The organism is Microbacterium sp. LWO13-1.2, from assembly GCF_038397725.1.
In the GTDB taxonomy this organism is placed as follows: domain Bacteria; phylum Actinomycetota; class Actinomycetes; order Actinomycetales; family Microbacteriaceae; genus Microbacterium.
Genome location: NZ_CP151634.1, coordinates 793,335 through 847,746, shown reverse-complemented (window position 1 = coordinate 847,746; position 54,412 = coordinate 793,335). Strand labels below are relative to the sequence as shown.

57 protein-coding genes (2 of these 57 only partly in view) are annotated in these 54,412 nt (G+C 67.6%); 24 read left to right on the top strand and 33 right to left on the bottom strand.

Features of this window, described 5'->3' with window-relative positions; all coding sequences use genetic code 11:
- The 4 genes from MRBLWO13_RS03995 to MRBLWO13_RS03980 form a co-directional block, all read left to right on the top strand.
- Positions 1-2,138 carry the 3' portion of an FtsX-like permease family protein gene (locus MRBLWO13_RS03995; protein ID WP_341976505.1) on the top strand. The gene continues 370 nt to the left of window position 1, outside the view, so only the last 2,138 of its 2,508 coding nucleotides appear in the window; its start codon lies beyond the left edge, outside the window; its stop codon occupies positions 2,136-2,138.
- 106 nt (positions 2,139-2,244) lie between these two features.
- Positions 2,245-2,721, top strand: a complete 477-nt coding sequence (locus MRBLWO13_RS03990) for a cytochrome C5 (protein WP_341976504.1) — start codon at positions 2,245-2,247, stop codon at positions 2,719-2,721.
- 159 nt (positions 2,722-2,880) lie between these two features.
- Positions 2,881-4,038 carry an MFS transporter gene (locus MRBLWO13_RS03985; protein WP_341976503.1) on the top strand — a complete coding sequence of 386 codons (1,158 nt, stop codon included), beginning with the start codon at positions 2,881-2,883 and terminating at the stop codon, positions 4,036-4,038.
- Between the two features lie 136 nt (positions 4,039-4,174).
- Complete coding sequence (locus MRBLWO13_RS03980; RefSeq protein ID WP_341976501.1) at positions 4,175-4,756, top strand: GNAT family N-acetyltransferase; 582 nt, start codon at positions 4,175-4,177, stop codon at positions 4,754-4,756.
- A gap of 97 nt (positions 4,757-4,853) precedes the next feature.
- Here MRBLWO13_RS03980 and MRBLWO13_RS03975 read toward each other — a convergent pair whose 3' ends face one another.
- From MRBLWO13_RS03975 to MRBLWO13_RS03945, 7 genes are all read right to left on the bottom strand, one after another.
- Positions 4,854-5,672: an amidohydrolase family protein gene (locus MRBLWO13_RS03975; RefSeq protein ID WP_341976499.1), complete on the bottom strand. Its 819-nt coding sequence runs from the start codon at positions 5,670-5,672 to the stop codon at positions 4,854-4,856.
- Positions 5,669-6,418 (bottom strand): amidohydrolase family protein, encoded by a 750-nt coding sequence (locus MRBLWO13_RS03970; RefSeq protein WP_341976498.1) that lies wholly within the window; start codon positions 6,416-6,418, stop codon positions 5,669-5,671. The genes MRBLWO13_RS03975 and MRBLWO13_RS03970 overlap by 4 nt, the downstream gene beginning before the upstream one ends.
- Positions 6,415-7,635, bottom strand: coding sequence for an aminotransferase class III-fold pyridoxal phosphate-dependent enzyme (locus MRBLWO13_RS03965; RefSeq protein ID WP_341976497.1), 1,221 nt, complete (start codon positions 7,633-7,635; stop codon positions 6,415-6,417). The genes MRBLWO13_RS03970 and MRBLWO13_RS03965 overlap by 4 nt, the downstream gene beginning before the upstream one ends.
- 35 nt (positions 7,636-7,670) lie before the next feature.
- Positions 7,671-8,696: a Gfo/Idh/MocA family oxidoreductase gene (locus tag MRBLWO13_RS03960; RefSeq protein ID WP_341976496.1), complete on the bottom strand. Its 1,026-nt coding sequence runs from the start codon at positions 8,694-8,696 to the stop codon at positions 7,671-7,673.
- Positions 8,693-9,697: a Gfo/Idh/MocA family oxidoreductase gene (locus MRBLWO13_RS03955; RefSeq protein ID WP_341976495.1), complete on the bottom strand. Its 1,005-nt coding sequence runs from the start codon at positions 9,695-9,697 to the stop codon at positions 8,693-8,695. Before MRBLWO13_RS03955 ends, MRBLWO13_RS03960 begins: the two co-directional genes overlap by 4 nt.
- Positions 9,694-10,863: an ROK family protein gene (locus MRBLWO13_RS03950; RefSeq protein WP_341976494.1), complete on the bottom strand. Its 1,170-nt coding sequence runs from the start codon at positions 10,861-10,863 to the stop codon at positions 9,694-9,696. Before MRBLWO13_RS03950 ends, MRBLWO13_RS03955 begins: the two co-directional genes overlap by 4 nt.
- A 157-nt stretch (positions 10,864-11,020) precedes the next feature.
- Positions 11,021-13,492: a carbohydrate binding domain-containing protein gene (locus tag MRBLWO13_RS03945; protein ID WP_341976493.1), complete on the bottom strand. Its 2,472-nt coding sequence runs from the start codon at positions 13,490-13,492 to the stop codon at positions 11,021-11,023.
- 189 nt (positions 13,493-13,681) lie between these two features.
- Here MRBLWO13_RS03945 and MRBLWO13_RS03940 point away from each other — a divergent pair, with 189 nt between their 5' ends.
- From MRBLWO13_RS03940 to MRBLWO13_RS03910, 7 genes are all read left to right on the top strand, one after another.
- A complete protein-coding gene (locus tag MRBLWO13_RS03940; RefSeq protein ID WP_341976492.1) occupies positions 13,682-14,923 on the top strand; it encodes an extracellular solute-binding protein in 1,242 nt (413 codons plus the stop codon).
- Positions 14,924-14,996: 73 nt separating this feature from the next.
- Complete coding sequence (locus MRBLWO13_RS03935; protein WP_341976491.1) at positions 14,997-15,902, top strand: sugar ABC transporter permease; 906 nt, start codon at positions 14,997-14,999, stop codon at positions 15,900-15,902.
- Positions 15,899-16,819: a carbohydrate ABC transporter permease gene (locus MRBLWO13_RS03930; RefSeq protein WP_341976490.1), complete on the top strand. Its 921-nt coding sequence runs from the start codon at positions 15,899-15,901 to the stop codon at positions 16,817-16,819. The genes MRBLWO13_RS03935 and MRBLWO13_RS03930 overlap by 4 nt, the downstream gene beginning before the upstream one ends.
- Positions 16,820-16,839: 20 nt before the next feature.
- Entirely contained in the window at positions 16,840-17,874 is a 1,035-nt protein-coding gene (locus MRBLWO13_RS03925; protein WP_341976489.1) for an epimerase, read from the top strand.
- Positions 17,874-18,935: a dihydrodipicolinate synthase family protein gene (locus MRBLWO13_RS03920; RefSeq protein ID WP_341976488.1), complete on the top strand. Its 1,062-nt coding sequence runs from the start codon at positions 17,874-17,876 to the stop codon at positions 18,933-18,935. Before MRBLWO13_RS03925 ends, MRBLWO13_RS03920 begins: the two co-directional genes overlap by 1 nt.
- Positions 18,932-19,945 carry a hydroxyacid dehydrogenase gene (locus MRBLWO13_RS03915; RefSeq protein ID WP_341976487.1) on the top strand — a complete coding sequence of 338 codons (1,014 nt, stop codon included), beginning with the start codon at positions 18,932-18,934 and terminating at the stop codon, positions 19,943-19,945. The genes MRBLWO13_RS03920 and MRBLWO13_RS03915 overlap by 4 nt, the downstream gene beginning before the upstream one ends.
- The gene (locus MRBLWO13_RS03910; RefSeq protein WP_341976486.1) at positions 19,942-20,904 is read left to right on the top strand and encodes a hypothetical protein; all 963 of its coding nucleotides are present in this window, start codon (positions 19,942-19,944) and stop codon (positions 20,902-20,904) included. Before MRBLWO13_RS03915 ends, MRBLWO13_RS03910 begins: the two co-directional genes overlap by 4 nt.
- A gap of 113 nt (positions 20,905-21,017) precedes the next feature.
- Here the strand turns inward: MRBLWO13_RS03910 and MRBLWO13_RS03905 are convergent, their stop codons facing one another.
- From MRBLWO13_RS03905 to corA, 3 genes are all read right to left on the bottom strand, one after another.
- On the bottom strand, positions 21,018-21,812 hold the full coding sequence (locus MRBLWO13_RS03905; protein ID WP_341976485.1) for an SDR family oxidoreductase: 795 nt from the start codon (positions 21,810-21,812) through the stop codon (positions 21,018-21,020).
- A 68-nt stretch (positions 21,813-21,880) separates the two neighbouring features.
- A complete protein-coding gene (locus MRBLWO13_RS03900) occupies positions 21,881-22,588 on the bottom strand; it encodes a spermidine synthase (protein WP_341976484.1) in 708 nt (235 codons plus the stop codon).
- Between the two features lie 52 nt (positions 22,589-22,640).
- Positions 22,641-23,642, bottom strand: a complete 1,002-nt coding sequence (gene corA, locus MRBLWO13_RS03895) for a magnesium/cobalt transporter CorA (RefSeq protein WP_341976483.1) — start codon at positions 23,640-23,642, stop codon at positions 22,641-22,643.
- A gap of 296 nt (positions 23,643-23,938) precedes the next feature.
- Between corA and MRBLWO13_RS03890 the strand changes: the two genes are divergently transcribed.
- Complete coding sequence (locus MRBLWO13_RS03890; protein ID WP_341976482.1) at positions 23,939-24,430, top strand: hotdog fold domain-containing protein; 492 nt, start codon at positions 23,939-23,941, stop codon at positions 24,428-24,430.
- Between the two features lie 36 nt (positions 24,431-24,466).
- Entirely contained in the window at positions 24,467-24,898 is a 432-nt protein-coding gene (locus tag MRBLWO13_RS03885) for a MepB family protein (protein ID WP_341976481.1), read from the top strand.
- A gap of 28 nt (positions 24,899-24,926) precedes the next feature.
- On the opposite strand, the gene MRBLWO13_RS03880 is transcribed toward MRBLWO13_RS03885, so the two are convergent.
- Genes MRBLWO13_RS03880 through manD form a run of 4 tightly spaced genes read right to left on the bottom strand, consistent with a single transcriptional unit; the run spans position 24,927 to position 28,814 of the window.
- Positions 24,927-25,904, bottom strand: coding sequence for a Gfo/Idh/MocA family oxidoreductase (locus MRBLWO13_RS03880; protein WP_341976480.1), 978 nt, complete (start codon positions 25,902-25,904; stop codon positions 24,927-24,929).
- Positions 25,905-25,907: 3 nt separating this feature from the next.
- Positions 25,908-26,708 carry a hypothetical protein gene (locus tag MRBLWO13_RS03875; protein WP_341976479.1) on the bottom strand — a complete coding sequence of 267 codons (801 nt, stop codon included), beginning with the start codon at positions 26,706-26,708 and terminating at the stop codon, positions 25,908-25,910.
- A 31-nt stretch (positions 26,709-26,739) separates the two neighbouring features.
- Complete coding sequence (locus tag MRBLWO13_RS03870) at positions 26,740-27,531, bottom strand: tryptophan-rich sensory protein (RefSeq protein WP_341976478.1); 792 nt, start codon at positions 27,529-27,531, stop codon at positions 26,740-26,742.
- 44 nt (positions 27,532-27,575) lie between these two features.
- Positions 27,576-28,814 carry a D-mannonate dehydratase ManD gene (gene manD, locus MRBLWO13_RS03865; RefSeq protein ID WP_341976477.1) on the bottom strand — a complete coding sequence of 413 codons (1,239 nt, stop codon included), beginning with the start codon at positions 28,812-28,814 and terminating at the stop codon, positions 27,576-27,578.
- Between the two features lie 100 nt (positions 28,815-28,914).
- Here manD and MRBLWO13_RS03860 point away from each other — a divergent pair, with 100 nt between their 5' ends.
- Together MRBLWO13_RS03860 and MRBLWO13_RS03855 are read left to right on the top strand one after the other, a co-directional pair.
- Positions 28,915-29,613, top strand: a complete 699-nt coding sequence (locus tag MRBLWO13_RS03860; protein WP_341976476.1) for a GntR family transcriptional regulator — start codon at positions 28,915-28,917, stop codon at positions 29,611-29,613.
- A gap of 153 nt (positions 29,614-29,766) precedes the next feature.
- The gene (locus MRBLWO13_RS03855) at positions 29,767-30,318 is read left to right on the top strand and encodes a hypothetical protein (protein WP_341976475.1); all 552 of its coding nucleotides are present in this window, start codon (positions 29,767-29,769) and stop codon (positions 30,316-30,318) included.
- A 19-nt stretch (positions 30,319-30,337) separates the two neighbouring features.
- Here the strand turns inward: MRBLWO13_RS03855 and MRBLWO13_RS03850 are convergent, their stop codons facing one another.
- On the bottom strand, positions 30,338-30,685 hold the full coding sequence (locus MRBLWO13_RS03850) for a TraR/DksA C4-type zinc finger protein (RefSeq protein WP_341976474.1): 348 nt from the start codon (positions 30,683-30,685) through the stop codon (positions 30,338-30,340).
- 98 nt (positions 30,686-30,783) lie between these two features.
- Between MRBLWO13_RS03850 and MRBLWO13_RS03845 the strand changes: the two genes are divergently transcribed.
- A complete protein-coding gene (locus MRBLWO13_RS03845) occupies positions 30,784-31,152 on the top strand; it encodes a hypothetical protein (RefSeq protein ID WP_341976473.1) in 369 nt (122 codons plus the stop codon).
- Between the two features lie 21 nt (positions 31,153-31,173).
- On the opposite strand, the gene MRBLWO13_RS03840 is transcribed toward MRBLWO13_RS03845, so the two are convergent.
- Positions 31,174-31,506: a hypothetical protein gene (locus MRBLWO13_RS03840; RefSeq protein ID WP_341976472.1), complete on the bottom strand. Its 333-nt coding sequence runs from the start codon at positions 31,504-31,506 to the stop codon at positions 31,174-31,176.
- Between the two features lie 83 nt (positions 31,507-31,589).
- Positions 31,590-32,012 (bottom strand): hypothetical protein, encoded by a 423-nt coding sequence (locus tag MRBLWO13_RS03835; RefSeq protein ID WP_341976471.1) that lies wholly within the window; start codon positions 32,010-32,012, stop codon positions 31,590-31,592.
- Between the two features lie 85 nt (positions 32,013-32,097).
- On the opposite strand from MRBLWO13_RS03835, the gene MRBLWO13_RS03830 reads away from it, so the two are divergent.
- Complete coding sequence (locus MRBLWO13_RS03830; protein WP_341976470.1) at positions 32,098-32,436, top strand: transcription initiation protein; 339 nt, start codon at positions 32,098-32,100, stop codon at positions 32,434-32,436.
- 15 nt (positions 32,437-32,451) lie between these two features.
- Here the strand turns inward: MRBLWO13_RS03830 and MRBLWO13_RS03825 are convergent, their stop codons facing one another.
- The 3 genes from MRBLWO13_RS03825 to MRBLWO13_RS03815 form a co-directional block, all read right to left on the bottom strand.
- Entirely contained in the window at positions 32,452-32,775 is a 324-nt protein-coding gene (locus tag MRBLWO13_RS03825; protein ID WP_341976469.1) for a cupin domain-containing protein, read from the bottom strand.
- A 122-nt stretch (positions 32,776-32,897) separates the two neighbouring features.
- The gene (locus MRBLWO13_RS03820) at positions 32,898-35,126 is read right to left on the bottom strand and encodes an esterase-like activity of phytase family protein (protein ID WP_341976468.1); all 2,229 of its coding nucleotides are present in this window, start codon (positions 35,124-35,126) and stop codon (positions 32,898-32,900) included.
- A gap of 103 nt (positions 35,127-35,229) precedes the next feature.
- Positions 35,230-35,667, bottom strand: coding sequence for a VOC family protein (locus MRBLWO13_RS03815; protein ID WP_341976467.1), 438 nt, complete (start codon positions 35,665-35,667; stop codon positions 35,230-35,232).
- Between the two features lie 161 nt (positions 35,668-35,828).
- Between MRBLWO13_RS03815 and MRBLWO13_RS03810 the strand changes: the two genes are divergently transcribed.
- Entirely contained in the window at positions 35,829-37,793 is a 1,965-nt protein-coding gene (locus MRBLWO13_RS03810; protein ID WP_341976466.1) for a DUF5107 domain-containing protein, read from the top strand.
- A gap of 48 nt (positions 37,794-37,841) precedes the next feature.
- On the opposite strand, the gene MRBLWO13_RS03805 is transcribed toward MRBLWO13_RS03810, so the two are convergent.
- The 4 genes from MRBLWO13_RS03805 to MRBLWO13_RS03790 form a co-directional block, all read right to left on the bottom strand.
- Positions 37,842-37,994 carry a hypothetical protein gene (locus MRBLWO13_RS03805; protein ID WP_341976465.1) on the bottom strand — a complete coding sequence of 51 codons (153 nt, stop codon included), beginning with the start codon at positions 37,992-37,994 and terminating at the stop codon, positions 37,842-37,844.
- Positions 37,991-40,333, bottom strand: coding sequence for a phosphoribosylformylglycinamidine synthase subunit PurL (gene purL, locus MRBLWO13_RS03800; RefSeq protein ID WP_341976464.1), 2,343 nt, complete (start codon positions 40,331-40,333; stop codon positions 37,991-37,993). The genes MRBLWO13_RS03805 and purL overlap by 4 nt, the downstream gene beginning before the upstream one ends.
- Positions 40,334-40,417: 84 nt before the next feature.
- The gene (locus MRBLWO13_RS03795; RefSeq protein WP_341976463.1) at positions 40,418-41,293 is read right to left on the bottom strand and encodes a carbon-nitrogen hydrolase family protein; all 876 of its coding nucleotides are present in this window, start codon (positions 41,291-41,293) and stop codon (positions 40,418-40,420) included.
- Positions 41,294-41,295: 2 nt separating this feature from the next.
- The gene (locus tag MRBLWO13_RS03790; protein ID WP_341976462.1) at positions 41,296-42,861 is read right to left on the bottom strand and encodes an APC family permease; all 1,566 of its coding nucleotides are present in this window, start codon (positions 42,859-42,861) and stop codon (positions 41,296-41,298) included.
- Between the two features lie 138 nt (positions 42,862-42,999).
- Between MRBLWO13_RS03790 and MRBLWO13_RS03785 the strand changes: the two genes are divergently transcribed.
- On the top strand, positions 43,000-43,596 hold the full coding sequence (locus MRBLWO13_RS03785) for a TetR family transcriptional regulator C-terminal domain-containing protein (RefSeq protein ID WP_341976461.1): 597 nt from the start codon (positions 43,000-43,002) through the stop codon (positions 43,594-43,596).
- A 23-nt stretch (positions 43,597-43,619) separates the two neighbouring features.
- Here MRBLWO13_RS03785 and MRBLWO13_RS03780 read toward each other — a convergent pair whose 3' ends face one another.
- Positions 43,620-44,615, bottom strand: a complete 996-nt coding sequence (locus MRBLWO13_RS03780; RefSeq protein ID WP_341976460.1) for an SDR family NAD(P)-dependent oxidoreductase — start codon at positions 44,613-44,615, stop codon at positions 43,620-43,622.
- Between the two features lie 72 nt (positions 44,616-44,687).
- On the opposite strand from MRBLWO13_RS03780, the gene MRBLWO13_RS03775 reads away from it, so the two are divergent.
- On the top strand, positions 44,688-45,260 hold the full coding sequence (locus MRBLWO13_RS03775) for a TetR/AcrR family transcriptional regulator (RefSeq protein WP_341976459.1): 573 nt from the start codon (positions 44,688-44,690) through the stop codon (positions 45,258-45,260).
- A 129-nt stretch (positions 45,261-45,389) separates the two neighbouring features.
- Here the strand turns inward: MRBLWO13_RS03775 and MRBLWO13_RS03770 are convergent, their stop codons facing one another.
- Positions 45,390-45,917 carry a DUF4188 domain-containing protein gene (locus MRBLWO13_RS03770; RefSeq protein WP_341976458.1) on the bottom strand — a complete coding sequence of 176 codons (528 nt, stop codon included), beginning with the start codon at positions 45,915-45,917 and terminating at the stop codon, positions 45,390-45,392.
- 72 nt (positions 45,918-45,989) lie between these two features.
- Here MRBLWO13_RS03770 and MRBLWO13_RS03765 point away from each other — a divergent pair, with 72 nt between their 5' ends.
- The 3 genes from MRBLWO13_RS03765 (at position 45,990) to MRBLWO13_RS03755 (ending at position 48,346) form a co-directional block, all read left to right on the top strand.
- Positions 45,990-46,604 (top strand): MerR family transcriptional regulator, encoded by a 615-nt coding sequence (locus tag MRBLWO13_RS03765; protein ID WP_341976457.1) that lies wholly within the window; start codon positions 45,990-45,992, stop codon positions 46,602-46,604.
- A gap of 64 nt (positions 46,605-46,668) precedes the next feature.
- Positions 46,669-47,592, top strand: coding sequence for a hypothetical protein (locus tag MRBLWO13_RS03760; RefSeq protein ID WP_341976456.1), 924 nt, complete (start codon positions 46,669-46,671; stop codon positions 47,590-47,592).
- Entirely contained in the window at positions 47,582-48,346 is a 765-nt protein-coding gene (locus MRBLWO13_RS03755; RefSeq protein ID WP_341976455.1) for a 3-keto-5-aminohexanoate cleavage protein, read from the top strand. The genes MRBLWO13_RS03760 and MRBLWO13_RS03755 overlap by 11 nt, the downstream gene beginning before the upstream one ends.
- 11 nt (positions 48,347-48,357) lie before the next feature.
- Here the strand turns inward: MRBLWO13_RS03755 and MRBLWO13_RS03750 are convergent, their stop codons facing one another.
- Positions 48,358-49,599 carry a Fic family protein gene (locus tag MRBLWO13_RS03750; protein ID WP_341976454.1) on the bottom strand — a complete coding sequence of 414 codons (1,242 nt, stop codon included), beginning with the start codon at positions 49,597-49,599 and terminating at the stop codon, positions 48,358-48,360.
- Positions 49,600-49,685: 86 nt separating this feature from the next.
- Positions 49,686-50,186, bottom strand: a complete 501-nt coding sequence (locus MRBLWO13_RS03745; RefSeq protein WP_341976453.1) for a MarR family transcriptional regulator — start codon at positions 50,184-50,186, stop codon at positions 49,686-49,688.
- Between the two features lie 90 nt (positions 50,187-50,276).
- On the opposite strand from MRBLWO13_RS03745, the gene MRBLWO13_RS03740 reads away from it, so the two are divergent.
- Positions 50,277-51,206, top strand: coding sequence for an NADP-dependent oxidoreductase (locus tag MRBLWO13_RS03740; RefSeq protein ID WP_341976452.1), 930 nt, complete (start codon positions 50,277-50,279; stop codon positions 51,204-51,206).
- An 82-nt stretch (positions 51,207-51,288) separates the two neighbouring features.
- On the opposite strand, the gene MRBLWO13_RS03735 is transcribed toward MRBLWO13_RS03740, so the two are convergent.
- The 5 genes from MRBLWO13_RS03735 to MRBLWO13_RS03715 form a co-directional block, all read right to left on the bottom strand.
- Positions 51,289-51,711 (bottom strand): hypothetical protein, encoded by a 423-nt coding sequence (locus MRBLWO13_RS03735; RefSeq protein WP_341976451.1) that lies wholly within the window; start codon positions 51,709-51,711, stop codon positions 51,289-51,291.
- A 2-nt stretch (positions 51,712-51,713) separates the two neighbouring features.
- On the bottom strand, positions 51,714-52,169 hold the full coding sequence (locus MRBLWO13_RS03730; RefSeq protein WP_341976450.1) for a hypothetical protein: 456 nt from the start codon (positions 52,167-52,169) through the stop codon (positions 51,714-51,716).
- A gap of 216 nt (positions 52,170-52,385) precedes the next feature.
- Positions 52,386-52,898, bottom strand: coding sequence for a hypothetical protein (locus MRBLWO13_RS03725; protein WP_341976449.1), 513 nt, complete (start codon positions 52,896-52,898; stop codon positions 52,386-52,388).
- A gap of 148 nt (positions 52,899-53,046) precedes the next feature.
- On the bottom strand, positions 53,047-54,276 hold the full coding sequence (locus MRBLWO13_RS03720) for a Dyp-type peroxidase (RefSeq protein ID WP_341976448.1): 1,230 nt from the start codon (positions 54,274-54,276) through the stop codon (positions 53,047-53,049).
- Positions 54,276-54,412 carry the final stretch of a copper chaperone PCu(A)C gene (locus MRBLWO13_RS03715; RefSeq protein ID WP_341976447.1) on the bottom strand. The gene runs 397 nt beyond the window's last position, so 137 of the gene's 534 nt are visible here — the last part of the coding sequence; its start codon lies off the right edge, out of view; the stop codon is at positions 54,276-54,278. The genes MRBLWO13_RS03720 and MRBLWO13_RS03715 overlap by 1 nt, the downstream gene beginning before the upstream one ends.

Genomic DNA, 54,412 nt, shown 5'->3' with positions numbered 1-54,412 from the left:
CGACATCCGCTCTGAGCGGCTTCGAGATCAGTTCGGGCAACGCACCATCGGGGCGTGACGAGGTCGTCGTCACCGCCTCATCGACCGCCGGTCTCGGCGATGTGCTGACCCTGTCGCACGGCGGCGACCGCGCCGAGTACCGCGTCGTCGGCATCGCGGATGCCGCGACCGAACCGGTGCGAATCGGGCACGTGTTCCTCAGTGAGGCCCGCATCGCGCAGCTCGACTCCGGAAACGGCGACGCCCAGATCCTCGGCGTCTTCGCCGCTGACGGCACGACGCCGCAGGCTCTGGCCGACGCCATCTCCGAACGATTCCCCGAGGTCACCGCGCAGACGGGCGCCGGCCGGGGCGATGTCGAGTTCCTCGATTCCGGGGCGGCGCGGGCATCGCTCGTCTCCATCGGCTCCGCCTTCGCCGGCACCTGCCTTCTCGTGGCGATGTTCATCGTCTCGGGCACGCTCTCGCTGTCGGTGCAGTCGCGCCGCCGCGACTTCGCTCTGCTCCGTGCGGTCGGGGCGAGCTCCGCACAGGTGCACCGCCTGGTCGCACGAGAGGTGCTGACGGTCTCGGCGATCGCAGCGGCGATCGGCATCGTTCCCGGATACTTCCTCGCCACCGTGCTGCAGGGCGCGTTCGTCCAGGCCGGAGTGATCCCCGGTGACTTCGCACTCGCTGCGAGCCCGATTCCGGCCGCCGTCGCAGCGCTGCTCGTGCTCGGCGCTGCGTGGGGTGCGGCTCGGATCGCTGCCAGCCGTCCGGCGAAGATCGACCCGATCGAGGCGCTGCGCGAATCGGCCACCGGGCCGACATCGGTCAGCCTCGGACGCATGATCACCGGAATCGTCTTCGCGGCTGCGGGCCTCTCGATCTCGACGGTGCCGCTCGTCGTGCGCGGTCAGAGCGCAGCGGGTGCGGCGGCGGGGGCATCGATCATCCTGATCATCGCGCTCGCGCTGCTCGGGCCTGTGCTGGTGAGCTTCACCGTGCGCTTCATCGGAGCGGTGCTCCGGAAGACGTCGGCGGCGGGGTTCCTCGCTTCTGCGAACGGCACGGTCAATGCGCGCCGACTGGCCAGTGCGATCACTCCGATCGCCTTGGGGATCTCGCTGGGGCTCGTCCAGCTCGGCGCCCCCGCCATGATCGCCAGCGAGGCGAACGCCCAGATGCAGGCGGGTGTGATCTCCCAGCTGCGGGTGAGCGCACCCGGCGGGCTGTCGGATGAGGGCATCCAGGTGATCGAGGAGCAGGCCGGAGTCGTCGCGGTCAACCCGGTCACGGTGAGCCAGGCCGTTCTCGATCATCACGAACTCGGAAAAGAGGAGATCACCCGCACTGCGCTCGTGCTGCAGGGCATCGATACGGATGCCGCGGAGAGCACGATGGATCTTCAGGTCAAGGAGGGCTCTCTGGACGCCCTCGCCGGTGCCGGTGAGGTCGCGCTCAGCACGGATGCCAGGCAGACCCTCGGTCTCGATGTCGGCGACACACTCGTCGGACGCTTCGGCGACGGGGTGCCTTTCGAGTCGGAGGTGGTCGCGATCTACGGACGTGGACTGGGATTCGGCGACATCACGATGTCGGGCGAGGTGGTTCGCCAGCACACCACCAGTGCGCTGAGCGGATTCGCCCTGGTCAACGCGGGTGACGACGTCGAGAACGTGCGCACCGCACTGACGGATGCCGGATTCGTGGTCGGCGGTGGCAGCGGAGCCCAGGCGGCGGGTGCCGACGGGCGCTCGCAGCAGGGCTGGGTGAACGCGGTCGCTCTGATCGTCATCCTCGGCTACATCGCGATCGCCGTGGTGAACACGTTGATGATGGCGACCGGTGAGCGGTCGCGGGAGTTCGCACTCCTGCAGCTGATCGGTGCGTCCCGCCGTCAGGTGCGCGGCATGATGCGCACCGAGGCGGTGATGCTCGCGCTGATCGCGATGGTGTTCGGTGTCGCGATCGCCATCCCGCCGCTCATCGGAATGAGCATGGGGATCAGCGGGCAGCCGATCCCGACGCTGCCGCTCCTGCAGTCGCTGGTCGTGATCGGTTCGATGTGCGCTCTCGCGCTGGCGGCGCTGGCCGTGGCGACGCGCTCGGCGATGCGAGGTCGACCGGTCGAGGAGATCGGTTCGCGGCAGTAACGCACGAACGGCGCGGGTGGGGCCGGATCCACAGGGATCCGGCCCCACTTTGCGCAGTCGTGAACGCCGCGCCCCACGCCGGGGCCGGATGCGAAAGACTGGTCTCATGTCTTCCGCTCAGCTCGATTCTCTCCTCGCACGCATCGTCGACAGCGGTCTGCTCGATGAACCGGTCGCCGAGAACGGGTTGATCTACGGGCGGGCGAGCATCGACGCCGCCGGCGCCGTCGTGACGGTCAACGTCGACCCGGAACTCCAGGATGAGGACGACGAGGACGAGCTCGATCAGGACGCGCTCATCGAGGCCGTCTCGCGCATCCTCTCGGTGGGCGAATCGCGCTGGCGGGCCGTGATCGACGAGGTCGCCGACGATATCGAGGATGCGGTCGATGACGAGCCGGTGATCGAGCAGATCGACCTGCGCGATGATCTGGAGGCCACCTCGGTCGTCGTGTTCGCCGACGCCGTGCTGCTCTCCTTCCTCGCGCCGAAGCAGTTCCCCACGTCGCGGATCCTGGTGCAGCTCGATGACGAGCTCGAGGTCGACGGTGTCGAGGTCAGAGAGCTCGACGCCGCTTCCTGAGTACATTCGAGGCGTAGGCTTCTCGTTGTGAGTCCTGAAGCAGACAGACGCTAGGTCGCGGGTCGAGTCGCACGTCGTGCGCTCCCCGCATCCTGCCGACCCCTCTTCGCTCAGTCGCTCTCCTGCGGGATGACGCGACCTCGCACGTCTGGATGCTTCATGCCCTTCTTGCTCTATGTCCTTGCTCTGGCGATCTTCGCTCAGGGCACCAGCGAGTTCATGCTCGCCGGCCTCCTCCTTCCGATCTCCGACGAGCTGGCGGTATCGCCCGCGACCGTCGGGACTCTCACCTCGGCCTTCGCCATCGGCATGGTCGTCGGCGCTCCGGCGATGGCGCTGATCGGCGCGCGCTGGAGTCCACGCCGCGCGCTCATCTCGTTTCTCCTGGTGTTCGTGCTCGCGCACGTCGTCGGCGCGATCGCCCCGTCGTTCGAGGTGCTGCTGACCACGCGAGTGATTGCGGCTCTCGCGAACGCCGGTTTCCTCGCTGTCGCTCTCGCGACGGTGGGCCGACTGGTTCCGGCCGGTCAGACGACCCGGGCCGTCGCGACACTTCTCGCCGGCACCACGCTGGCCACGATCGTCGGTGTGCCGGCGGGAGCCCTCGTCGCGAACGCGTTCGGGTGGCGGGCGACGTTCTGGGGTGTGGTGCTGCTCTGTCTGCCGGCATTGATCGCGCTGCTCCTGGATCGTTCGCTCACGCAGAACGCGGTGACACCGCGCATCCGTCTCGTCGGTGAACTCGCCGAGCTCCGTCGGCGCCCGGTGCTCGGTGCGATCATGCTCGCTGTTCTCGTCAACGCCGCGACCTTCGGGGTCTTCACCTTCCTCGGAGTGATCGGGGCGGATGCCGGCATCGATGTCGCTCTGATTCCCCTGCTCCTCGCCGGGTTCGGGGTCGGCGCATTCCTCGGCGTCGCCGCGACCGGTCGGTGGGCGGCACGGCGAGAGCGGGCCTGGATCTCGGTCGGAACGGTCGCTCTCGCCGGCGCATGGTCGGCGTTCGCGGTCCTGATCTCGTCACCCGTGATGCTGACGCTCCTCGCGGTGCTCTGCGGGGCGCTGTCGTTCGCCGTCGGATCCGCCCTGATCGGACGCATCGTCCGGGAAGCCACGGATGCCCCGGTCCTCGGCGGGGCGTATGCGACCGTCGCCCTGAATCTCGGAGCCTTCGTCGGGCCCGCCGTCGCGGGCATCGCGTACGAGCAGGGAGGTGCCGCAAGCGTGCCATGGGCAGCGGTTGCCGCCACGCTCGCCGCCGCGCTGATCGGCATCTGGGCGCTCGCGCCGATGCGGCAGTTCCGTCCCACGAAGTGACAAGAGCTTCTCGTCGCAATAAGTCCCGGTATTCGGCTCGAATACCGGGACTTCTTGCGACCGGAGCGGGCTCTTTCGCTCAACCGGTGAGGTTCGTCTTCGTCGCACGACGTCGGCTGCGTGCGAGACTTCGGTCATGCGGGACGACGAACGCGCGCCGACCATCGAGTGGAGAACGGTCGTGGAGGCGGACTTCCCGCTGCTCAGCGACTGGCTCGCGAGGCCTCATGTTCACCGCTACTGGCATCACGACTTCACGCCGGAAGGGGTGGCGAGAGACTTCGGCCCCGGTACCCGTGGTGAGGAGGCAGGCGAAGATCTCCTCGTCTTCGTCGACGGTCAGCCGACCGCGCTCGTGCAGCGATCCCGCATCGCCGACTACGCCGAGGACTTCGCGGAGCTCGGCGAGATCGTCGAGGTGCCGCCGGGTGCGGTGACGATCGACTATCTCATCGCCGATCTGTCCCGCACGGGGCAGGGGCTCGGCTCGGCGATCATCCGGGCCGTGGTCGCCGATACGTGGTCGAGCTATCCGGACTGCCCTGCGATCATCGTCGGCGTCGTCGCGGGCAATGTCGCATCCTGGCGGGCGCTCGAGAAGGCCGGTTTCCGACGGGTCGGTGAAGGGGACATGGAACCAGACAACCCGATCGACGCCCCACTCCACGTCATCTCACGCATCGACAGACCCGAGAGCGCGCCTCCTCAGCGTCAGTGACAGACGCTTCCCGTCGCAAAAAGGCCCGGTATTCGGTCCGAATTCCGGGACTTTTTGCGACCGGAGCGGGTCCTCGACGCCGCGACCGGAGCGAGCGTCAGGGCCCGATCGGGTCGGCGTAGATCAGGGAGGCGGCGTTCCTGGACGTGATCGCCTGCAGCATGTCAGTGGAGAGCGCGGATGCCGCGAGTTGCAGTGCCGTCGCCTCCGGCGTCTGCACAGGGAAGCCGCTGCCGAACACCCAGCGCTCCGGGTCGTCGCCGAGGCGGTCGGCCACGTGCATCGGACCGTTGACATGCCAGAGGTCGAGCCGCATGCTCTCGGGCGCATCGTCGCCGAGGTGGCGGTTCAGCTCGATCCAGTCCGCACGGTTCAGCCCGCTGATCAGCAACGGTTGCTGGGGGCGATCCCGAACCAGGTCGGCGATCCGGTGAAGCTCGAGGTCGACCGCGGGGGAGAGTGGATGCCGAACCCGTGCATCGTCTAGCCGTGCAATCAGCTGCAGCGGCAACTCCCGCTCTGCGCATGCGGCGAGCACAGGCTGGGCGGCCGCGACGTCGTACCGGTGGAAGCCCGGCGCAACTCTGATCCCCTGCGCTCCCGCATCCGCCGCCCACTCCAGCTCGGCCAGCCAGTCGTCGTCACGCGGATCGATCGTCGCGAAGACGCGGAACAGCGGGTCGTCGGCGCAGGCCGTGAGCACGGCTTCGTTGCCGCTGCGAGTGTCGAAGCCGAACAGCGAGGCCAGGTGCGAGACCCAGACCGAGCGCAGGCCGAGGCGGTCCGCGTATTCGCGGAGTTTCTCGACGTCAGCGGCGGCCGACAGCCGAAACGGCCACTGGCCGAGAAAGCAGGTGGTGTCGGTCGCGCCGAGTTCCGCGAATCCGCTGAGCAGCATCCGTCCCTGCGCGGTCATGCGATCACCTCCGTGAGCCAGCGGGCGACCGTGCCACCGAGCACTCGTTCCTCCGCAGCGGTGTCGAGTCCCGCACCGAGCACCTTCCCGACGTTGGCTGCGAGATCGATGTGATGAAGGTCGGAGCCGAAGACCACCCTGTCGATGCCGAGGCGCTCCACCGCGAGGGCGACCTCTCCACCGCCGATGATCGTCCCCGAGGTGTCGACGGCGATGTTCGGCACCGCGCGGACTGAATTCAGCGCAGACTCGGGTTGGCCGCCGAGGTGCGCCATCAGGAAGCGCACGTCAGGGTGGCGGCGTGCGGCGGCGGCGATGTTGTCGGCTGTCGACTCATACGGGAAGCGCCCGACGGTCTTGCGCCAGGCGTGCGCGAGCACAATGAGTCGGTGCTCCGCGGCGTACTCCAGGATCGGGTCGCAGAGCGGATCGTCGGCCAGTGTCGCGATCCACAGCTTGATGCCGATCATGCCGTGCTCCTCGACGTTGCGTCGCACATCGTCCAGGCTCTCCTTCCCGAAGCGCGGGTTGACGTAGCAGTATCCGCGGAGGCGGTCGGGGTGGCGGCCCAGCTCGCCGACCAGCACGCTGTTCATCTCCTTGACCTCGTCGAGCCCGGGGTGCGGCTGGAACGCGCCGATGTTGCTGCACAGGAACAGGTTGATTCCGAGGCGCTCGCCGGCGACGAACACCTCGGGGTCGAACCGGCCCTCGTCCAGATGCGTATGTGCGTCGATGCCGCTCATGGACCCGTGATCTCGCTCAGCACGTGGGCGACTCTGTTCAGAGTCTCGTCGATGTCGGCATCCGTGTGCGCGTCGCTCACGTAGACGACGCGATAGAAGGACAGCCCGTTCCGGAAGGCTGCGCGCAGAAAGATGCGCAGCGTCGCATCGTCCCCGACGAACTGCGGGCAGGCAGGGTGCCCTTCGAGTCTGAGCCCGACACCGGCCTCCGCAAACAGTGAGTTCATGCCATCTCGCAGCCGGACGCCCGACGCATGAAGGCGGGCGATGATCCCGTCGTCGCGGTACGCGGTCATCGTCGCGGTGGCGGCCGCGAGCGACAGCGTCTCGCCCCCGTACGTCGACGTAACCACGACCTCCCCGCGATCGAGCACATCGAGCACCTCGCGTCGCCCGCAGTACACGGCAAGCGGCATTCCGTTCGCGACGCCCTTGCCGAACACGGATAGGTCGGGGACGACGCCCGTCTCCTCGGCCATGCCACCCAGCGCCACGCGGAAGCCGGTGACCATCTCGTCATACGCCAGCAGCGCCCCATGCCGATCGGCGAGATCCCTGAGGTACCGGTAGAAGCCGGCGGAATCCGGCAACGAAGGGTAGTCCGCGGCGATCAGGATGAGCGCGATCTCAGAGCCGCGCGTGAGAAACAGCTGATCGAGCGCCGCGCGGTCGTCCCAGTCCACCGCATGATGCAGTTCGGCGAGTGCCCCTGGCACTCCGGGAACGGCATCCGATGTCGCCCCGGGAAGCACACGCGCACCGGCTGCAAGCGAATTGAGCCAGCCGTTGTACCCGATCTGCACCACCCGATCGCGTCCCGTGTGCGCGCGGGCGATTCGGATCACCGCGGCCAGCGCTTCACCGCCGGTCTTGAGGAAGCGCACAGCTTCGGCGCCGGGCACGAGAGAGCAGAAAAGCTCGGCCGTCGTGGTCTCCAGCGGATGCGGATGTCCGAACAGGATGCCGTCGTCGAGTTGCGCGCGGATTGCGGCGTCGACGCGGTCATCGGCGTAACCGAGGGTGATCGGCCCGAGCGCGCACCGGTAGTCGATGAACTCGCGGCCCCTGTCGTCCCAGACCCGGCATCCGCTTCCCCGGACGATCACCTCCGGCTCTTCCGGAAGCAGTACCGGCGCCTTGGAGTTCGTGCTCGATCCGACCGGCATGATGGCGATCGCGCGCTCTCGCCAACTGTGGTTCGTCTGCGGGGTCTGCATGTTTGGCCTCTCTGCCGTCAGCGGGCTGGTGCGATTCAGTGCAAGGAGACGACCTCGCCGTCGCGCGCTGCTGAGGCCTGCGCGGCCTTGGCGATCTCGACGGTACGGATGCCGACGCCGGCGTCCGGCTGCGGCTGACGGTCGCCGCGAACCGCGGCGACGAACTCCTCGAGCAGCAGAACGTCGAGATCTGCGCCGACCGGATCCCAGGTCTCGCCGCGGGCGTCGTGCCCCGCGATGCCCTTCGCGAAAGGACTGACCGTGACGGTGCCGCGCTCGGCGACCACTTGCAGTGTGAGTCCACCCCATGTGGCCGAGCTCATCGGCCAGCTCCACGAGCAGTCGATCGTCGCGATGACACCGCTCGGGTACTGGATGGTCACGAGCCCGCCGGTCTCGACCGCGAGCTCGCGGTCGGCGTGCAGAAATCCGTTCGATACGGCGCGCACCGTGGCCGCGCGCTCACCCAGCAACTCGTCGAGCAGATCGGCGCAATGCACGACGTGGTCGACGAGCGCTCCGCCACCGGCCAGCTCCGGGTCGGTGAACCAGGCGCGATCCTGCGGGAGCTTGCCGTTGTTCACCCCGGTGACCCCGAGCACGCGTCCGAGTCGGCCGCTGCGCAAGTCAGCGATGGCGTCGCGCACGGCGGGGGCGAAGCGCACGGGGTACGCGACCATGAGGATCACACCGGCCTGGTCGCAGGCATCGCGCATGGCGATCGCGTCGTCGACGGTCGTCGCCAACGGCTTCTCGCACAGCACGTGCACGCCCGCCGCGGCTGCGCGTTCGACAAGTTCTCGATGGCGCGAGTTCTCCGCCGCGACCACGACGGCGTCCGGTCGCCAGGCGAAAGCCTCATCGTAAGTGTCGACGTAGGCGACGCCGAGCTCAGCGGCGAGCTCGGCCCCGCGCGGAGCATCGTCGCGAGCGTCTCGGCCGTCCGGGTCGGCGGCGATGAGCTCGACCCCTGGCATCGCCTTCAGAGCGTGCACGTAACTGAGCGCGTGGGTGTGTGCGAACGACAGGACGGCGATCCTCAAAGGAGCGGGGGCGGTCATCGGGTGGCTTCCTCGAGCTCCAAGATGGGCAGGGCGACGGGCTTACCCGCGGCGATGGAGTCGTAGGCCGCCTCGGCCACAGAGACAGCCTCGATTCCGTCTGACGGTGTGACACGGGCGTCTCGGTCGTGGCGCAGTGCCGAGACGAAGTCGGCGAGCTCGGCGTAGTACGGGCTCTCCTGCGGAGACATCGGAGGCAGGTAGTCGGTGTCGCCGGCCGTCAGCACCGTATCGGTGCGCGACGCGTGATCCTCGGCACTGTCGTAGCGAAGGCGCCCCTCGGAACCGGCGACCTCGACGCTGGTGCGGAACGGCATTCCGGGGGTGACCCAGCTGCCGTGGATGTGGCTGATCACACCGTTGCGGTGGGTGAGCACGATGTGGGACGTAACGGGCGCGGGCACTCGGTCGTCGACGGTCGGTGGGTTCTGCACCGCGTACACCGACGCCACCGGTCCAGCGAACCAGAGGGCCTGGTCGATGTCGTGGATCATCAGGTCGCGGATGAGTCCGCCACCGGTGCTCTCGGAGAAGAACCACGGCGCCTGCGGTGCGGAGCCCGCTCGGCTGAATCGCTGCACTGCTACGGTGCCGATACGCCCGGAGCCGATTCCCTCCTTGATGCGTCGATACTCGCCCATGTAACGCACGACATGAGCAGGAAAGAGTCGTACCCCGGCTTCTTCGGCGGCGCGGGCGAGGGCCGCCGCAGCATCAGCCGTCGCCGCGAGCGGCTTCTCGCAGATCACATGGCGGCCCTGCGTGATCGCCTGAAGCGCGAAGTCGGCGTGGGTGCTGCTGGGGGTCACGATGTCGACGACATCGACGAGTCCGATGAGAGTATCGACGTCGTCGACGAGCTCGAAGCCGTACTCCTCGGCGATCTCCTCGGCACCGGCCAGCGAGGTCACGTATCCGGCGACGCCCAGTGCACGCCAGGCGTCTGCATGCACGCGGGAGATCCCGCCGGCGCCGATGAGTCCGACCTTCAACGTGCTCACTGCTTCTCCTCGAGGGGGTCGGTGACGGCCACGTCATGCGGCATCGGGGTGATCGGGGGGACGGGCATGTCGTCGATCGCATAGATCGCGGATGCGTGCCGCTGGAACGCGTGGACGAGCGCCCCGTGCGCCGCAGCCTCCGCCCCGAGACGTGCCTCGGTGAGAGGTACCTGGAACGGTAGGCCGAGGTGGCGAGGGAGTGCCGCGCGGAGCGGGTCGAGCAACTGCTCGTGGGCTGCGGAGAGCCCTCCGCCGATCACGATCATCGCGGGGTCCACCGTCATGATCAAAGTCGCAATCCCATGGGCCAGCTCATCGATGAAGGCATCCAGCTCGGTCTGCGCCTGCTGGTCGCCTTCGCGCGCCAGAGCGAACACTTCAGCGGCGGTCGGTGCGGTGCGCCAGGTGATCTGACCGGTCCCTGTGTTCAACCCACGGAAAGCAAGGCGCCCGATGTCGCCGGCGGCGTTGTGGATGCCGCGGCGAGGGTGACCGCCGAGAATCAGTCCCATCGCGATCCGGTTGCCGACAGAGAGGTAGACGACGTCATCGACGAGCTGGGCGACGCCGAGGTGGTGTTCGGCGACGGCTGCCAGGCGCACGCCGTTGTCGACCGCGACCGGGCACCCGAACGCCTGACGCAGTTGGGCGCCGATGTCGATGCCTGACCATTCGGGGATCACCACTGATGTCGTTACGCGGCCGGAGTCGTCGACGATGCCAGGGAGCGAGACGCCCACTGCCCTGACTTTGGATGTCGCGATCGAGGCGGAGGAGAGCGTCTGGCGCACATCGTCGATGACGGCTGCCAGCTTCGATGCTCCATCGCCCTGTGCAGCGACGCCGGGGAAAGTGCGCTGGGTGATGACTCGGCCCGCGAGGTCGGCGAGAACGACGCGGATGCTCGCGACGCCGATGTCCACGCCGACGATCGCGCCAGCCACGGCGTGGAAGGAGTAGCTCCTGGCCGGGCGGCCGGCGCCTCCACCTCCACGGACGGGTGCGTCGACGATGGTGCCCGATTCACTCAGAGCGGTCACGGCGTTCTCGACGGAGGTGCGCGACAGCTCGAGGGCGCGCGACAGCTCGTTCACTGTGGCGGGGCCGACGTCACGAAGATGCAGGGCGGCGCGGGCGACGATCGAGAGTTGGCTTGGCACCGCCATGTGCAGTTCCCCTTTCGATTGCGTTGTGGAGCAAAGCTAAAATAGCCTACGCCACTGTCGTAATAACAGCGCAGCTCTTGCATCCGTCTTCTTATCGACGCTTACCTACTCGCGACAGGTGCTCGTGATAATTATCACATGACACTGTCTTAATTGGCTACTGCGGTGTCGCCACCCAGAGGCGCTCGTTGAATGAGTAGTACAGCTCGCCATCGGCGCCGGCGGCGATGTGGTTCGCACCCGCCACGATGTGCTTCAGGCGGTACGTCGTGGTTTCGAACGCGTAGAGGTTGCCCCAGGCGCTGATGTACATCTCCCCTGTCGACGAAATCTCGATGTTCGCCGACTTCCAGACCGGACCCAGCGCGTTCCACTCGACGGTGGCGATGTCGAAAGTGCGGAGAACCGTTCGGCTGTCGAGATCGAACTGCAGCAGCTTGCCTACAGTCACGCCCCAGATGGAGCCGTCGGATGCGACCTTGAGAGCGGTGATCGCCTTCTCGCCGGCGAACGGCTTGCCGGACCAGATCAGTGCGCCGGTACTGGGCTTGAACAGGAAGAGCGACGCAGCCGATTGGGTAGGAGTCGATCCGAGGCCCCCGTAGACGGAGGTTCCTCCCAGCACCAGGTCCGGGCCGACGTACGTCAGCGCCGTGATGCTCTCGTCGGCGATGATGTTGACGTACTTCGTCACCGATTTCGACGTCGCGTCGATGACAGCGATCGACCCTCCGAGGTGCCCGTAGGTGGCGACGGTTCCTGCGATGATCTGATTCCCCTGACTCGCCCAGGCGAATGGACGATCCTGCAGGTCGCCCTCGAGCGACGCGAACTCTCCTGGATTGGTCGCGGAGAGCGGCTGGGTGGGGTCGAACGCCATCAGATGTGCGCCGGGATAGACGCCCAGATACAGCTCGTCGCCGACGGCGATCGCCCCCTCTGCCTGTCCGAGGACCCCCTGCGGGTACTCGTGTGTCGTACTCGTCGCCGGGTCGAAGGCAGAAAGACCACCCGATTGAAGCGCACTCGAGTAGATCCGATCATCAGGTCCCCGTTCGAGGGTCGCGATCGTCGCGGGTTGTCCGGTGATGGGGGGCGCGAGTTCCGCGACCGCCCCGCTTGCGAGGTGATAGAGCCAGATCTTGCCGCGGATCGTCGTGAGTGCCAAGGTTGGGCCGCTGAACGGTCCACCGGTGTAGTCGATGATCGCAGAAGCACGCACTGCTGCACCGGGGAAGACGTTGAGGTTCGTCAGGACTCCCGAACTCGAGTACCGCTTCACTGCGAAGTCGGCCCCTACGAAGTAGATGTTGCCGGCGGCATCGGTGGGTGAGACCTCGAGTCCGACGCTCCCGTCGATGAGTCCGGTCCAGGTTCCTGCCGTGATGTCGTAGGCGGCCAGCGCCTTCGTATCCGATCCGCGTACGAAGATCTTGCCCGATCTGGCGTCGACGTCGTAGATGAGCTTGTCGGCGGCGAGGAACGCAGGCAATGGGATGTCGCTCACGGCCCCGGTGGCGATATCGATCTGTACGAACTTGGCAGCCGTCGTGCCCAACCCGGCGTAGACCTTGTCGCCGCTTACGGCGACATCGCGGACGTACGCAGACCCCGGCGACACCTGACCGTAGTCTCGGAAAGCGCCCGTGCTCGGAGTGAAGGACCACAGCGAGCCCGACGGGTACGACCCGCCGAACACCCGGCCAGAACTGTCGATGTCGAGCCCCCAGATGTTCTGGCCGTTCGCCACCGGAACCCCGAGATCGACGAACGCGGTGCCGCCGATCGTGTACTTGTAGAGATGGCCGTCATTCGCGCCGATGTACACCGTGCCGAGACTGTCGGCAGCGACACCCCACGCGTTCTTGCACGAGGGCGGTCCGGCGACGTTCGCCAGGACGGTGTCGTTGGTGATGTCGAAGACGCTGAGCGAACACGTCGTCCCCTGGACGGGGATGTAGGCGATCTCGCGGCCGTCGGCGAGCGTCGCCGTCGCTGCTCGCAGAGACGTCACCTGGGTGAGTTGGACGCCGAGGTCCTCGCGCGCCCAGGAGGTGGTGCTCACCTTGCTGACGGCGATCTCGTCCCAATTGGCGGTGGTGATCCCTGAGAGGGAGGAGTAGAGGAGTACTGAGGCCTTGGTGGCACCTGCGGGTGCCACGCCCTCCAGGGCGATCGTCGTCCAGGATCCGAGTGGCACCGTGGTGAAACGCTGATTCTTGTCGCCGATTCGTGTGCCTGCGGCGTTGTAGAACAGCAGGTAGATCCACGGCTGGCCGGTCGTCATCTTCACGTCGGCGGCGACTCGATACGTCGATCCCTGCTGCACCGTGAACCGGTCGGTCTCGAGTCCCGCAGAAGCAGTCGCCGTGGCGTCGACCATCGTGACGCCATATGCCCCATCGTGCGCCGCCGAAGTTGAGCGGGTGGAGCCGGAGACGCCGTAGTACGCGCTCCATCCGGGGATGCTTCCTGGAGAACTTCCCGGTGGCGGGCTTTCGAACCCGCCGTTGGTGATGAGCGATGGCGTCGAAGCGCTGGCCGACGGGGAGTTCGTGGCGACATTCGTTCCTGCCAGCAGGAGGGCGACCAGGGCAAAGGCCGCGCCGCGAATAAGCTTCCTCTTCATTGCACAGTCCTTCTTCCGTCCTCGTTGACGATCGCGAACAAATTAGCACAGTCATGTTTCAGATTGCTAGAGCCATCTATATCCCTGAAATAAGCGGGAAAATGCGGGAGGAAGTTGGGGGTTGACGGATTATCCCTTCGAGGTGGCATAATATGCAACAACCCTGCACGGCATTAGCAAAGGAGCACCATGCGCGTCAGCAAGTTCACCGGCGTCGCCGCGGGTATCGCGGCCGTGACGCTGTTGGCAGGATGTTCGGCCGGCGGCGGAAACGCCGAATCCGGAGAGAAGAACATCACTGTCTGGCTCTACCCCGTCATCGCTGACGAAGCGGTGCACAAGGACTTCTGGGACACGACGATCGCCGCGTTCGAGAAGGAGAACAAAGACGTCAACGTCAAATACGAGATCTTCCCTTGGGCGAACCGCGACGAGGCGCTCCAGACTGCGATCGCAGCGGGCAAGGGCCCCGACGTCGTCTATCTGATCCCAGATCAGCTCGCGGCCTACCAGAAGTCGATCGCCCCGCTCAACGACATGCTCAGCGAAGAACGACAAGGCGACCTGCTCCCGAACGTCAAGACATCGGTCACCATCGGGGGCGACATTCTCGGCGCTCCGATCCTCACGAGTGCAATGCCGCTCATCTGCAATGCCGCGGCGTTCGAAGCGGCGGGTGTCGCCGAGTACCCGAAGACCTGGGACGACATCATCGAGATGGCGCCGAAGTTCACGGAGAAGGGCATGTACGCCCTCAACTATCCGGCGTCGGCGGAGAACACCCTGAACCTCACGTTCTATCCATTGCTCTGGCAGGCCGGTGGTGCGGTGTATACGAAGGACGGTGACGTCGGGTTCGATTCCAAGGCAGGTGAGCAGGCTCTCACCTTCCTCACGGATCTCGCAACGTCCGGTGCGCTCGACCCCGAGGCGTTGACGACCAACGTCCCGTTGGAGCAGACTGCCGTCGCACAGGGCAAGGTGGGCTGCACGTGGAACAACGCAGTCACCGAAGTCTCGTCGTTCTGGGGCGCGGAGAACATCATGGTCCTGGCGCCGCTCAGCGAGAAGGAATCCATCGCATACGGCACCGTCGGTTCGCTCTCGGTGCTCAAGGGTTCGAAGGCGCAGGATGCCGCGGCGAAGTTCGCGGAGTTCGCGACCGGGGCAGACATCGTCGAGCCGTACCTCAAGGCGGCCGGCTTCTTCTCCGCGCTGAGCACCACAGAACCGCTCTACGCCGACGACCCGCTGCTCGGCGAGGTCGAGAAGTACGTGCCGGACACCACGGTGGGCGAGCTCGACGCGAGCTCGCGTGCGCTGATGGGTGTTCTGTCGCCGGAGATCCAGGCGGCTCTCCTCGGGCAGAAGTCCCCGGCGGACGCGCTCAAGGATGCCGCGAACGCCGCTGCACCGCTGCTGAAGAAGTAGCAAGATCGAGGGCGTGCGGGAGTACACCGCACGCCCTCTTCCTCCGCCACTCTCCCCACGTGAGGTAACGACAATGACGACGGCAATTACGGCGAAGAAGCCCATGGGGCGGGTCGCGCGGGTGCTGGCCCGACGGGAAGCGCGTGTGGCTTTCCTGTTCGTGCTCCCCGCGTTCCTCCTCTTCATCGCTTTCCGTTTCGGTCCGAGCATCGTCGGTGTCGCTCTGAGTCTCTTCGACTACGACATCACCGGCGAGATCGCATGGCGGGGCCTCGACCACTTCCAGCGCCTCGTCGCCGATCCGCTGTTCTGGCGTGCGCTGGGCACCACGGTGACCTACACGATCTTCGCCGTGCCGATCTCGCTCGTGCTCTCGACGGTGATGGCGCTGGGCGTGCGTCGAGCCTTCAGGGGAGCCCGCTTCTTCCGCTCGATCTTCTTCCTTCCGGTAATCACGTCGCTGGTGCTCGCCGGCTCGATCTTCGTCTGGATCTTCTCTGCGAACGGCCCCTGGTCGGCGCTGATGTCGCCCCTGGGCCTGAGCGGATCCTGGCTCGGCAGTACCGTCCTCGTCATCCCTGCGATCATCGTCGTCGGTGTCTGGGCCCGTTTCGGCTACGGCATGATGATCATGATTGCGGCACTGCAAGACGTGCCTCGAGAGCTGGAGGAGGCGGCGCTGGTCGACGGGGCGAGCGCCTGGCAACGCTTCCGATGGATCATCCTTCCGCACCTGCGCCCGACCGTGTTCTTCCTCGCAGTGATCGAGACGACGGCCGCGTTCCAGGTCTTCGACGTCATTTATGTGATGACCCAAGGCGGCCCTGCCAACGCCAGCTACTCGCTCGTCTACTTGCTGTACGACCAGGGCTTCCGCTACTTCGACTACGGATACGCGGCCGCCGTGGGGGTCGCGCTGTTCATCATGACCTTGGCCGTCGCCCTCATCCAGCGCCTTGTGATCGGAAGACAGAAATGACCGCTCTGTTGCAGCCGCCGAAGTCGACGCAGACGCAGGGGCAGACGCCATCATCGACGAGGATGACGTCGAAGAAGCGTCGCGCGTTCCGTGCCCTCGAGCCCACACGCTGGGGCATCTTCATCCGATGGATCTGGCTGAGTCTTGCCGGCATTCTCAGCTTCTTCCCGTTCTACGCGATGGTCGTGCTGAGCCTGAAGCCGGGCATGGTCGTCGAACTCCCCGGTTCGCTGTTGCCCTGGGCCGATATCTCCTTTGAGGCCTATGAACAGGTGCTCAGCGGCCAGAACATCATCGGGTGGCTGGGCAACACGCTCATCTACTCCCTCGTCTCGGTCGTCGCCGTTCTGTTCCTCTCGGCGCTCGCAGGATACGCCTTCGCCAAGAAGCGCTTCCGTGGCAAAGAAGTGATGTTCTGGTCGTTCCTCGCGATGGTGATGGTGCCGTTCCATGTCACCCTCATCCCAACCTTCATCCTGATGGCGAACCTCGGCGGCGTCGACACCTACTGGGGTCTGATCCTGCCGTCGCTGGCGAACGCTCAGGCCGTGTTCCTGATGCGCCAGTTCATCCAGGGGCTTCCTGATGAGCTGTTCGAGGCCGCGCGCATCGACGGCGCCGGCGAGTTCCGTATCTTCCTGCGGATCGTGCTCCCGCTATGCAAGCCGATCCTCGCGACCCTTGGGATCTTCGTGTTCCTGTGGCACTGGAACGACTTCCTGTGGCCGCTCATCATCGCCAAGTCCAACTCGATGTTCACACTCACCGTCGGCATCTCGTCGCTGCAGCAGCAGAACGTTCCGCTGAGCACCATGCTCGCAGGGTCGGTCGTCGCGTTGTTGCCCATCTTCCTCGCGTACCTCATCGCTCAGCGGTACGTGCAGGAGGGTGTAGCCGGTACCGGCATCAAAGGCTGAGAAGAAAGGGATAGCACCGCATGACTCAGCACAGTTTCTCTTCGGAGGACGAACTCGAAGAGGCTCTGGCCACACCGAGCGCCGAACTGATCGATGACCTCGCCAAGGGAAAGGGTGACGTCGTCATTCTCGGCGCAGGAGGCAAGATGGGCCCGACGCTGGCGATGCTCGCCCGTCGAGGGATGGATGCCGCAGGCCGTCAGGAGGACGCGGTCTACGCGGTCTCCCGCTTCGGTGACGTCACGATCCGAGAGCGCTTGGAGGCGGCGGGCGTGAACGTCGTGTCGTTCGACCTGATCGAGAACGACGATTTCACATCACTTCCCGATGCTCCGAACGTGGTGTTCATGGTCGGTGCGAAGTTCGGGGCCGCGACTAACGCCTCGTGGGCGTGGGAGGTCAATGCCGCGCTCCCCGACCGGGTGGCCCGCCGTTACCGTGACAGCGCGATCTCGGTGCTCTCGACCGGCAACATCTACCCCTTCGTGCCCGCATCGTCTGGCGGAGCACCCGAGGAGCTCGCTCCCGCTCCCATCGGGGAATACGCGCAGTCCTGCCTCGGGCGGGAGCGCGTATTCGAGTTCGGCGCACAGGAGCGCGGAACGAAAGTGGCGATCATCCGTCTGAACTACGCCGTCGACCTGCGCTATGGCGTGCTCGCCGACATCGGCAGCGCCGTGCACGCCGGCGAACCCGTCTCGGTCGCGACGGCGAATGTCAACGTGATCTGGCAGGGCTACGCGAACGAGGTGGTGCTGCGCAGCCTCGTGCACGCGTCGACCGTGCCGTTCACGATCAACCTCACCGGCCCTGAACTGCTGAGCGTCGAGTCGATCGCCCGCCGTTTCGGTACCCTGTTCGACCGCGAGGTCACGCTCATCGACGAGCCGCAATCCACCGCGCTTCTCAGCGATGCGCGCCGGTGCATGGCGCTGTTCGGCTACCCGTCCGTGCCGGCCGAGACACTCATCCGCATGCAGGCCGACTGGATCGCGGATGCGCTGCCGATGACCGCCAAGCCCACCAAGTGGTCCGTGCGGGACGGGAAGTTCTGATGGCCGTGCCCACGCTGCGTCCTGAGGCAGCGACGACCCTCGCGCGCGGCAGCGTGATCCCTGCACACCCGCTGGCCCTCACCGCAGACGGTCGGCTCGATGAGCGTCGTCAGCGTGCGCTCACCCGCTACTACGTCGACGCCGGCGCCGGCGGCATCGCGGTCGGGGTGCACACGACCCAGTTCGAGATCCGCGACCCGGAGCACGCGCTGTTCGAGCCGGTTCTCGCGCTCGCGGCTGAGGAGATGGATGCGCGCGCCGGGGCCGCCTTCGTCCGCATCGCCGGGGTTGCCGGGGGCACGGCGCAGGCGGTCGCCGAGGCGACGCTCGCTCGTGATCTCGGATACGACGCGGTGCTCGTCAGCCCGCGTGTGGACGGCGCAGACGATCGGGCGCTGCTCGACCGTGCCAGCGCGGTGGGGGAGGTGCTGCCGGTCGTCGGGTTCTACCTGCAGACCGCCATTGGAGGCCCCGTGCTCGATCGGGAGTTCTGGCGCGAGTTCGCCTCCATCCCCGCTGTTGTGGCCGTCAAGGCAGCACCCTTCGATCGTTATCGCACGCTGGAACTGGTGCGCGGTGTCGCGGCCTCCGGTCGCGCCGACGAGATCGCGCTCTACACGGGCAATGACGACGCGATCGTCGCCGATCTGCTCTCGGAGTTCCACGTGGACTCCCCGTCCGGTCGGCGCACGCTCCGATTCGTCGGCGGACTCCTCGGCCAGTGGGCGGTCGGCACTCGTGCTGCGGTCGCGCTGCTGGAGCGGGTGCGTCGCGCGATGGAGGGCGATGCTGACGCCTACCGCGAGCTCGGACTCCTCGCCTCAGACATGGTCGACGTCAATCAGGCGGTCTTCGACCCGAAGCACGACTTCCACGGCGTCATCGCGGGGGTGCATGAGATGCTCCGGCAGCAGGGCCTCCTCGAAGGCGTGTGGTGTCTCGACCCGGCCGAGGGGCTCTCGCCCGGTCAGGCGGACGAGATCGAACGGGTTCGAAAGGCCTACCCCGAGCTCAATGACGACGCATTCATCGCCGAGAACCTCGAGGCGTGGTTGCGATGACTGCCGTGACGAGCGCCCCGACCGTCGTCGCCGTCGTGAACGCCGAGTTGTTCGCGGAGTTCTTCTCTGCAGCCGACCAGGCGCGGCTTCGCGGATCCGCCGCGCGTCTCGGCGGATCATTCGAGCGGGTGGACCGACTGCCGGACGCCGACCTGGGCGAAGCCCGAGTGGTCATCACCAGCTGGGGGGCAGAGCCTTTCGACGCACATGTGCTCTCGTCGCTGCCGAAGCTGCAGCTCATTGCGCACACGGGGGCAACGATCAAGCCGTTCGCGACCGACGAGCTGTTTGACCGCGGCATCGTCGTCACCCAAGCGGGCGCCGGGATGGCGCGTTCGGTGGCGGAGGTGTCGCTGGCGTTCACGCTCGCACTGCTTCACCGAGTGCCCGAACTGCACAACGCGCTGCGCGAGGGCGAAGGGTGGTACGAGGCAGTTGGCGCCGGAGCGCAGCACGAGATTCTGGGGGCGTCGATCGCCGTGATCGGAGCGTCGCGCACCGGACGCGTTTATCTCGAGCTGATTCGCGCTCTCGGCGCCGACCCGCTCGTCGTCGATCCGACACTCGACCCGGCCGCCGCGGCTGGGCTGGGCGCCGAACTCGTCTCTCTCGACGAGGCGCTGACTCGCGCACAGATCGTTGCAGTGCATGCACCGACATTGCCGGAGACGCATCATCTGATCGGCAGCCGGGAGCTCGCGTTGATGCGCGACGGCGCCGGCCTGGTCAATACGGCGCGCTCCTGGCTCGTCGACGAGGCCGCACTCGTCGACGAGCTGCGCAGCGGCCGTCTCACTGCCGCGATCGACGTGTTCGATGAGGAGCCGTTCGCCGCCGACAGCCCCTTCCGCTCGCTTCCCGGCGTGCTGCTCACACCGCATCGGGCGGCCGGAACGACCGAGGGCCGGCTGCGTCAGGGGCGGATCATCGCCGACGAGCTCGACGCGTTCTGCGGGGGTGCAGCCCTCGCGCACGTGATCGACCGTGCACAGCTGTCGTCGATGGCATGACTGAATCGCCGCTGCGTGTGGCATTCGCCGGCCTTGCGCACTCACACCCTCACGCCGATGCGGGAAACGTTCTCTCGCTCGGAGCTGAGATCGTCGGTGTGTACGACGTCGATACGCGGGCGAGCCTGGCATTCGCTTCACGTTTCGGCGGATCGAATGTGCCTTCCGTCGAAGGGCTGACTCGGCTGCAACCCGACATCGTCATCGCGACGCCCCGGCCGGACGAGGTGACTTCAGTCCTTCGCGCGCTCGGCGCCGTTGGCGCAACCGCTCCGGTCTTCGTGAACAAGGTGATCGCGGCGTCGATGAGGGATTTCGCCGCCGTCGACCGTGCCATCACCGCCGCAGCGGTCCCCGTCGGCACGAGCTCTGTCCTTCGCTTCGCTCCTGCGCTCACGGCCCTCGCCGCCGAGGTCGTCGCCGAACATGTGCTGGGCGTACGCGTGTACGCCCAGCACGACAACGCCGCATTCCAGCAGCCCGGCCGTGACTGGCAGGATGACCCGGTTCTCGGGGGTGGAACCCTCGTCACGGTCGGTGTGCACGCCTGGGAGATGGTTGACACCCTTCTTCCCGGCGCGGATCTCACCGGTGGTTCGGGATGGACCCGGAGGGGCGGCGGCGTATCGGCGACGCGGTCCGAGGACGCGGCTGGTATCGACGGTGTGCTTCGGCTCGGGGGCGGTCTTCAGGACATCCCTGTGCAGGTGCTTGTCACCGGGGTCCCCGGCGCCGATGCCTATGCCGTGGAGCTGGTCACGACCGACGGCATCCTCTCTGTCGCACTCGACACGGAGGAACCGAACATCTCGTTGGGATTCGAGGGACTCATCCGCGCGCTGCTCGCTGACGGCGCGTCCGCACGCGTCGTGGCTCCTTGGTCGCAGGCGCGGATGGTCGTCTCGAACACGATCCGCGCCGCGGAGATCGCCAGGACCGCGGCACCAGGGCTGAACTGACGATCCAACCAGCTGAGATCCAAGACAGCGACGCACTCGTGACGCCGTGGACTCGTGCTTCTGGTCGGGCGGCCGACCTGAGCGAGTCCTCGACGCCGCGACCGGAGCGAGCGTCAGGGCACGATCGAGTCGATGTAGCCGCCGTCGACGCGCACCGCAGCGCCGGTCGTGGCCGATGCCAGCGGAGAGGAGAGGTAGGCGACCATGTTCGCGATCTCCTCCGGCTCGATGAGCCGCTGCAGCAGCGACTGCGGGCGATGCACCTTCATGAACTCGCGCTGTGCTTCGTCCCATGGCAGCGAGCGGTCGACGAGTTCGTAGACGAAATCCTCCACGCCGCCGGTGTGCGTGGGTCCGGCGAGCACCGAGTTGACGGTGACGCCGGTGCCGGCGGCATCCTTCGCGAAACCGCGGGAGACGGCGAGGAGGGCGGTCTTCGACATTCCGTAGTGGATCATCTCGGTCGGGGTGACCACGGCCGAGTCGCTCGCGATGTTCAGCACGCGTCCCCAGCCGCGCTGCGTCATTCCGGGCAGCGTCTCGCGGGTCAGGCGCACCGCAGAGAGCACGTTCACCTCGAAGTACCGGCGCCACTCCTCGTCGGTGATCTCGAGCGCCGGTGTCGCCCCGAAGATGCCGAGGTTGTTCACGAGCACGTCGACGTCGCCCGTCGCGTCGAGTACCGCCGTGGCGCCGGCCTCGGTCGTCACGTCGCCCGGTGCGGCGATGAGGTCGCGATCGGCGGACTCCGCCGTGAGCTCGGCGATGACCGATGCCACGACGTCGGGCTTTCGTCCGTTCACGGCGACGCGCGCTCCGGCATCCGCCAATGTCGCGGCGATCGCGCGCCCGATTCCCTGGGTGGAGCCGGTGACGAGGGCGGTCTTGCCGGTCAGATCGATGCGCATGGCGTCCTTTCGAGGCGGATCAGGATGACTGTACGTGCAACCGAGCCGACCCTCGAGGTCTTCCCGTCTCAGCGTCGACTGCGCGCGACGTAGACCGTGTTGGAAGAGACGCCGCCGGTGACGGGGTTGTCGAAGTCGACGATGTGGGCGGCGGTGTCGTCGAACACCGCGTCGAGTTCGACCATGAAGACGTCGTCGGGCGGGTCATCCGACCACAGGGCGAAGACGCCGCCAGAAGCGAGGTGCCGGTCGAGGCGGCGCAGACCGGCAGCGTCGTAGAGGTCGGCATGCGTCGGATCCAGCTGATGGCGCGGCGAGTGATCCACGTCGAGCAGGATGGCGGAGTAACCCGGATGCCCTTCTGCGGGTTCTGCGCGCATGACGGCGAAGAAGTCATCCTCGACCAGGGTCGTGCGGGCGTCGCCGACGAGCTCGGTCGACGCCGGCAGCAGCATCCGTTCGTGCCAGCCGATCACCGCGTCGAGCCGGTCGATCACCGTGAGCGCACGCACCCGGTCGTCGCGCAGCGCGGCGACCGCCGTGTACCCGAGTCCGAGGCCACCGACCAGCACCGACAGATCGTCGCCAGTGACGGCGGCGAGGCCGAGGTTCGCGAGTTCTTCCTCGGCGACGGTGAACAGGCTCGACATCAGGTACTCGTCACCGAGCTTGACCTCGTAGATCTCCTGGCCCACCGCCGGCTCCGTGCGGCGCCGCAGCATGAGGTCCCCGATCGGGGTCTGCTGCCAGTCAAGTTCCTCGAACCGAGTGATCACGCGGTATCCCTCCGTCGGTGATCACCCTACCGCGGCGCCGCCGTCGTCCCGCTCAGAGCCATCTCTTGTACTTGAACACCCCGTACAGCGCGACCGCGAACGCCGCCATCCCGCCGATCGCGAGCGGGTAGCCGTACGTCCAGTGCAGCTCCGGCATCACGTCGAAGTTCATGCCGTACACGGTGCCGACCAGCGTCGGCGCGAAGATGATCGCCGCCCACGACGAGATCTTCTTGATCTCGTCGTTCTGCGCCAGGCTCGCATCGGACTGACGGCGCGAGACCAGGGCGGAATGCACGGTGAGCGCGTTCTCCAGGATCGCCCGGAACGAGTCCACCCGCTCGTTGACCCGGATGACGTGGTCGAGCACATCGCGCAGCGAGCGCTGCAGCTCTTCGTCGATGCGGTACTTGTCGGATCCTCGGCGCAGCCACTCGAGCATCCCGCTCAGCGGATGCACCGCGCGCTGGAAGTTGATCACCTCGCGGGACAGTTGGTAGATGCGCCGGGAGAGAGCGTCGTCGTCGCTGTCGCCGAACAGCTGGTCCTCGATCTCGTCGATGTCGTTCTCGAGACCGGCCACGATCGGCTCGTACTCGTCGACGACCTCGTCGAGGATCGCGTACAGCACGGCCTCGGGCCCCATCGCGAGGAGCTCGGGGTTCGCCTCCATGCGTCGGCGCACTGCCGCGAGATTCGGCGACTCGGCGTGCCGGATCGTCACGACGAAGTCGGGGCCGATGAACAGGTGCAGCTCGCCGAACTCGATCGACTCCTGCTCGTCGCGGTAGCGGGCGGGGCGCAGCACCGCGAAGAGGGTGTCGCCGTAGCGCTCGACCTTCGAGCGCTGATGACCGGAGAGCGCGTCCTCCACGGCGAGCGGATGCAGGTCGAATTCGCGTGCGACCGACGCGACCTCCTGCGGGCTCGGCCGATACAGGCCGATCCACGCGATGCCGCCGAGCGCACCGAGCGTGCGCGAGGTGTCGTCGAGGTTGGTCAGGGTCTCCACGCGACGCCCGTGGACGTACACGCCGTTGTCGATGAGCGCCATGATGCGCTTCCGTTCTCGCAGGCGCACGTCAGCTTCAGGCTGAGTGCGCAGTTTTCGTCAGGGGTGCGGGGATGACGCCGCCGACGGCTGCAGAGAAGGACGTGCGAATGCGGAGCGGATGCTCAACGCGCAAGCGCAGGGAGTCGCGACGCAGCGAGGGCGGCGCCGTAACTATCGTCGGACATCGCCATCACCGCCTTTCGGACTCTCGGGGGCCTTTGGCCCGAGTCGACAGCTTACTCCTGCGAATCGAGCGCAGGATGCCAGGATGCCGGGAGGCCGCGACAAGGAGAACCATGACGACCTCCCCCATCAAGAAGACGTACCAGGCATTGCGTACCCGCCCGCTCGGCATGCGGATCTTCAGCGCGATCGTGAGCATGAAGGCTCCGTATTTCCGCACCATCCGCCCCATGATCGTCTCGCTCGAGCCGGGGCGCGGCGAAGCGCGCATCCGCGACCGGTGGGGAGTGCACAATCACATCGGCACCGTGCACGCCATCGCGTGCTGCAACCTGGCCGAGCTCGTGGCCGGCACCACCATCGACTTCTCGCTGCCGGAGACGCACCGCTGGATCCCCAAGGGCATGAACGTCGGGTACCTCCTGAAGGCGAAGGGCACGCTCACCGCCGTCGGCACGATCGAGGGACTGGAGACGCTGGCCGCGGATGAGGCGCGTGACGTGATCGTCTCCGTCGATGTCACCGATCCCGGTGGCGCGGTCGTGGTGCACGCCGACATCACGATGTGGGTGACGCCGCGGCGGACCGCATCGAGCGGGGTCTGACGACCGCGGGAGGCGCGTCGCTGTAGCGTGGCTCGGATGACCTTCAGCGCATTCGAGACCTACGCGGCCGGTAAGGGGATCTCAGCGTCGGTCGTCCCTGAGCCGCAGAACAGCGACTACGAATCGGGTCGGATCGAGATCGACGGCGCTGCGTGGCACATCCGCACCGCGCGGAACACGCCGACCAAGCCGGGGGCGTTCGTGGCGTTCTGGCGTCGGGACGGTGACGGGAAGACGGTGCCGTTCGGCAGCAGCGATCCCGCCGCAGGCCTGCTCGTCTTCGTGGAGCAGGGAGGCGGGCGCGGAGTGTTCCGGTTCACCGCCGCGCATCTTGCGGAGCTGGGCGTCACGTCGGTGCGAGGCCCGGGCAAGCGAGGATTCCGTCTGTATCCGAGCTGGTGCGAGGGGCTGAACCGTCAGGCGGCCGCCACGCAGCGCGCGCAGGCGCCGGCATTCCAGGAGTACTGACCGTCAGGTCGAGTGCTTCGGCCTCGGTTCACTCGCCGAGCGAGACGGGTTGCCCGGATGCGAGGGATGCGTACGCCGCATCCACCAAGGCCACGGCCGCGACGCCGTCCGCCGGCGACACCCGGGCATCGCGTCGCTCGCGGAGCGCCTCGACGAAGTCGGCGAGCTGGGCGAGATAGGGGTCGGTGTCGGATGCCGGCGGCACGTGCAGCAGGGGTGCCGAATCTTCGGAGTCGTCGTCGTTCCCGATCCGCAGCACTCCACCCGTGCCGATGAACTCGGCTCGGGTGCGGAACGGCGTCCCCGCCTTGGCCCACTCGGCGCGGACGCGGCTGACGACGCCGCTGCGGTGCGTGAGCACGACCTCGGCACGGACCGGCGGAGTGACTCGGCCAGCGCCCGACGGCGGATCCTGGGTGGCCGACACCGTCGTCGCAGGGCCGGCGACCCAGACGGCCTGGTCGAGGTCGTGGATCATCAGATCGCGGATCAGTCCGCCCCCGGCTTTCTCATCGAAGAACCATCCGCTGGGAGGCGCGGCGACCCTGCGCAGCAGATTCTGCTCGACGAGCTCGCCGATGCGCCCCGCGTCGATCTCCTGCTTCGCCCAGGCGTAGTCGCTGAAGTACCGCACGACATGAGCGGGGAACAGTCGGATGCCGGCGTCCGCAGCCGCACGCACCAGGCCGGCCGCCTCGTCGGCGTTTGCGGCGAGCGGCTTCTCGCAGATGACATCTCTTCCGCGGGCGATCGCACGCAGCGCGATCTCGGCATGCGTGGTCGTCGGCGTGAGGATGTCGATGACGTCGACGTGCTCGATCAGGTCGTCGAGGTCTTCGACGAGCGTGAGGCCGTGGCGATCGGCGAGTGCGCGAGCGCCGCTGCGGGCGAGGATGCTGACCTGCACGCCGAGAGCGAGGAGGGCCGTGATGTGCGGTGGCGCGATGCCGCCGGCGCCGACGATTCCCACGCGCAGCGGAGACGCGTCGTCCACAGGGTCGGTCACCGATCAGCCGTTCGCATCGGGAAGGCGCCGCGGGTCGGCCTGCGGCATCCGCTCGGGCTCGGTCGCCGGTTTCGGGGCCGGTGCTGCGATCTCCCGGGCGACCTGCTTCTCCAGCACGGTGACGGCATCGTCGGAGAGCAGGATCAGGCCGTCGAGCTCTTCACGGACGCGCTTGTACGCGACGTTGCGCTCGGCCTGCGTAGCCGAATCATCGATGGCGACCTTGAGCAGCTGCTGCGCGCGCTCGAGGCGCTTGCGCTCGGGTGCGGTGAAGGTCGAGTCGCGCAGGCGCCGGGCGTCCTTCTCGGCGATCTCGAACGCGACGGCGTAGTTGCCGACCGCGTCGAGGTACTCGGAGACCTGCTGCTCGGTCACCTTGGCGCCGGCTGACGTCGGGCGCAGAGCATCCGCCGCCTTCTTCGCCCGCAGGAACGCGGCCGTCAGCGGCTGACGTCCGTCGCTCATCGCCGGGAAGGCGATGAGCTTGGCCACGTCGAGCTCGTAGTCCAGCCAGCGGGCGGTGATCTCGTCGTGCTCGGTGAAGAGCCTGCCGAGGAGTTCGTTCGGAGCGACGGATGCCGTGGTGTCGACGATCTGCGGTCCGCCGCGCTTCTGCTGCTGAGTGAGCGCGCGGGCTTCGAACTCAGCCGTCTTCAGCTGTGCCTTCACGCGCAGCGTCTCGATGCGACGCTCGTGCCGGCGCTTCGCGCCCTGTTCCCACGCCTTCGCGGCACCGCCGGCCATCCCGAGGAACGGGAACGCCAGCCACCAGTACTGCCCGAGAAAGTCGAAGAGGGGTTGCATGATGGCCTCAGCCTACTTCGCGCGTCGGTCCTCAGGTTCTGCGGATTCGGCGGAAGAACGACCAGGCGCTGACGCCGAGAACCACGACCGCGAGGATGATCGCCGTCCAGGCGACGGTGGGTTCCGCGGGGGCACCGGTCCAGCGTTCGACGGCGATCCAGGCGAGCCCCCAGTAGGTCGCGACGGCGGGTGCCCAGCGTCCGCCGCTCCACGCGGTGGCGATCGCGAGCAGGCCGACGACGCAGAGTGCGACGATGGCCGGCCAGGCCGGTGCCTCCGCCCATCCGTCGACGCCGATCGCCGCGAGCCAGGCGGCGAGGTTCGCCGCCGTCGCGACGGTGACCCATCCGAGATAGAGCCCGACCGTGCCGTCGACGAGGACGATCTCGGCGACGGTCCCGCGGCGGGGCCGACGGCGCAGCCGGGCGAAAGTCGCCAGCAGCACCACGAGCAGCACGACGATGATCACCGTCGATTCAGCGATGCGCGACGCCTGCACGCAGGCGATCCACACCGCGTTGAGCAGCGATGATGCGGCGACCCCGTAGCCGACCGCGCGATGGATGGGCTTGGCTGCCTGGGCCGGGAACGCCTGCCAGACTGCGTAGCCGAACAGGCCGAGGTAGATGACCGACCAGATTCCGAACGCGGCCCCGGTGGGCGCGAGCACGGTCGCATCCGAGGCGAACGCGCCGCCAGCGGCATCCTTGATCGGGGTGCCTCCCAGCACTCCGGATCCCACGAACGCGAGCACCACGGCCGCCAGCACCGTGACGGCGACGATCACCTGGCGGATGCGGTCGGACCTCATCGTCTCGCTCATGGCGTCAGCCTACGCAGAACCCCCGCCCAGACGGTTCGCCACTCTCACCAATCGTGAACGGTGCCGTCGGCGAGGCGGTTGTACGGCAGGTAGGCCTGCTCGTACGGGTACTTGCCCGCCTCATCGAGTTCGAGTTCGACGCCGAGACCCGGGTTGTCGCCCGGGTGCAGCAGGCCGTTCTGCCAGGTGAACGACTGCTGGAACACCTCGTTCGTGCGGCTGCCGTGCTGCATGTACTCCTGGATGCCGAAGTTGTGGATCGCGAGGCCCAGGTGCATCGCCGCCGCCATACCGACGGGCGAGATGTCGGTCGGGCCGTGCATGCCCGACTTGATCTGGTACATCGCGGCGTAGTCGAGGGTCTTCTTGAGAGCGGTGATGCCGCCCATGTGGGTGACGGCGCCGCGCACGTAGTCGATGAGCTGGTCGCGGATGATGTCCTTGAAGTCCCAGACCGTGTTGAAGATCTCGCCGATCGCGAGCGGAGTGGTGGTGTGCTGGCGGACGAGGCGCAGCGCCTCCTGGTTCTCGGCCGGGGTGCAGTCCTCGAGCCAGAACAGGTCGTAGGGCTCGAGCGACTTGCCGAGCTTCGCGGCCTGGATCGGCGTCATCCGGTGGTGACCGTCGTGCAGCAGCGGGATGTCGGGTCCGAACTCGTTGCGCACGGCTTCGAAGACGCCGGGAAGGTGGTGCAGGTACGAGCGGGTGTCCCAGTCCTCCTCGACCGGCTTCGCGCCGCGCCGGGCGGGCTCGTGGTCGTAGCGGGACTCGCCGCCCCCGGCATCCGCCGACTGGGAGGCGATGCCGTAGATGGCCTTCAGCCCCGGCACGCCGGTCTGGATGCGGATCGCACGGTAGCCCTGCTCGAGGTGCGAGCGCACCGAGTCGAAGAGCTCGGGGATCTCCTTGCCGGACGCGTGGCCGTAGGCGAGGAGTCCGGTGCGGGATGCTCCGCCGAGCAGCTGGTAGACGGGCATGCCGGCCTTCTTGCCCTTGATGTCCCAGAGGGCCATGTCGACGGCGGCGATGGCGGCCATCGTCACGGGCCCGCGGCGCCAGTAGCAGCTGCGGTAGAGGAACTGCCAGGTGTCTTCGATGCGGTCTTCGTCGGCGCCGATCAGCAGCGGGACGACGTGCTCGGTGAGGTAGGCGACGACGGCGAGTTCGCGGCCGTTCAGGGTCGCATCACCGAGCCCGGTCACTCCGTCGGCGGTCGTGATCTTGAGGGTGACGAAGTTGCGATCAGGGCTCGTGACGATGACTTCGGCCTTGTCGATGGGCATCTTTGCTCCTGCGCTCGTTGCGACGCACACGCCGCGAAACTGGTATGGCAATGACTATCGTGTCACTGCCATACCAGTTGCGTCAAGCTATCGTGACCGTATGCCCGAGCCCGTGATCCGCCCCACCGCGCGTGCGCTCGCCTACGGCCGGATCCGCGACGACATCGTCCACGGCGTGTTCGCCCCCGGGGCGCTGCTGTCCGAGAACGAGCTCGCGGCGGCTCTCGGCCTCAGCCGCCAGCCGGTCCGCGAGGCACTGCTGCTCATCGCGCAGGAGGGGCTCGTCGAGGTGCGGCCGCAGAGCGGCACCTACGTCACCCGCATCGATCCCGACCGGGTGCGCGAGGCGCAGTTCATCCGCGAGGCCATCGAGCTCGCCTCCCTCGCGGCATGCTCTGCGCCGTCGGAGGACGACGAGCGGATGCTGCGCGACATCATCGCCCGTCAGCGCTCCGCATCCGATCGGGACGCGTTCTACCCGCTGGATGAAGAGTTCCATCGCGCCCTGCTGGGACTCGCCGGACACGCCAACGCCTGGGCGGCGGTCAGTGCGGCGAAGGGCCATCTCGACCGTGCCCGCTACGTGGGCATGAGTGCGACCCGTGCCGTGCAGGACTACGTCGACGACCACGAGCGGGTGCTCGACGCGCTCGCCGCAGGTGATGCGGATGCCGCCATCGGCGCGCTTCGCGAGCATCTCCGTTTCGTCTTCGACGACCTCGAGGCGGTGCGGGCGCGGCATCCGGAGCTGTTCGACGTGACAACGCCGGCGCGCACGGGACGAAAGACGCGGCGCTGATATCTCCTGCTCGTTGAGCGAGCGCAGCGAGACGAAACGCGTCGTGCGACGTCGACCGTGGGATCGACGCGTTTCGTCTCGGTCGCTGCGCTCCCTCGCTCAACGACCGAGCTTCGGCGCGAGCGACGGGGCAACCCTTGGTACCGTCAGTAGATGATCACCGCCGTCGTGCTGAAGTTCCTGCTCTTCGCGGCGGCGCTGATCCTGGTGGTGGTCCTCGTGCGACGGGCTTTCAAGAAGCCGAATCGTGCGAAGAGCCAGCCGGACCGCATCCGGATGCCGAAGTTCGTCCTGATCACCGCCTGGGTGCTGCTCGGTCTGGGGTTGTTCATGTCGCTGCTGGCGTTCGGCAGCGGCAACATGCGCGACCCGGTTCCGTTCCGCATCGCCTCGGTGGTGATGGTCGCCGGCGGGCTGCTGTTCCTGCTGATGTACAACAACTGGTACATCGCCCCTGGGCGCGACGAGATCGCCTTCGCGACCATCTTCGGCGTCGCCAAGGTGATCCGCTACAGCGACATCGCCGACTATCGGATGGTCGACCGAGGAGGACAGCGGATGCTGTTCGTGAAGTCCTCGACAGGGACGAAGTTCAGCGTCAACCTTGCGGCCTACGACGTGTCGCCGCTGCTCGCGCACATCGAGTTCCACCGGCTGAACGGGCGCTGGCCCGTCGGCGGGGAGCTGCGCACGCCTCAGCGCTGAGGCGCCCGACGCGTCTGTCTCAGCGCTGCTTCTCGGCGCACGGCACGCACAGTTCGGCGAACGGCCGTACCTCGAGGCGCGCTGCAGGGATCGGCTGACCGCACCGGGTGCAGATGCCGTAGGTGCCGTCGTCGAGGCGCGCCAGTGCCGCGTCGACCTGAGTCAGCTCGGAACGTGCCGCCTCGGCGAGGCCCTGCAGCCGTGACCACTCCGCCGACAGCGGGACACCTTCCGGGTCATGTTCGTCATCATCGTTCAGGCTGCTCCGGTCGTGCGTGAGCGCGTCGAGCGCGTCTGCGACGGCGGTGACCCTGGCCGCGGCATCCGCTCGCAGGTCGTCCAGCCGTGCTCGCGCATCCTGAGGCATCCCCTCACCCTAGGCGGACCGTCTGACACTGGTGATGCAGCGAGGACGCGGTCGGTCAGCCGCTACAGTGACCGAATGACCGAGTGGCATGGGCGTCGATGAGGCAGGTGACGGGGATCCTGCTGTGGCTCGTCGCGACGGTGAGCGGCGTCTTCGGCGCAGGCTGGTTCGGGCTCGCCGGCGTCGGCTGGGACGGCGGCTTCATCAAGCGCGTCTACTGGGACGAATCGGAGAGCGGGATCGGCGTCGGTTTCGCGATCTTCTCCCTGATCGTCTGGCTCGGCCTGCTGGGCGGCTCATTCGCTGTGATGCGTGGTGGTCAGCAGCGGCCGTCACGTGGGGTGCGCGTGACGTCGGCGGTCCTCACGGCGGTCAGCATCATCGGCGTCGTGGTGCTCTGCGTTCTGACCATCGGGTGGCCGGAGCCCCCGAGCGAGTTCCCGACGCCGCCCTGGAATCGAGCTTGAGCCACTGACAGCTCGGGCGCCTCACAGACCGATCGATGCCAGTGGGCGTATCACGTACGTCGCGGGGTCGAAGATCGAGCCGCCGTATTGTGCATGAACGATGAGGAGCGCCGCGCCGCACATCAGAGCGGCGGCGAGAAGTGCGAGCCCCGCTGCGCGGCGGACGTCGAGCAGGGCGAGCAGCGTCCAGGTGAGGGCGGCGGCGACGAAGACGAGCATCACGATCAGGGGGATGATCCCGAACGTGAAACCGAACCCCGCCACGGGCTCGTACTCATCGAATTCCCGCCGGTACCTCGTCGCGCACTCGTCCCAGCCCTTCATGAACAACAGCACGGAACTGACGGCGGTCACGGTGAAGAGGACGACATGCAGGGCGGTTCGGCCGGGTGGGTGGACAGTCCCTCGCACCTCCGCGCCGCGTCGAGACGAGTGGATCACGGCACGTACGCCTCTCGGTAACTGACCGGGTCGAATATCTGGCCCCCGAGTTCCGCCTCGACGAAGAGGAACGCCGCCCCGCATGCCAAAGCGGCGAAGAGAAGCGCCAATGCCGCAGCGCGCAGGAACCCGACCAGGATCGCCCACGCGTCTGAGCGGAAGAACCCGACTCGGCCGAACAGCGTCCACGTGAAAGCGGCGACGACCACGACGGACAGGGCGATCACGGGAACGACCCCGAACAAGAATCCGAATCCGTCCATCGACCCGGGCATCCGTTGGCCCTCTTCGTACGCCTCGTTGTATGCGCTCGCGCAGGCAAGCCACAGCCAGCGGAACAACAGAAGAGAGCCGGCCGCGACCAACACGAAGCGGACAACGCGCAGTGCGGTCCGGTTGGGCCCCTCAACAGCACGCATGCCTCATCCTCGCATCCGCACAGGGCTGGGTCGGGCGACTCAGCACGGCATTCCCTCACTCGAGGCGCAGTCGTACCATCGAGCCATGACCAAGTACCTCATCTCGTTTCCGAGCGAAGCCATGGTGCTCACCCCCGAGGAGTTCCCGATCGTCGTCGCCGAGTCGCACGCCGTGATCGAGGAGGCGAAGGCCGCCGGTGTCTACGTGTTCGGCGGCGGCATCAACGAGGAGGTCGGTCCGGTGCTGGTCTCCGCCAGCGGCTCGGTGAGCACCGAGATCCATCCCGGCTCCGAGCTCACCGGCGGGTTCACCGTGCTCGAGTTGCCGACCCGAGACGACGCGATCGAGTGGGCAGGGAAGATCGCGGCAGCTTGCCGATGCGCGCAGGAGCTCCGCGAGTTCGGATACGACCCAGCGAGCTGATCCCGCGCAGCACCGCTACTCGAGCCACTCCGTCACGAAGCGATCGTTCGCGTGCACGTGCGTCGCCTCGTACGTGCCGCCGTCGAGCACCTCGAAGCGGTGCGAGACGAGCGCCGGCACGACGAGGATCTGACCGCCGGCGCCGATGACCTGCTCGTCGCCGACGGTGAACAGTGCCCGGCCGCGGTGGATGACGAACGTCTCGACGTACGGATGCCGGTGCAGGCGCGGCCCTGTTCCGGGAGCCGAGGCGAACTCGCGGATGATGCTCACCGGCGACCCGATCAGGTATCCCTCGATGTTCTCGTCGGGGCCCACGTCGAAGGGCTGGATGGTCATGGGCGTCCTCCGTTCTCCGCCAGACGATACGCCTGCGGACGCCGGAGGTGAACCCCCACTGCCGTTAACCACTGATGCCCCGGCACCAGGGCCGGGGCATCAGTGCAAGCGGATGCCGGGTGCTAGCCGACGGTCGCCGCGATGTCGGGCTGGTCGCTGAAGATGCCGTCCATCCCTGCATCGAGGAAGACCTGGATCTCGCCGGCGAGGTCACCCGCCGCGAATGGGTCGCTCGAAGAGCGGAACTCGGCGGGCAGGTACTGGTTCTCGAGGCGGAAGGTCCAGCCGTGCACCGATAGCCCGGCCGCGTGCGCATCCGCGATCACGGGTGACGGCGCGGCGAGAGTGCCCGCCGGCGTGCGCGGGATCAGCACCGACTTCTCGACGCCCACCCCGTCGGCATAGCCGGCGATCTCGGCGAGACCGGTCGGCGTCACCAGGTCGGCGTATGTGCGCGAGTCACCCGCGACCGTGAAGTCGTAGGGGCGTCCCGACGAGCTCACCAGCTGAGCCAGTCGCACGTCGGTCTGCCCGTCGAGGTCCTGCAGATTCGACACCTCGAAGCTCTGCACGATCACGGGCGCATCCGCGTCGTTGACTCCGTTGCTCTCGAGGGCGTCGACGAGCGGCTCCTCGAGCGAGAGGCCGATCGAGTCGAAGTAGGACGGATGCTTCGTCTCGGGGTAGACGCCGATCTGGCGGCCGTCGCAGCTGACCGAGTGGCGCGCGAGGTCGATGACCTCGTCGAGGGTCGGAATCAGGTACAGCCCGTCGAAGGCGGTGTTTCCCGGGCGCACCTGCGGCAGCCGCTCCTTCGCCCGAAGTGTGCGCAGCTCGGCGAAGGTGAAGTCCTCGGTGAACCAGCCGGTGATGCTCGCCCCGTCGATGATCTTCGTCGTCTTGCGGTCGGCGAACTCGGGCCGGGCCGAGACGTCGGTGGTGCCGCTGATCTCGTTCTCGTGGCGGGCGACGAGAACGCCGTCCTTGGTCGAGACCACGTCGGGCTCGATGTAGTCGGCGCACTGCACGATCGCCTGCTCGTAGGCGGCGAGGGTGTGCTCCGGGCGGTATCCGCTCGCGCCCCGGTGGCCGATGACGGTGACGAGCTCGGGCTCGACCTTCGTGCGCTCGAGGTCGATGACGGCGAACTCGGTGTCGTCGGGGGTGCCGGGCACACGGGCGTCGTTGCCGGGGTAGTTGTTGTCGTTGGCGATCAGCAGGCGGCCGTCGCGCAGCTGCACGATCGTCTCGAGCGACTGCACGGGCATCGAGAACACCTCGCCGCTGCCGTAGCCGTTGCCGGCGCTGAGGCCGTCGGGATTGGCGATGCGAAGGGCATCGAGCACCAGGGTCTTCTCGAGGTAGCCGTCGGCATCGGTCTTCTTCAGGTTGATCTCGTAGATGCGCTTGGTCACCGCCTGGTCGCCTTCGAAGTCGTCGCGCTCGACGACGAGCAGCACGTTGTTCTTGACCGTGAAGGCGTCGCCGATGACATTCGGCTCCTGGTCGGTCTGGTAGCTCCAGGTGCGCCCGGTGTAGGCGCCCTTCTTCGTGTCGAACTCGAGGATCTCGCGGCGGCGGAGGTCGGTGTCGTCGGCATACGAACCTTCGACGATCGGGTAGAGGTAGCGTCCGTTGACCGAGCTGGCGAGCGCTTCGAACCCGCGGCTCGCGCGCACCCGCGGGGTCTCGCCGGGCTGCAGGTACGGGTTCTGCGGCGACTTCGCACCGTCGATCGAGAAGGGCGTCTCGAGGAGCGTGCCTTCGGCATCGAAATGCAGCAGGAACGGACCGAACTCCTCGCCGACCCAGAAGCTGCCGTCCTTCGCCCGGACGACCGACTCGATATCGAAGTCCGCACCGGTGAGCAGGCGCTCCGCGGTGCCGTCGTTCACGATCGGGAAGTCGAGCACCCCATTGCGATCGTTGTACGAGATGAAGCGCTCGACGGCGATCTCGCCGGCCCCGCCCTCGGCGGTCTGCCAGTCGGGACGCACGAGGTAGCTGCGCAGCAGGAAGTCGGCCGAGTTGCCTTTCGCGCCGAAGCCGTTGTCGGGCTGCGCCCAGAAGGTGCCGTCGCCGTTGTCGATCACCGCCGAGAAGCCGGGGATCACCTGGCCGTCCCAGGGCCCCTGCCGGCCGTTGCCCGGCGATGCCTGCGCACCGGATGCGGGGCCTTCGGCGAGGAAGTCGGCCGAGAGCTCGGCCCACGCGACGAGCGTCGGCTCGAACGCGTGCATCTTCGAGGTCGGAGTGGTCTGATTCGATGCCTGCGCCGGAGCGGCGAGGAGCAAGGTGACTGCGGTCGCGGCGACGGTCGCGGCGACGATGGCGCGGGAGACTCTTCTCATATCGATGAGTCAATCGGTGGCGCGCGCCGCCGCAGTGACACCGTGATGGCCGGTGGATGGCGGCCAGGTGAACGGATGCCGGACGACGCGATCCGCGCGCTCGTCAGCTCTTCGTGAGATCCTGCGCGAACATCACGAGGATGCCGCTGGGACCGCGAAGATAGGTGAGCGTGTAGACGTCCTGGTAGTTCGCGACCCCGCGGAGCGGGTGATACCCGTGCCGCGCCGCAATGGCCAGAGAAGCGTCGATGTCGTCGACGGAGAAGGCGATGCGGTGCATCCCGATCTCGTTCGGCAGCGTCGGATCGGTCTCGATCGCCTCGGGGTGGATGTACTCGAAGAGCTCGATCTGGCCCTGGCCGTCGGGCGTCTGGAGCACCGCGATCTTGGCGTGGTTGCCGTCGAGACCGACGGCGGTGTCGGCCCATTCTCCGCTGACTTCGTCGCGCCCGAGCACGGTGAGACCGAGGTCGGAGAAGAACGAGATCGTCTCTTCGAGGTCGCGGACGGCGATGCCGATGTTCTCAAGTCTGATGGCCATGGCAGGGATGCTACTCGCGACCCCCGACGAGAGGTTCGGCGCCCCTTCTGCGGCGCGGCGGCATCGGTGTATTGTTTCGCAGAATGCGCGTCCGCAGACTCCCCGATCCCGGCTGACGCCGTCGAGGATTTCAACGAAGAAACGACCCCGGAAGCTGCGAGATGACCACCACGATCCGACAGTCCGTACTCACCCTGTCTGCGGGCGAGATCGGCCGACCGGGGCCGTTCCCGCCGCTCGAAGCGGAGGCCGTCACGCGCTTGCGCGCCGACGCCACGAGCGTGCCCGACGACATCGCCGCGCGCGTGGCTGCAGCGCCGCCGCCGTGGTCGTTCCCCTACCACCCGCAGTCGGAGTACGACCGGGAACGGCGCACGCGCGACATCGACGTCGTCGTGCTCGAGAACGAGCACCTCCGGGCCACGATCGTGCCGAGCCTCGGCGGGCGCATCTGGTCGCTCGTCGATGTGGCCAGCGGCGCCGAGCTGCTCTCTGCCAACAAGGCCTTCCAGCCGGCGAACCTGGCCCTCCGCGACGCGTGGTTCGCCGGAGGGGTCGAGTTCAACATCGGCATGCGCGGCCACTCGCCCACCACGTGCGATCCGCTCCATGCCGCCGTCGTGGACGGTCCCGGCGGCGCGCCGGGCCTGCGCATGTGGGAGTTCGAGCGGGCTCGCGGACTGGTCTTCGCGATCGACGTGCACCTCGCGCACGACTCCGATCTGCTGGCCGTGCACGTGCGAGTGGTGAATCCGGACACCGCCCCGGCATCGATGTACTGGTGGACGAACATCGCGGTCCCCGAGACCGACGGCACTCGTGTGATCGCGGCATCTCGCACGACCTACGCCTCGGACTACAGCGGCCGGCTCGTCGGGATCGATGCACCGTACCGTGGCGACATCGACATCACCCTGCCGGGACAGCATCCGGGCGCCGCCGACTACTTCTTCGACGGCACCGGGATCGACGTTCCCTGGATCACCGCCATCGGCGAAGACGGCACCGGGCTTCTGCACGCGTCGACCGCACGACTCGTGGGCAGGAAGCTGTTCTGCTGGGGCAACGGCCAGGGCGCGCGTCGCTGGCAGGAGTGGCTCTCGCCGGAGGGCGGGCGCTACGCCGAGATCCAGGCGGGGCTTGCGCCCACACAGTTCGAGTACCTCGAGATGCCCGCACGCGCGGAGTGGAGCTGGACCGAGGTGTTCGGGAAGGTTCGGATCGACGGTGCCGGCCCCGAGCACGCCACCCCGGACGCGATCCAGGCAGCCGACCGAGACGTGCAGACTCGGCTTTCCACGCACGACATCGACGCCCTCCACGGCGAGCTCTCTGACTTCGCGCGGCGTGCCCCGCTGAGCATCCTGAATCGCGGGTCGGGCTGGGGCGCTGTCGAGCGGACGCTGCGTCGCGCCGACGAGTGGATCGACGAGACGCCCACGCCGTTCCCCGTGGTCGAGGGCGACGACTCTGCGCCGTGGAACGATCTGGTCGTGCACGGGGTGATTCCGCCGACCGCGTTCGTGGGATCCCACGTCCGCGGCGACCGGTGGGAGCGCCACCTCCGGAGCATCCCTGGGGCCGAGGCGGATGCCTTCGCGCAGTACCACCTCGGCGTCCTCGCGCACGTCGCCGGTGATGCCGATGCGGCTCGGGCGCATCTGCGGGCCTCGAACGCCGCAGCGCCGTCAGCGGCGGCGACGCGTGCGCTCGGTTTCGTCGCTCTGCAGCAGGGGGACGCGGCGGATGCTGCGCGGCACCTCCGCGATGCGATCGCCCTCACCTCTGCCGGTTCACCGGAACGGGCGGCGCTGATCCTGGAAACGCTCGACGTCCTGCGGCGCGCGGGGGATTTCGAACAGGTTCGGGGCTTGGCGATCACGGCACTTCGCGACGAAGTGCTGACCGGATCGGTCACCGCTCGCGTGCGCCTTGCTCTCGTCGAGGCGGAACTGGAGGTCGGCGACCGCGAGTCCGCGGCCGCCCTGCTCCGTGGCGGCGGCATCCTTCCCGCGAACTTCCGTGAAGGAGAAGACCGCATCGCGATGCTGTGGCAGCGCGCATTCGGCGAGAAGCCCCCGCGCGAACTCGACTTCTCGATGTTCGAGGGAGCCGAGGTGCTCTGATCGGTCTCGGTATGGAACCTACGGTTTCGGAAACCGTAGGTCGCGGGCTCAGCCGAACAGCAGCGTCAGCACGGTCGCGCCGCCGCCGCCGAGGATCAGCGCGACGATCGTCGTCCACGCGACGATGCGGATGCGGCGGTTGCGGCGCTCGCCGAGATCGCCGTAGTCCTCGCCCCGGTCCTGCGTGCTGAGATCGCTCATGCCTCGACCGGCTCCGACACCGTCGGCCCGAAGTACGACGGCAGCGTCGCGCGCGAACGCTCGCGCAGCTCGGCGACCGGCACCGTGAAGACGTCCTGCACCTCGAGCGAGGCGCCATCCGGGTGGTTGTCGGTCACACCGATGCGCAGCACCGGGTAGTTGCGACCGGCGCAGAGGCCCTGGAACTTCACGTCGTCTTCGCGGGGCACGGTCACGATCACGCGGCCGGTCGACTCGGAGAACAGGGCGGATGCGGCATCCACTCCGTCGCGCTCGATGATCTCGTTCAGCCAGACGCGTGCGCCGACGCCGAAGCGCATGACGCCCTCGGCGAGGGTCTGCGCAAGGCCGCCCTCGGAGACATCGTGGGCCGACGAGATCAGCCACTCGTCGCGGGCGGCGGCGAGCAGGCCGGCGAGGCGCTTCTCTCCGGGGAGGTCGACCTTCGGCGGGAGTCCGCCGAGGTGGTTGTGCACGACGTCGGCCCATGCCGAACCCGAGAGTTCGGTGGCGGTGGTGCCGAGGAGGTAGATGTTCTGGCCCTCGTCCTGCCATCCGGAGGGGATGCGGCGCGAGACGTCGTCGATGATGCCGAGCACGCCGACCAGCGGGGTCGGGTGGATCGGCACGTCGCCGGTCTGGTTGTAGAACGAGACGTTGCCGCCGGTGACCGGGGTGCCCAGTTCGAAGCATCCGTCGGCGAGGCCGTCGACTGTCTGCCCGAACTGCCACATGACCTCGGGGTTCTCCGGCGAGCCGAAGTTCAGGCAGTCGGTGATCGCCGTCGGGGTGGCGCCGGTGACGGCGACGTTGCGGTACGCCTCGGCGAGGGCCAGCTGTGCACCCGCGTACGGGTCGAGCTGGCAGTAGCGGCCGTTGGCGTCGGTGGAGATCGCGAAGCCGAGGCCGGACTCCTCGTCGACGCGGATCATGCCGGCGTCATCGGGGAAGGCGAGGGCCGTGTTGCCGAGCACGAAGTAGTCGTACTGGTTGGTGATCCACGACGTGTCGGCGAGGTTCGGGGAGGCGACCAGCGCGAGGAACTGCGTCCGCAGCTCGGCCGGGTCGTTCGAGCGGGGCAGGTTCTCGGCAGCATCCGCCTGGAGTGCATCGATCCACGTCGGGTAGGCGACCGGACGGTCGTAGACCGGGCCGTCGACCGCGACGGTCGAGGGGTCGACGTCGACGATACGCTCGCCCTGCCAGTCGATGATGAGGCGGCCGTCTCCGGTGACCTCGCCGAGCACCGAGGTCTCGACCTCCCACTTGTTCACGACCTCGAAGAAGGCGTCGAGCTTCTCGGGCGCCACGATCGCCATCATGCGCTCCTGCGACTCCGACATGAGGATCTCCTCGGCCGTGAGCGAGGGGTCGCGCAGCAGCACGTTGTCGAGCGAGACCTTCATGCCGCTGTTGCCGTTGGCGGCGAGCTCGCTGGTCGCGCAGGAGATGCCGGCGGCACCGAGGTCCTGGATGGCCTCGACGAGCTCGGCCTTGTAGAGCTCGAGGCAGCACTCGATGAGCACCTTCTCGGCGAAGGGGTCGCCGACCTGCACGGCGGGGCGCTTGGTCGGGCCGCCGTCGTCGAAGGAGTCGGATGCCAGGATGCTGGCGCCGCCGATGCCGTCGCCGCCGGTGCGAGCGCCGAAGAGCACGACCTTGTTGCCGACGCCCGTGGCGTTCGCGAGCTTGAGGTCTTCGTGGCGGAGCACGCCGACCGCGAGCGCGTTGACGAGCGGGTTGGCCTGGTACACCGAGTCGAAGACGGTCTCGCCTCCGATGTTCGGCAGGCCCAGGCAGTTGCCGTAGAAGCTGATGCCGCTGGTGACGCCGTGCACGACGCGGGCGGTGTCGGGGTGGTCGATCGCGCCGAAGCGGAGAGCATCCATGACGGCGACCGGGCGTGCGCCCATCGAGATGATGTCGCGGACGATGCCGCCGACACCCGTGGCCGCGCCCTGGAACGGCTCGATGAAGGAGGGGTGGTTGTGCGATTCGGCCTTGAACGTGACCGCCCAGCCCTCGCCGACGTCGATGACGCCTGCGTTCTGGCCCATGCCCACCATCAGGCGTTCCTTCATCTCATCGGAGACCTTCTGGCCGAAGCGGCGCAGGTAGTTCTTCGACGACTTGTACGAGCAGTGCTCGCTCCACATCACCGAGTACATCGCCAGCTCACCCGACGTGGGGCGGCGACCGAGGATCTCCTTGATGCGGGCGTACTCGTCGTCCTTGAGTCCGAGGGCGCCGTACGGCTGCTCCTTCTCGGGCGTCGCGACAGCGTTCGAAACGGAGTCGGGGACGTGCTTGTGGGCAGATGCTGCGGGGGCGGTGGTCACGCGCACTCCAAAGGAAGGGGCCGAGCGGGGCGGTTCCAGTCTACCGGCCGCGCCAGGCCCCGCTTCGAGGGATGGGTTTCGCCCTCACTCCATCGGTTCGGCCCACGCGGGAGCGACGAACTTCGCGCCACCGAACATCGGGTACTCGACGAGAGCGCACTGGTCTGCGAGCTGCGCCCATGGTCGGTTGAGGCCGAAGGTGCCGTACTCGCGCACCTGGGTGACGCGGTCGAGGTCGAGTACCGCGAAGAGCACCTCGTCGCCGCCGGATGCCCGCTGCAGGATGGTGCCTTCGGGGTCGACGAATACGCTCTCGCCGACCCCCGAGGGGGCGGCACCGTTCACGTTGACGACGTAGACCTGGTTGGCGAAGGCGTTCGCGCGTGACATCACGACCTCCATCTCGCGGTCCCGTGTCGTGGTGAGCGTCGGCTGGATGATCACCTCGGCGCCGAGCCAGGCGAGCTGGCGCGCCACCTCCGGAAAGCTGCCGTCGAAGCAGATCGCGAGTCCGACCGTGCCGACACCGGGGATGTCGAAGGTCGTGAAGTCCCGTCCCGGCGTGAGCTCCTCGTACGGACGCCACGGGAAGAGCTTGCGATAGCGCGCCACGACGTCGCCTTCGGGCGAGACGGCGATCGCGGTGTTGTAGAGCCGGTCATCGTCGCCTCGCTCCACCAGCGACCCGGGCACCAACCACACGCCGAGTTCGCGGGCGAGCCCGCAGATCCGATCGGTCACGGGCCCGGGAATCGCGGTCGCGGCGCGCTCATCGAACTCGGGATCGTCGACCAGCAGCGGCCCCGGCGCGGCGAGCAGCAGCTCCGGAACGACGATGAGGTCGACATGGGCCCTGATCTCGACCACCTTGCGCACCTGGGCCTCGAATCTCGTCCAGGTGGCGTCGAGGTCGCCGTGGATGGCGGCGGTCTGGATGGCGGCGATGGACAGGATGCGCACGGTCAGTGCTCCTTCGATTCGGGGTGGACGGAGGCTGTCGCCGGATCGGCGACGACGAAATCGTCGCTCAGGACGGTGCCGACCGGGATGGTGCGGCGGCTGAAGAACTCGCGGAAGAGCGGTCGCACGGCAAGGGTGACGACGACACCGAGAGCGAGGGCTCCGACGCCGATCCAGAACACCGTGCCGACGCCGAGGATCTGCTCTCCGACGTACTCGGGTCTTGCCATGTCGATCGCGCTCGCGACGAGGGCGACGATCATGAGGAGGGCGCCGAGAAGCGGCAGGATGCCCGCGACGACGAGGCGACGCGGGTTGCGGCGAAGCTCGGGAGCGAAGTAGGCCACGGCGGCGATCGCGGTGACCGCGTAGTACGCGGCGACGAGCACGCCGATGGCGAGGATCGCGAGCCCGATGAAATCGGCCGAGATGAGGGTGAGCACGACGACGGCGGCCGCGCTGATTCCCGCCCACCACCACGTGGCGGTGTTCGGGGTTCGGTGCGTCGGGTGCACCTGGGCGATCGAGGGCGGCAGGGCCTTATACGTCGCCATGCTGAGCCATCCGCGTGGCGTGCTCACCGCGACGGTGAACAGCGCGGCAAGAGCCGACAGTCCGATCGCGACGGTGATCACCCGGCCGAACACCTCTCCCGTCGCCTGCGTCCCGAGCACCGAGAGGGTGTCGTCGATGGCGGCATCAGAGGTGATGAGGTCGACCCCGCCGTAGCCGATCGCTGCGATCGAGGCACCGCAGTACAGAACCAGGAGGATGACGGTGGAGATCACGACGGCGCGACCCGGCGTCTTGGAGCGATCGGTCGTCTCTTCGTTCACCGAGATCAGAGCATCCCAGCCCCAGTAGATGAAGAGGCAGAGGATCACGCCGGCGACGAGTCCGGAGGGGTCGCCGAGGGCGAACGGGTTCAACCAGTCGAGGCTGGGGGCGGGGCCCGTCGACGGGGCGGTGCCGGCGGCGATGGCGCTGACCGCGCCGATGCAGAATCCGCCGATCGCGACGATCTGCAGGGCGATGAGCGCGTACTGCACCCAGGCCGCCAATTCGATGCCGCGAACGGCCACGGCGGCGCTCAGCGCGATGAAGCCCACGGCGAGGGAGACCACGACGACCGGATTCTGAGCGAGTGCGTCGAGCCCGACGGCGATGAGGAGATACGTGGCGGCGACCTGCGCGAGGGCGGCGGTCGCGATGAAGGTGGCCACCTGCGGCACCCACCCACCGAAGAACCAGCCGGCGGTGGGCCCGAGGGCCCGGGATATCCACACGAAGACACCACCGCAGTCGGGCATGGCGCGATTCAGGTCGCGGAATGCGAAGGCCGTGAAGAGGATCGGCACGAAGCCGAGGAGGAAGGCGGAGGGCGTGTGCACGCCGACGGCATCGACGACGTAGCCGAGGGTGACGGCCAGGCTGTAGGCGGGGGCGACGGCCGCAAGCCCGAGGGCCACGATCCGGCCGAGCCCGAGGGCATTCGGCCGGAGCCCCTTGTCGGGCGGGTGGGACAAGCGCCCGGCGGTTTCGCCGGTGCGGACAGAGTTCGGGTTCATCGAGTCTCCCTTGACGGATGCAGTTTCTTGAACTGCATTCAAACAACTCAGCCAGTCCGCGTCAAGGGTTTCTTTGAATTGCGTTCAGATTTGCCCGCCCGGCGTCGTGGACGGCGGCCGGTCAGGCAGAATGGGCGGATGGCCCGACCCAACCGCAGCGCCGAGCGACGTCTCGCGATCCTCGACGCGGCGCGCGGCGTCGCCGTCCACGAGGGCGCTGCCGGCACGACCCTGCGCGCGATCGCGACCGCTGCCGGTATGGAGCCGTCCGGGGTGCTCTATTACTTCGACGGACTCGACGACCTCGTGCGCGAGTTGGTGTTCGCGGCGAGCGACCGGTTCATCGAGACGATCCGCACGGCGGTGGCGACGGCCGTCGACCCGGCGGCGCAACTCGTCGCCGCGATCGAGGCGGGATCGACGGGCGGCCTGGCCGGCGACGAGTCACGGATCCTCTACGAGTTCTGGTCGTATGGTCTGCGTGACCCGGCTCTGAACGACGCCGATCACGCGCTCGACCGCCGTCAGGTCGAGATCTACCGGCAGATCCTCGATGACGGCGCGGCGACCGGCGTGTTCCGACCGCGGCTCGACGTCGACGCGGTGGCCTGGGCGCTCGTCGCGCTCGAGGACGGACTCGTGATGGATATCCTCGCCGGCACCAAGACCCGCGACGAGGTCGTGACTCTCATCCGCTCCGTGGCCGAGTCGATGCTCGACGTCGAGCTCGGTTGAGCGGAGAGCGGCTCGCGGTGCGTCTACTGCACCGACCAGCCGCCGTCTGAGGCAAGGATCGCGCCGTTGATGTTCACGGCGTCATCCGACAACAGGAACGTGATCGATGCGGCCAGGTGCTCGGCCGTCGCGACGCTCGGAATCGCCTGCTGGAACGGGGCGAGACGGCCGGAGCCGTACTCCGACATGTTCGGTGGCATCGGGATGCCGGTGGCGACGCCGCCGGGGGCGACGGAGTTCACGCGGATGCCTCGGGGGCCGTACATGAATGCGGCGGACTTCGTGACGCCGACGATGCCGTGCTTGCTGGCCGTGTAGGCGTTGCCGGAGGCATTGCCGCGCAGACCCGCCTCGCTGGAGACGTTGAGGATCGCCCCGCGACCCGCTGCTTCCATGATCGGGAGCACAGCCCGCATGAGCTTGAACGGCGCCGTGAGGTTGATCGCGATGACACGGTCCCACACGGCATCCGGGGTCTCGCCGGCGGGCGAGAAGTCGTCGTTGATGCCGGCGACGTTCGCGAGGGCATCGATCTGCCCGCCGGCGGTGGCGACGACCGCATCGATCGCGTCCTGCTTGGTGAGGTCTCCGGCGACAACGGCGATCTGGGGGAGCTCCGCCTTCAGGGCATCGAGCTTCTCGGCCGAGATGTCTGCGGCGATCACACGTCCGCCTTCGCGGGCGATGCGCGATGCCGTGGCCCTGCCGATTCCGGAGGCAGCACCGGTGACGATGACCGTCTTGCCGGTGAAGCGCCCTGGCGTGATCTGCTCGGCCCAACCGGTCGTGCCGGATTCGGTGGGAATCTCGCCGCCGTTCGCCGCGCGCACGAGGTCGTCGACGACCGACTGCGGCATGGCGCCCTGGCTCAGGACCACGAGCTGCTGCAGCGGCAGTCCGAGAACCGGCGTGAGGAGTTCGGGGTCGGCGCCGGTCTGCGCGAAGAGGGCGCGGACGATCGGTCCGCCGACCTCGTCGTCGAGCCATTCGCCGATGGTGGACTGTGCGGTGAGGGCCATGATCTCTCCTTCTGGCATTTCGCAACGGTGCGTCTACTTATGTTCGAGTGTACGCCTCGATACGCTCAGAGGGTGCCTCGTCCTCGCAGTGAGAAAGCACGCCAGTCGGTGCTGGCGGCGATGCGGCGCGCGCTCAGTGCCGAAGGGTACGACGCGGTGACGATCGAGGGGCTCGCTGCGGAGGCGGATGTCTCGAAGCAGACCATCTACCGGTGGTGGCCGTCGAAGGCGGCGATCCTCGGTGAGGCGCTGCTCGAGGGCGAGCTGCCGGGGGCCGACGTCTCGCTGCCGACGACGGATGACCTGGCCCGCGACCTGCGTGCTTGGGTGAAGCAGATGACGACCCACGTGGGCAGTGCCGAGAACACGGCGCTCGCGCGGGCGCTGATCGCGATTACGGCGACCGATCCGCAGCTGGGCGAGGCGCTGAACCAGCGGCTCGCCGGCCCGATCATCGCCTGGATCGTCGAGCGCATCGAGCGCGCGAAGGTGGCGGGCGACGTGCGGGCGGATGCGGATGCCGAGGTCATCGCCGACCAGTTCGTTGCGATGGCGTCGTACGCTGCGCTCCTCGGGCGACCGTTCACGGCGGAGCGCGTCGATGCCACCGTCGACGTGCTGCTGCGCGGGATCGCCGCGCCGTAGCATCCGCCGCCTGCGCCGCATCGTGGGCCCGTCGGGCGTGCGCTTGGCTCGGCCAAGTGCGCTTCCCTCGGCCGGATTCCCGGAATATGGCCGAGGCAAGTGCACAAGTCCGAGCGGGGCGTGCGGGCCCTACGGAGAGACGGATGCCTGGCGCGCGACGGGTTCCTGAGGTGTAACCACCGTGCGTCCACCGTCGAAACGGGCCCGCGCACGATCCTGCTTGCGACCGACCTCGACGAGCTCCGTCGCCTTGGGCAGACCCATCGGCTTCGTCGAGACGTAGATGCTCTCAGCGCGATCGACGAGGAAGGTCTCGTGCCAGATGCCCACGGCGCCAGGGGCCTTGCGGGCCGCCTTGTTGAAGCGGGTCCACGCCGGGCGGTGCTCCTGCGATGGGCTCGATGCGTAGGCGTAGAGCTTGTCGATCGATGACCAGTACTGCACGACGTACGGCCCGCCGCTGCCCAGCAGCAGCTCGTAGCCGAGGAAGCCGGACTCCTTGTCGGTGGCGAGCTCGCGGAGCATCCGGGGCATGGCAAGGAATGCGGGCATCCACAGATCCGGACGCCACCAGCGGTTGATCTGCATTCCGATGTGGAACACGACCAGCTCGCCGTCGTAGCGATGGGTCATGCGTCCGGTGATGACTCGGGACATGGTATCCTTCTCTCAATGGATAGTGTCACTATCCATAATGGATAGCGCTACTATCGATGTCAAGAGGTGGCGATGCGAATTTCCGAACTGTCGGCGCGGACCGGTGTGACCGTGCCGACGATCAAGTACTACCTGCGCGAGGGGTTGCTCCCCGAAGGCGAGCGGAGCGCGCCCACGCAAGCCGCGTATGGCGAGGTGCACGCGCAGCGACTGCGGGTCATTCGCGCACTGCTCGATTCCGGAGTGAGCATCGCCGAGACCCGACGGGTGCTGGATGCTCTCGACAACCCGCCGGCGAACGCGCACGATCTGCTGGGCACGGCCCACGCCGCCATCACTCCGCCCGTCGACGAGAGCCTGGATCTCACCGAGGCGCAGCGGCTGGTGGCCGGGCTGGGGTGGAAGCCGGGGATGTGCGACGACGCCGTGCTGTATGCCGTCGCCCGTGCGCTGCAGGCGCTCGAGCGCGCTGGATTCGAGGTTCCGGTCGACGTGATGCCGGTGCACCTGAAGAGCATCCGCCAGATCGCCGCCGCGGAGGTCGCTGGGGTGCCGACCGAGTCGGCCGAGGCGGCGGTGCGTTACGTGGTGCTCGGCTCGGTGCTCGTCGAGCCCCTGCTGCTGGCCCTTCGGCGCGTGGCACAGCAGGTCGCGTCGGCGGAGAGGTTCGGCGGAACGGACGCCTGACCGCGGAACGGGCTCTCCGCCGCGCCATCCGCCGGCATCCGGCATCCTGTGACACGGTGTCCCCATGACTGACGAATCCGCTGTCGTGGCCACGAAGCGCCGCCCGGGCATCCTGTCGTTCGTGATCGGTATCGCCGGCGGCATCCTGGGCCTGCTGCCATGGCTGGTCGGCGGCGGACAGCTGCCGTTGCAGAACCTCTGGGCAACGGCGACGCTGCCAGAAGACATGCCGTTCGCCCTGCTGCCGCTCAGTCAGTACTACGCGACGCTGCTGTTCTCGCTCGTGCTGCTCGGCGGGGTATTCTCCGGACTCGCGGTGCATTTCCTGGCGCGGGGACGAGGGCTCGCGGCGTGGCCGGGCGCGCTGGGAGTCTTGCTGGTGCATCTGATCGCGGTCGTGCAGTCCTTCGGGGTTCTCGCCGAGGGCCTGGGGATCGCCGACGGTGGGGATGCGCGGGCGTGGCTCTACTTCGCCGGGATGCTCGCCGGCAGCATCGCCGCCATGCTCATGGCGCAGCTGGGGTTGGTGATGACGTCGAGGCGTTCGGTGGGCGTGGTCTCGCTCGGCGTCGCGCTCGCCGCGGTGCCGTTCGCGAGCTGGGTCGCCCGGTGGGTCGTCGCGTTCACCGGTGAGGTCAGTCCACCGGAGTTCCTGTCGACCCTGGTCTACTGGCTGCCGGCCGTGATCGTCGGGGCGGCGCTCGTGTGGTGCGGCGTGCGTCCGCTCTGGCGGATCATCGTGTGGGCCGTGGCGCTGCTGGCGCTGTGGGTCGTGCCGGCGCTGTTCACCGCGATCCAGTACGGACTCGGGATGCGCGTGCTGAAGGGCGATGTCGTCGAGATGGCGAAGGCGTCGATGGAGGTGTTCCCGTTGGTGCTGCAGGAGATCTGGTTGCCGACCGTGGTCGCGCTCGTGATCGGGGTCGTAGGAACGGTGGTGCGGATGCTGGTCGGGCGCGGCGCGGTGCGTGAGGCCGATGGCGCCTGATCCGTTGTTGGGCTCCGGCGCGGATCGGAACACGACGCTGCAGGTCTGCGTCAACGGCGCTCGTGATGCGGTGCAGCATCCGTGGTTGAGTGCAGACGCGACGGTCGTCGCCGACGATGCCGCGCGGGCGATCGGGCTGGGTGCGCAGGAGATCCATGTGCACCCGAAGGATGCCGCGGCCCGCGACAGTCTCGCGGGCGACGATGTCGCACGGTGGGTGCGCGCGATGCGAGCGGCATGCCCTGGTGCGCCGGTGGGCGTGACGACCGGAGCCTGGGCCGAACCCGACGTCGCGCGTCGGCTGGCGGCGATCGCCGGATGGACGGAGCTTCCCGACTACGCGTCGGTCAACTGGCACGAGGCTGGAGCCGACGAGGTGGCGGCGTTGCTGCTCAGCCGAGGCGTCCGCATCGAGGCGGGGATCTGGGGTGGCGCAGGGCTTGAGGCCTGGCGTCGCTCGCCCGTGCGCGGCGAATGCCTGCGCGTGCTGGTCGAGCTGCCGGATGAGTCGGCGAAGACGGTGCGTGACCACGTCGAAGGGCTGATCGCACATGTCGTCGGCGAGGAGCCGAGCATTCCGATCCTGCTGCACGGCGAGGAGCGCTCGGCTTGGCCGGCATTCGACCTCGCCGTCGAGCTGGGTCTGGACACGCGGATCGGGCTCGAGGACACCCTGACCCTGCCCGATGGCCGGATCGCCTCCGACAACGCGGCGATGGTGCGCGTGGCGATGGGGCGGATGCCGGTGGGCTGAGCCGCGCGGTGTCAGCGCGTCGACAGCCGGCGGATTTCGGCAGCGTACGAATCGAGCACCTCGAAGATGCCGCGATGCTCCCAGACTCGGCTGCGAGCCCTCCCCGTGGTCTCGGTGAGGACGCCGCGCGCGGTGAGAGTGTCCAGCGCGCGCAACGCTGCCATCTCCCCGAAGCCGAGCCTGCTCATCAGGTACTTCGTGTTCACCGCAGGTTGGCCGACGAGGGCAGGAAGGACTCTCCACGCTGCCGCATCCGCTCGAATGCTCTGCATCTTCGCGCGGGCATCCTCAAGCTGGACGACGAGGTCGTCGACGAGTTTCGTGCCCGTGGACGCGGCGACTCGACTCGCTGAAGCGAACTCCCGGATGATCGGACCGGCGTCGCCGGCGCGGTAGGCGGTGAGCGCCGCGAAGTAACGCTCGGTGTCGACCAGGAGTCCCGCTGAGATGGGTACCGCGGTGGAGCCGACGAGACCCTTGTTGCGCAGGATCGATTGCGCGAGCGCCCTGCCCGTTCGGCCGTTTCCATCCGTGAACGGGTGGATGGTTTCGAACTGGGCGTGCGCGGCGGCGACCTGGACGAGTACCGGAACGTCGTGACGCTTGACGAAGCGCACGAGGTCGGCAATCGCACCGGGGATGCGGTCGTGATGCGGTGCGACGAAATCGGCCATCCGAGGGCCGGCTTCACCGGGGCCGATCCACACCTGCTCGGCGCGGAATCGGCCGGCATCATCTTTGGCGAAGTTGCGCTGGTGGAGCATCAGCGCCTTGTGTATGGCGAGGATCGAGTCCTCGCTGATGTCGTCAGCCAGCTGGAGTGCCGCCTCCATCGCTCGGACGTTGCCGATGACCGTGAGGGCGTTGGCCTTGTCGCCCTCGTCGATCTCGGCGAGGGCGAGCTGCTTTGCGGATGTCGTGAGCTGCTCGATCTGGGAGCTGGATGCCGACTCGGTGCGCAGCAGGATCGCCGTCATCGGGCCGAGGGCCGGATTGTCGGTGCCGAGAACGCGTTGTGCGTGCGTGTCGAACTCCACCAGTTGACGGGTGGCATCTTCGATATCGGCGACATCCTCAGCGTTGATGCGGGGAGTCCAGTCCGCAATGGGCGCCGTGATCGCCGCCTCATACGAGCCCGTCTGGCGGTTCACCTCCGCGCGCGAGTGCATCGCGGGCGCGCCAGGCTTCCAGTCGAACGTCTCATACGAGATCTGATCGACCGGAATGCGAATGTCGGCCGTAGGTGTGGGCACAAACCCATGTTACCAACACTTAAGGGGATAAGTGTTGGTAAGTAACGCGCTAACCAACAGAAGCGAGTGCCTCGGCGCCGGCGGACTCAGCCCTTCTTCGTTCGCCGCGGCGCCGCAGATCGCGGCGGATTGGCGCGCAGATGCCCGCTCACCTGTGTCATCACCCGCGCGAGGGTGTCGACATCGCCCTCCTCCAGTGACGCGAAGAGCATGCTGCTGACGACCTCGATGTGCCCAGGGAACACGGCTGCAAGAACAGCGCGGCCCTCGTCGGTGATCGTCACGATGGTGCTGCGTTCGTCGTCAGGGGAGGGCGCGCGCGTGATCAGCCCGCGCCCCTCGAGCAACTGCGCCTGATACGTCAGACCGCTGCGGCTGTAGACGACGCCGTCCGCCAGGTCGGTCATCCGCTGGCTGCCGTCCGCAGCGTCGCCGAGTCGCGCGAGCAGCTGGAACTGCACGTAGCTGAGCTTTCCGACCTCGCGCAGCTGCGTCTCGACCGCGTGCCGCAGCAGGCTGCTCACCTCGGTGAACGCGAAGTAGGCGGCGAGCTCTTGCGGAGTGAGCTGCGGGGCGGGTGTCGTCATTCCTCCAGTATACGTGTTGCTTCAAATTCGAAGCAGTGCTATCTTCAGATTAATGCTTCGAATTCTAAGCACCTGATGAGAGGAAAAGACATGAAGGCAGTACGGTTCCACGAAGTGGGCGGCCCCGAGGTGCTCCAGTATGAGGAGATCGAGCAGCCGGTCCCGGCGTCAGGGCAAGTGCGACTGCGCGTCGCAGCATCCGCGTTCAGTGCCGCCGACAACGGCATGCGCGCAGGGTTCCTGCCGATTCCTCTGACGCTGCCGCACGTGCCGGGGTACGACGTGTCCGGCACTGTCGACGCGATCGGCGAGGGCGTCGAGGGCTTTGCGCTGGGTGACGCCGTGATCGGTTTCCTGCCGATGGGCGAAGACGGCGGTGCGGCAGAGTATGTGCTCGCACCGGTGGACGCACTCGTGCTGGCACCCACCAGCGTGCCGCTCGCGGATGCCGCCGCGTTCCCGTCCGTCGCGCTGACCGCCCGGCAGGCGCTGTTCGACGACGGCCGCCTCGAGGCCGGCCAGCGCGTGCTCATCGTCGGCGCCGGTGGTGTCGTCGGCAAGTACGCGATCGCTCTGGCCAAGCGTGCGGGCGCGTATGTCATCGCCACAGCGAGTCCCCGGAGTGCAGATGCCGTCCGCGCAGCAGGTGCCGACGAGATCATCGACCACACCGAGACCGACGTGCTCGACGCGGTCGCCGAACCCGTGGATCTCCTGCTCAACCTCGCGCCCATCGAGCCGGCCGAGTTCACCGCCTTGGTGAGTCTCGTGCGATCCGGGGGAGTCGTCGTGAGCACCACCGCCTGGATGCCGGCTCCCGACGATGCCGAGCGCAACGTGCGCTCGGTCGTGGTCTACGTGCGCAGCGACGCCGAGAAGCTCGCCGAGCTGGTGTCGCTCGTCGACAGCGGCGATCTGCGCGTGGAGGTCACGCGTCGGATTCCGCTGACCGAGCTGCGGGAGCTCCACGCCGAGGCGGCGCAGGGGCGGATTCCGGGCAAGGTCATCGTGATCCCTTGACTCGGCGACGTCCGATGCAGTCGAGCCTGGTCACCCTCGTCCGTTCTCGGCGAGGGTGACCTGCTCTTTGCGATGGAGAGGATCAGCCGAGCATGAGCGAGTGCGGGTCCGTGGGTGAAACGCGAAACGGCAGAACCGACCCCGGCTGCCAGTTCGACAGAGCGCCGTCGGCGATCAGCGTCTGGTAGCTGGTGCGGTAGGCGTCCTGGCCCTCGAGCTTGAGATCGAGCTCCACGGCATAGATCGGCGTGCTCTCGACAACTGCGCCGGTGGGCGCAAGGCTCACCACGGTGCCGGAGCCTCGCAGCATGGTCTCGAACGCGGCCATGTTCGCGAAGGGGTTGGCCGTGGCGGCTCCGTGCGTGCCGTGCGGGGCGTTCGGGTCGTAGGCCGTGTACTGCTCGGCGAGGTCGGCCGAGTGCTTGAGGTTCGCCGCATAGTCGGTGTTCATGGTCTGCTTCGCACCGGCCTTCATCAAGCGACCGATGTCGCCGAAGATGCCCATGCTCAGCTCGTGAAGGCGATGTTCTGGGCGTCAGCCGGATCGACCTTGACGTCGTGCGTGCTTCCCACCGCGTAGTTGGCGATGAACATCGGTGCCACCATCTCGCGCTTCGACACGATGTACGGCGCGCCACCGGCGAGGGTCACTTCCACCTCGAGCTGGAACCACGGGTTGCCCGAGATGCGTTCACCGGTGTCGACGGCTGAGCGGATGACCGAGGTGCCGCTGTGTCCGATGGCGATGATCCGGTTCAGTTCATTGCCGTAGGCAGTGAGCACCTCGCGGTCGGCGTACATGTCGGCGCCGACGCTTCCGGCGTTCGCCATGGTGACGGGAGAACCGTCGGTGTAGCCGGCGTCGCGCAGATGCTGATTGGCGAGTTCCTGCGCCGCTGCAGCCTGTGCGGCCCAGTCCTGCCCGCCCGTGGCTTTGTCCTTCATGCGATCGAAGAGGCCCATGGATCCCCATTTCAGGTATCGGCGCCTGCCACCCGGCCGGGAGAATCCCGACGGAATCGGCGCAAGCCCCCAGTTTGTCAACTCGCTTGGGGTAAGACAATCGGTTTGCGGATGAAATCTCTGTGTCGAGTGTTTGACCGGGTTATCGGATCCTTTCGGCGCGGGATGCCCCCAGGGGCCCGGGATGGCGCGGCCGGCGTAGACGACGGTGCGAGGTCAGTCGACGAAGGCCGCGATGGATACTGCGTCAGGAACCTCGACGGAGGACCGTTCGGAGAACCAGTCGACCAGCTCCTGCGGGCACTCCGAGTCCTTCACCGTGATATCGCGACTACCCGGGATGCCTGACAGTTCGGCGCATCCGTAGACACTCGCGTAGAAACCGTCGAGTCCGGAGGGTATGTCGACATCCATGGGGTAGAAAACGCACGCCGTGATCTCGCCGTCGACGCGGTCCAAGCAGTACAGAGTGTCTGTCGCCCCGCCTTCGGGCTGCTCCGTGAGACCCGACAGGAGTTGGCTACTGGCGACGGTTGTGTAGTCCGTCGCGACGAGGGCCGCGTCGTCGGATGCGGTCGCGACAACTTCTGCCATGGCTGCAACGGACGTCGCCACGCTGTCACTCAGTCGTTCTTCGGCTATCCCGCGCGGATCCACGGCGGCGCACCCCGTGAGCAGACCCACTGCTAGAGCCACCGCCGCGAGCAGTGTGTATCGCTTGACCTCCATGCCTGTCCTTCCAACGGCGGGTGGTGCCTATCTCTCCTTCCGTCACCATAGGCCCGAGGCCAGGCCAGAGCGCAGAACGCGCGACTCCTCGCGGCTGCGGATGAGTGTGGGGACGCTTCGGTTTGTCGTGCATGTCATGGTGGCCCTTTCAGGTGAGGAGGGAGTCACCGATGAAGCCGTCTTCGGCGCATCCGGGTGGGATCGCGAAGACGGCGGAGCCGATGGGCACGGTCCACTCGTTGAGCAGGTCGAGCTCATCGAGTCGTCGCTGCATCGGGATGAACTGGCGTTCGATGTCGGCCTGGTACGAGACGAAGATGAGCCCTGATTCGGAGACCTCTGCTCCGAGGGGACGCTCGTCGTAGTTGTAGCCGCGGCGGAAGATGCGCTCTCCGTCGTCACCGCGCGCTCGGCGGATGTGGGCGAATTGCGGGATCACCGGGAACCCGATGGCGGTCTTCGCTTCGAAGTCCGGTTCGTCGAACTCACCCGTCCCCGTCAGCGGTGCCCCATTCGCGATGCTCCTTCCGACGGACGCGTCGCGTCCGCTCCGGTCGAGGCGGTCCCACTTGTCCAGGTCCATCCGAATGCGTCGGATCACCACTCCGGTGCCGCCGGCGAGCCAGCCATCCTCAGCCCAGACGACCCGGTCGAAGTCCTTCGTTCCTGGTTGCGGGTTGGTCGTGCCGTCGACCTGGCCGAAGAGGTTGCGCATCGTCGTCCCGGGTCGCTCGGTGCCGTACGCACGCCGGAATCCGTGCTGGGTCCAACGGATCGTCGCGAATCCGCGCGCGTCCTTCAGGAGCATGCGCATCGCGTGCGCCACCGTAAGGGGGTCATCGCCGTTCACCTGCAGCAGCAGATCGCCATCGGAGAACTCCGGCTGCAGCCGGTCGATGCCGAACGCAGGAAGAGGCGCGAGCCAGCCCGGCCCCGGAACGGCAGCTCGGGCGACGAACCCGGGGCCGAACCCGAAGGTGACCGTCAGACGAGCGGGCGACAGTGCGAGTTCGGGTTCCGAGTCGGCCAATGCCGGTGTCCCCTGGGTGAGCCGTGCCGCATCGTCGGTGAGGATCCGCATCAGACGGACGAGAGACGCCGCGTCGACGCCCTCGTGCAGATCCAACCCGACGAAGACCCCGTGAGCCTGAGCGGCCGTGTCGACACCAGCCTGGTGGGGTCCGAAGAAGGGGACCTTCTCATCACCGTTCATGGGTGCCGAGGGTGCTGTGCCCTCGTTCGTGTCTGGACGGTTGAGCGCGAAGTCCACACCGATCGCCGCGGCCGCGCCGATCCCGGCGACAGCCCCTCCGAGGAGGAACTGCCGCCGGGTCGACCGACCGGGACCGGTGGGCGCGCCCTCAGCGGGCGCCGGCATCAGTGATCCATGCCTTCGTGGTCGTCGCTCTCCTCGTAGCTCTCGTTGGCACCCGAGTAGTCCTTCACCGGAGCGGTGAATTCGTAGGTCGAGTCGTCAGAGAACGTCAGGGTGAAGGTGGCCTCGTCGCCCGCGA

Coding starts and splice junctions, on each gene's coding strand:
- MRBLWO13_RS03990 (WP_341976504.1), top strand. CDS start 2,245: ATGTCTTCCGCTCAGCTCGATTCTCTCCTCGCACGCATCGTCGACAGC.
- MRBLWO13_RS03985 (WP_341976503.1), top strand. CDS start 2,881: ATGCCCTTCTTGCTCTATGTCCTTGCTCTGGCGATCTTCGCTCAGGGC.
- MRBLWO13_RS03980 (WP_341976501.1), top strand. CDS start 4,175: ATGCGGGACGACGAACGCGCGCCGACCATCGAGTGGAGAACGGTCGTG.
- MRBLWO13_RS03975 (WP_341976499.1), bottom strand. CDS start 5,672: ATGACCGCGCAGGGACGGATGCTGCTCAGCGGATTCGCGGAACTCGGC.
- MRBLWO13_RS03970 (WP_341976498.1), bottom strand. CDS start 6,418: ATGAGCGGCATCGACGCACATACGCATCTGGACGAGGGCCGGTTCGAC.
- MRBLWO13_RS03965 (WP_341976497.1), bottom strand. CDS start 7,635: ATGCAGACCCCGCAGACGAACCACAGTTGGCGAGAGCGCGCGATCGCC.
- MRBLWO13_RS03960 (WP_341976496.1), bottom strand. CDS start 8,696: ATGACCGCCCCCGCTCCTTTGAGGATCGCCGTCCTGTCGTTCGCACAC.
- MRBLWO13_RS03950 (WP_341976494.1), bottom strand. CDS start 10,863: ATGGCGGTGCCAAGCCAACTCTCGATCGTCGCCCGCGCCGCCCTGCAT.
- MRBLWO13_RS03945 (WP_341976493.1), bottom strand. CDS start 13,492: ATGAAGAGGAAGCTTATTCGCGGCGCGGCCTTTGCCCTGGTCGCCCTC.
- MRBLWO13_RS03940 (WP_341976492.1), top strand. CDS start 13,682: ATGCGCGTCAGCAAGTTCACCGGCGTCGCCGCGGGTATCGCGGCCGTG.
- MRBLWO13_RS03935 (WP_341976491.1), top strand. CDS start 14,997: ATGACGACGGCAATTACGGCGAAGAAGCCCATGGGGCGGGTCGCGCGG.
- MRBLWO13_RS03930 (WP_341976490.1), top strand. CDS start 15,899: ATGACCGCTCTGTTGCAGCCGCCGAAGTCGACGCAGACGCAGGGGCAG.
- MRBLWO13_RS03925 (WP_341976489.1), top strand. CDS start 16,840: ATGACTCAGCACAGTTTCTCTTCGGAGGACGAACTCGAAGAGGCTCTG.
- MRBLWO13_RS03920 (WP_341976488.1), top strand. CDS start 17,874: ATGGCCGTGCCCACGCTGCGTCCTGAGGCAGCGACGACCCTCGCGCGC.
- MRBLWO13_RS03915 (WP_341976487.1), top strand. CDS start 18,932: ATGACTGCCGTGACGAGCGCCCCGACCGTCGTCGCCGTCGTGAACGCC.
- MRBLWO13_RS03910 (WP_341976486.1), top strand. CDS start 19,942: ATGACTGAATCGCCGCTGCGTGTGGCATTCGCCGGCCTTGCGCACTCA.
- MRBLWO13_RS03905 (WP_341976485.1), bottom strand. CDS start 21,812: ATGCGCATCGATCTGACCGGCAAGACCGCCCTCGTCACCGGCTCCACC.
- corA (WP_341976483.1), bottom strand. CDS start 23,642: ATGGCGCTCATCGACAACGGCGTGTACGTCCACGGGCGTCGCGTGGAG.
- MRBLWO13_RS03890 (WP_341976482.1), top strand. CDS start 23,939: ATGACGACCTCCCCCATCAAGAAGACGTACCAGGCATTGCGTACCCGC.
- MRBLWO13_RS03885 (WP_341976481.1), top strand. CDS start 24,467: ATGACCTTCAGCGCATTCGAGACCTACGCGGCCGGTAAGGGGATCTCA.
- MRBLWO13_RS03875 (WP_341976479.1), bottom strand. CDS start 26,708: ATGCAACCCCTCTTCGACTTTCTCGGGCAGTACTGGTGGCTGGCGTTC.
- MRBLWO13_RS03870 (WP_341976478.1), bottom strand. CDS start 27,531: ATGAGCGAGACGATGAGGTCCGACCGCATCCGCCAGGTGATCGTCGCC.
- manD (WP_341976477.1), bottom strand. CDS start 28,814: ATGCCCATCGACAAGGCCGAAGTCATCGTCACGAGCCCTGATCGCAAC.
- MRBLWO13_RS03860 (WP_341976476.1), top strand. CDS start 28,915: ATGCCCGAGCCCGTGATCCGCCCCACCGCGCGTGCGCTCGCCTACGGC.
- MRBLWO13_RS03855 (WP_341976475.1), top strand. CDS start 29,767: ATGATCACCGCCGTCGTGCTGAAGTTCCTGCTCTTCGCGGCGGCGCTG.
- MRBLWO13_RS03850 (WP_341976474.1), bottom strand. CDS start 30,685: ATGCCTCAGGATGCGCGAGCACGGCTGGACGACCTGCGAGCGGATGCC.
- MRBLWO13_RS03845 (WP_341976473.1), top strand. CDS start 30,784: ATGAGGCAGGTGACGGGGATCCTGCTGTGGCTCGTCGCGACGGTGAGC.
- MRBLWO13_RS03835 (WP_341976471.1), bottom strand. CDS start 32,012: ATGCGTGCTGTTGAGGGGCCCAACCGGACCGCACTGCGCGTTGTCCGC.
- MRBLWO13_RS03830 (WP_341976470.1), top strand. CDS start 32,098: ATGACCAAGTACCTCATCTCGTTTCCGAGCGAAGCCATGGTGCTCACC.
- MRBLWO13_RS03825 (WP_341976469.1), bottom strand. CDS start 32,775: ATGACCATCCAGCCCTTCGACGTGGGCCCCGACGAGAACATCGAGGGA.
- MRBLWO13_RS03820 (WP_341976468.1), bottom strand. CDS start 35,126: ATGAGAAGAGTCTCCCGCGCCATCGTCGCCGCGACCGTCGCCGCGACC.
- MRBLWO13_RS03815 (WP_341976467.1), bottom strand. CDS start 35,667: ATGGCCATCAGACTTGAGAACATCGGCATCGCCGTCCGCGACCTCGAA.
- MRBLWO13_RS03810 (WP_341976466.1), top strand. CDS start 35,829: ATGACCACCACGATCCGACAGTCCGTACTCACCCTGTCTGCGGGCGAG.
- MRBLWO13_RS03805 (WP_341976465.1), bottom strand. CDS start 37,994: ATGAGCGATCTCAGCACGCAGGACCGGGGCGAGGACTACGGCGATCTC.
- MRBLWO13_RS03790 (WP_341976462.1), bottom strand. CDS start 42,861: ATGAACCCGAACTCTGTCCGCACCGGCGAAACCGCCGGGCGCTTGTCC.
- MRBLWO13_RS03785 (WP_341976461.1), top strand. CDS start 43,000: ATGGCCCGACCCAACCGCAGCGCCGAGCGACGTCTCGCGATCCTCGAC.
- MRBLWO13_RS03780 (WP_341976460.1), bottom strand. CDS start 44,615: ATGGCCCTCACCGCACAGTCCACCATCGGCGAATGGCTCGACGACGAG.
- MRBLWO13_RS03770 (WP_341976458.1), bottom strand. CDS start 45,917: ATGTCCCGAGTCATCACCGGACGCATGACCCATCGCTACGACGGCGAG.
- MRBLWO13_RS03765 (WP_341976457.1), top strand. CDS start 45,990: ATGCGAATTTCCGAACTGTCGGCGCGGACCGGTGTGACCGTGCCGACG.
- MRBLWO13_RS03760 (WP_341976456.1), top strand. CDS start 46,669: ATGACTGACGAATCCGCTGTCGTGGCCACGAAGCGCCGCCCGGGCATC.
- MRBLWO13_RS03755 (WP_341976455.1), top strand. CDS start 47,582: ATGGCGCCTGATCCGTTGTTGGGCTCCGGCGCGGATCGGAACACGACG.
- MRBLWO13_RS03745 (WP_341976453.1), bottom strand. CDS start 50,186: ATGACGACACCCGCCCCGCAGCTCACTCCGCAAGAGCTCGCCGCCTAC.
- MRBLWO13_RS03740 (WP_341976452.1), top strand. CDS start 50,277: ATGAAGGCAGTACGGTTCCACGAAGTGGGCGGCCCCGAGGTGCTCCAG.
- MRBLWO13_RS03735 (WP_341976451.1), bottom strand. CDS start 51,711: ATGGGCATCTTCGGCGACATCGGTCGCTTGATGAAGGCCGGTGCGAAG.
- MRBLWO13_RS03730 (WP_341976450.1), bottom strand. CDS start 52,169: ATGGGCCTCTTCGATCGCATGAAGGACAAAGCCACGGGCGGGCAGGAC.
- MRBLWO13_RS03725 (WP_341976449.1), bottom strand. CDS start 52,898: ATGGAGGTCAAGCGATACACACTGCTCGCGGCGGTGGCTCTAGCAGTG.
- MRBLWO13_RS03720 (WP_341976448.1), bottom strand. CDS start 54,276: ATGCCGGCGCCCGCTGAGGGCGCGCCCACCGGTCCCGGTCGGTCGACC.